This is a genomic window from Streptosporangium sp. NPDC023825 (assembly GCF_040639575.1).
Lineage (GTDB): Bacteria > Actinomycetota > Actinomycetes > Streptosporangiales > Streptosporangiaceae > Streptosporangium.
In genome coordinates this window covers 1-57,671 of sequence record NZ_JBFAAE010000014.1, presented here as the reverse complement: position 1 = coordinate 57,671, position 57,671 = coordinate 1, and the positions used below count along the sequence as shown (strand labels likewise).

The 57,671-nt window shown below is 69.1% G+C and carries 41 protein-coding genes, 2 tRNA genes and 2 pseudogenes (1 of these 45 running past the window's edge); 16 read left to right on the top strand and 29 right to left on the bottom strand.

Going from position 1 to position 57,671, the window contains the following annotated elements; translation table 11 throughout:
* The 4 genes from AB0G15_RS15305 to AB0G15_RS15290 all read left to right on the top strand — a co-directional run.
* Window positions 1-1,781: the 3' portion of an ABC transporter ATP-binding protein gene (locus AB0G15_RS15305; RefSeq protein ID WP_362839433.1), read on the top strand. The gene continues 130 nt to the left of window position 1, outside the view; 1,781 of the gene's 1,911 nt are visible here — the last part of the coding sequence; the start codon falls outside the window, past its left edge; it ends in the stop codon at window positions 1,779-1,781.
* Window positions 1,781-3,607, top strand: coding sequence for an ABC transporter ATP-binding protein (locus AB0G15_RS15300; RefSeq protein WP_362839430.1), 1,827 nt, complete (start codon window positions 1,781-1,783; stop codon window positions 3,605-3,607). Before AB0G15_RS15305 ends, AB0G15_RS15300 begins: the two co-directional genes overlap by 1 nt.
* 260 nt (window positions 3,608-3,867) lie before the next feature.
* Window positions 3,868-4,347: a hypothetical protein gene (locus AB0G15_RS15295; RefSeq protein WP_362839427.1), complete on the top strand. Its 480-nt coding sequence runs from the start codon at window positions 3,868-3,870 to the stop codon at window positions 4,345-4,347.
* Window positions 4,344-5,270 carry an oxidoreductase gene (locus AB0G15_RS15290; RefSeq protein WP_362839424.1) on the top strand — a complete coding sequence of 309 codons (927 nt, stop codon included), beginning with the start codon at window positions 4,344-4,346 and terminating at the stop codon, window positions 5,268-5,270. The genes AB0G15_RS15295 and AB0G15_RS15290 overlap by 4 nt, the downstream gene beginning before the upstream one ends.
* A 57-nt stretch (window positions 5,271-5,327) precedes the next feature.
* Here AB0G15_RS15290 and AB0G15_RS15285 read toward each other — a convergent pair whose 3' ends face one another.
* Window positions 5,328-6,164, bottom strand: a complete 837-nt coding sequence (locus AB0G15_RS15285; protein WP_362839421.1) for a GNAT family N-acetyltransferase — start codon at window positions 6,162-6,164, stop codon at window positions 5,328-5,330.
* Between the two features lie 473 nt (window positions 6,165-6,637).
* On the opposite strand from AB0G15_RS15285, the gene AB0G15_RS15280 reads away from it, so the two are divergent.
* The 3 genes from AB0G15_RS15280 to AB0G15_RS15270 all read left to right on the top strand — a co-directional run bounded on the left by AB0G15_RS15280 (window position 6,638) and on the right by AB0G15_RS15270 (window position 11,137).
* Complete coding sequence (locus AB0G15_RS15280) at window positions 6,638-9,970, top strand: hypothetical protein (RefSeq protein ID WP_362839418.1); 3,333 nt, start codon at window positions 6,638-6,640, stop codon at window positions 9,968-9,970.
* A gap of 103 nt (window positions 9,971-10,073) precedes the next feature.
* Window positions 10,074-10,484, top strand: coding sequence for a VOC family protein (locus AB0G15_RS15275; protein ID WP_362839415.1), 411 nt, complete (start codon window positions 10,074-10,076; stop codon window positions 10,482-10,484).
* 173 nt (window positions 10,485-10,657) lie between these two features.
* Entirely contained in the window at window positions 10,658-11,137 is a 480-nt protein-coding gene (locus AB0G15_RS15270; RefSeq protein WP_362839412.1) for a DUF1801 domain-containing protein, read from the top strand.
* A gap of 309 nt (window positions 11,138-11,446) precedes the next feature.
* Here the strand turns inward: AB0G15_RS15270 and AB0G15_RS15265 are convergent, their stop codons facing one another.
* The 4 genes and pseudogenes from AB0G15_RS15265 to AB0G15_RS15250 form a co-directional block, all read right to left on the bottom strand.
* Window positions 11,447-13,708, bottom strand: a complete 2,262-nt coding sequence (locus AB0G15_RS15265) for a transglycosylase domain-containing protein (protein ID WP_362839409.1) — start codon at window positions 13,706-13,708, stop codon at window positions 11,447-11,449.
* Window positions 13,709-13,940: 232 nt separating this feature from the next.
* Window positions 13,941-14,702, bottom strand: coding sequence for a MerR family transcriptional regulator (locus AB0G15_RS15260; protein ID WP_362839670.1), 762 nt, complete (start codon window positions 14,700-14,702; stop codon window positions 13,941-13,943).
* Between the two features lie 132 nt (window positions 14,703-14,834).
* Window positions 14,835-15,077, bottom strand: a pseudogene (locus AB0G15_RS15255) (histidine phosphatase family protein); the annotation flags it as partial.
* A gap of 243 nt (window positions 15,078-15,320) precedes the next feature.
* Entirely contained in the window at window positions 15,321-16,160 is an 840-nt protein-coding gene (locus AB0G15_RS15250; protein ID WP_362839406.1) for an oxidoreductase, read from the bottom strand.
* A 123-nt stretch (window positions 16,161-16,283) separates the two neighbouring features.
* Here AB0G15_RS15250 and AB0G15_RS15245 point away from each other — a divergent pair, with 123 nt between their 5' ends.
* Window positions 16,284-16,829, top strand: a complete 546-nt coding sequence (locus AB0G15_RS15245) for a helix-turn-helix domain-containing protein (RefSeq protein ID WP_362839403.1) — start codon at window positions 16,284-16,286, stop codon at window positions 16,827-16,829.
* 89 nt (window positions 16,830-16,918) lie between these two features.
* Here the strand turns inward: AB0G15_RS15245 and AB0G15_RS15240 are convergent, their stop codons facing one another.
* From AB0G15_RS15240 to AB0G15_RS15230, 3 genes are all read right to left on the bottom strand, one after another.
* Complete coding sequence (locus AB0G15_RS15240) at window positions 16,919-17,362, bottom strand: ester cyclase (RefSeq protein ID WP_362839400.1); 444 nt, start codon at window positions 17,360-17,362, stop codon at window positions 16,919-16,921.
* 425 nt (window positions 17,363-17,787) lie between these two features.
* Window positions 17,788-18,309, bottom strand: coding sequence for an ATP-binding protein (locus AB0G15_RS15235; protein ID WP_362839397.1), 522 nt, complete (start codon window positions 18,307-18,309; stop codon window positions 17,788-17,790).
* Between the two features lie 315 nt (window positions 18,310-18,624).
* Window positions 18,625-19,707, bottom strand: coding sequence for a DUF3466 family protein (locus AB0G15_RS15230; RefSeq protein ID WP_362839394.1), 1,083 nt, complete (start codon window positions 19,705-19,707; stop codon window positions 18,625-18,627).
* Window positions 19,708-19,991: 284 nt separating this feature from the next.
* Between AB0G15_RS15230 and AB0G15_RS15225 the strand changes: the two genes are divergently transcribed.
* On the top strand, window positions 19,992-20,675 hold the full coding sequence (locus AB0G15_RS15225; protein WP_362839391.1) for a hypothetical protein: 684 nt from the start codon (window positions 19,992-19,994) through the stop codon (window positions 20,673-20,675).
* Between the two features lie 270 nt (window positions 20,676-20,945).
* Here the strand turns inward: AB0G15_RS15225 and AB0G15_RS15220 are convergent, their stop codons facing one another.
* Both AB0G15_RS15220 and AB0G15_RS15215 read right to left on the bottom strand, forming a co-directional pair.
* A complete protein-coding gene (locus tag AB0G15_RS15220; RefSeq protein ID WP_362839388.1) occupies window positions 20,946-21,233 on the bottom strand; it encodes a hypothetical protein in 288 nt (95 codons plus the stop codon).
* On the bottom strand, window positions 21,226-21,477 hold the full coding sequence (locus AB0G15_RS15215; RefSeq protein WP_362839385.1) for a hypothetical protein: 252 nt from the start codon (window positions 21,475-21,477) through the stop codon (window positions 21,226-21,228). Before AB0G15_RS15215 ends, AB0G15_RS15220 begins: the two co-directional genes overlap by 8 nt.
* 180 nt (window positions 21,478-21,657) lie before the next feature.
* Here AB0G15_RS15215 and AB0G15_RS15210 point away from each other — a divergent pair, with 180 nt between their 5' ends.
* Window positions 21,658-21,834: a hypothetical protein gene (locus AB0G15_RS15210; RefSeq protein ID WP_362839382.1), complete on the top strand. Its 177-nt coding sequence runs from the start codon at window positions 21,658-21,660 to the stop codon at window positions 21,832-21,834.
* Window positions 21,835-22,228: 394 nt separating this feature from the next.
* Here AB0G15_RS15210 and AB0G15_RS15205 read toward each other — a convergent pair whose 3' ends face one another.
* The 13 genes and pseudogenes from AB0G15_RS15205 to topA form a co-directional block, all read right to left on the bottom strand.
* Window positions 22,229-22,414, bottom strand: a complete 186-nt coding sequence (locus AB0G15_RS15205; RefSeq protein WP_362839379.1) for an HAD hydrolase-like protein — start codon at window positions 22,412-22,414, stop codon at window positions 22,229-22,231.
* A gap of 714 nt (window positions 22,415-23,128) precedes the next feature.
* On the bottom strand, window positions 23,129-25,216 hold the full coding sequence (locus AB0G15_RS15200; protein WP_362839376.1) for an NACHT domain-containing protein: 2,088 nt from the start codon (window positions 25,214-25,216) through the stop codon (window positions 23,129-23,131).
* A 221-nt stretch (window positions 25,217-25,437) separates the two neighbouring features.
* Window positions 25,438-25,638 (bottom strand): annotated as a pseudogene (locus tag AB0G15_RS15195) (integrase core domain-containing protein); the annotation flags it as partial.
* A 306-nt stretch (window positions 25,639-25,944) separates the two neighbouring features.
* The gene (locus AB0G15_RS15190) at window positions 25,945-26,739 is read right to left on the bottom strand and encodes a hypothetical protein (RefSeq protein WP_362839373.1); all 795 of its coding nucleotides are present in this window, start codon (window positions 26,737-26,739) and stop codon (window positions 25,945-25,947) included.
* A 172-nt stretch (window positions 26,740-26,911) separates the two neighbouring features.
* Window positions 26,912-26,988, bottom strand: a tRNA-Thr gene (locus AB0G15_RS15185).
* A gap of 64 nt (window positions 26,989-27,052) precedes the next feature.
* A complete protein-coding gene (locus AB0G15_RS15180) occupies window positions 27,053-28,549 on the bottom strand; it encodes an alpha/beta hydrolase (protein ID WP_362839371.1) in 1,497 nt (498 codons plus the stop codon).
* Between the two features lie 303 nt (window positions 28,550-28,852).
* A complete protein-coding gene (gene ricT, locus AB0G15_RS15175; protein ID WP_362695459.1) occupies window positions 28,853-29,704 on the bottom strand; it encodes a regulatory iron-sulfur-containing complex subunit RicT in 852 nt (283 codons plus the stop codon).
* A gap of 382 nt (window positions 29,705-30,086) precedes the next feature.
* Window positions 30,087-31,241 carry a glycosyltransferase family 4 protein gene (locus tag AB0G15_RS15170; protein WP_362839368.1) on the bottom strand — a complete coding sequence of 385 codons (1,155 nt, stop codon included), beginning with the start codon at window positions 31,239-31,241 and terminating at the stop codon, window positions 30,087-30,089.
* Complete coding sequence (locus tag AB0G15_RS15165; protein ID WP_362839365.1) at window positions 31,238-31,936, bottom strand: hypothetical protein; 699 nt, start codon at window positions 31,934-31,936, stop codon at window positions 31,238-31,240. Before AB0G15_RS15165 ends, AB0G15_RS15170 begins: the two co-directional genes overlap by 4 nt.
* A gap of 536 nt (window positions 31,937-32,472) precedes the next feature.
* A complete protein-coding gene (locus AB0G15_RS15160) occupies window positions 32,473-33,654 on the bottom strand; it encodes a DNA polymerase III subunit delta' (RefSeq protein ID WP_362839363.1) in 1,182 nt (393 codons plus the stop codon).
* Between the two features lie 97 nt (window positions 33,655-33,751).
* Complete coding sequence (tmk, locus tag AB0G15_RS15155) at window positions 33,752-35,812, bottom strand: dTMP kinase (protein WP_362839360.1); 2,061 nt, start codon at window positions 35,810-35,812, stop codon at window positions 33,752-33,754.
* A 238-nt stretch (window positions 35,813-36,050) separates the two neighbouring features.
* The gene (locus AB0G15_RS15150) at window positions 36,051-37,436 is read right to left on the bottom strand and encodes a metallophosphoesterase (protein ID WP_362839358.1); all 1,386 of its coding nucleotides are present in this window, start codon (window positions 37,434-37,436) and stop codon (window positions 36,051-36,053) included.
* 193 nt (window positions 37,437-37,629) lie between these two features.
* Window positions 37,630-40,281, bottom strand: coding sequence for a type I DNA topoisomerase (gene topA / locus AB0G15_RS15145; protein WP_362695393.1), 2,652 nt, complete (start codon window positions 40,279-40,281; stop codon window positions 37,630-37,632).
* A 157-nt stretch (window positions 40,282-40,438) separates the two neighbouring features.
* Between topA and AB0G15_RS15140 the strand changes: the two genes are divergently transcribed.
* Window positions 40,439-40,624 carry a DUF5703 family protein gene (locus tag AB0G15_RS15140; protein WP_084195129.1) on the top strand — a complete coding sequence of 62 codons (186 nt, stop codon included), beginning with the start codon at window positions 40,439-40,441 and terminating at the stop codon, window positions 40,622-40,624.
* Window positions 40,625-40,819: 195 nt separating this feature from the next.
* Here the strand turns inward: AB0G15_RS15140 and AB0G15_RS15135 are convergent, their stop codons facing one another.
* From AB0G15_RS15135 to AB0G15_RS15125, 3 genes are all read right to left on the bottom strand, one after another.
* Window positions 40,820-43,165 carry a chaplin family protein gene (locus tag AB0G15_RS15135; RefSeq protein ID WP_362839355.1) on the bottom strand — a complete coding sequence of 782 codons (2,346 nt, stop codon included), beginning with the start codon at window positions 43,163-43,165 and terminating at the stop codon, window positions 40,820-40,822.
* 245 nt (window positions 43,166-43,410) lie between these two features.
* Window positions 43,411-44,022: a hypothetical protein gene (locus AB0G15_RS15130; protein WP_362839352.1), complete on the bottom strand. Its 612-nt coding sequence runs from the start codon at window positions 44,020-44,022 to the stop codon at window positions 43,411-43,413.
* Between the two features lie 119 nt (window positions 44,023-44,141).
* Window positions 44,142-45,449: a M20/M25/M40 family metallo-hydrolase gene (locus AB0G15_RS15125; RefSeq protein ID WP_362839350.1), complete on the bottom strand. Its 1,308-nt coding sequence runs from the start codon at window positions 45,447-45,449 to the stop codon at window positions 44,142-44,144.
* Between the two features lie 167 nt (window positions 45,450-45,616).
* On the opposite strand from AB0G15_RS15125, the gene AB0G15_RS15120 reads away from it, so the two are divergent.
* The 3 genes from AB0G15_RS15120 to AB0G15_RS15110 all read left to right on the top strand — a co-directional run bounded on the left by AB0G15_RS15120 (window position 45,617) and on the right by AB0G15_RS15110 (window position 50,157).
* A tRNA-Leu gene (locus AB0G15_RS15120) sits at window positions 45,617-45,705 on the top strand.
* 302 nt (window positions 45,706-46,007) lie between these two features.
* Complete coding sequence (locus tag AB0G15_RS15115; protein ID WP_362839347.1) at window positions 46,008-46,133, top strand: hypothetical protein; 126 nt, start codon at window positions 46,008-46,010, stop codon at window positions 46,131-46,133.
* A 1,183-nt stretch (window positions 46,134-47,316) separates the two neighbouring features.
* On the top strand, window positions 47,317-50,157 hold the full coding sequence (locus AB0G15_RS15110) for a carbohydrate-binding protein (protein WP_362839344.1): 2,841 nt from the start codon (window positions 47,317-47,319) through the stop codon (window positions 50,155-50,157).
* Between the two features lie 419 nt (window positions 50,158-50,576).
* Here the strand turns inward: AB0G15_RS15110 and AB0G15_RS15105 are convergent, their stop codons facing one another.
* Window positions 50,577-51,572 carry a glycoside hydrolase family 11 protein gene (locus AB0G15_RS15105; protein WP_362839341.1) on the bottom strand — a complete coding sequence of 332 codons (996 nt, stop codon included), beginning with the start codon at window positions 51,570-51,572 and terminating at the stop codon, window positions 50,577-50,579.
* 648 nt (window positions 51,573-52,220) lie between these two features.
* On the opposite strand from AB0G15_RS15105, the gene AB0G15_RS15100 reads away from it, so the two are divergent.
* A complete protein-coding gene (locus AB0G15_RS15100; protein ID WP_362839338.1) occupies window positions 52,221-53,183 on the top strand; it encodes a polysaccharide deacetylase family protein in 963 nt (320 codons plus the stop codon).
* 128 nt (window positions 53,184-53,311) lie between these two features.
* Here AB0G15_RS15100 and AB0G15_RS15095 read toward each other — a convergent pair whose 3' ends face one another.
* The gene (locus tag AB0G15_RS15095) at window positions 53,312-55,063 is read right to left on the bottom strand and encodes a cellulose binding domain-containing protein (RefSeq protein ID WP_362839336.1); all 1,752 of its coding nucleotides are present in this window, start codon (window positions 55,061-55,063) and stop codon (window positions 53,312-53,314) included.
* Window positions 55,064-55,859: 796 nt separating this feature from the next.
* On the opposite strand from AB0G15_RS15095, the gene AB0G15_RS15090 reads away from it, so the two are divergent.
* The gene (locus tag AB0G15_RS15090) at window positions 55,860-57,047 is read left to right on the top strand and encodes an endo-1,4-beta-xylanase (RefSeq protein WP_362839333.1); all 1,188 of its coding nucleotides are present in this window, start codon (window positions 55,860-55,862) and stop codon (window positions 57,045-57,047) included.
* A 189-nt stretch (window positions 57,048-57,236) separates the two neighbouring features.
* Here the strand turns inward: AB0G15_RS15090 and AB0G15_RS15085 are convergent.
* On the bottom strand, window positions 57,237-57,671 hold a 435-nt coding region (locus AB0G15_RS15085), incomplete at its 5' end, for a cellulose binding domain-containing protein (protein WP_362839330.1).

Below are 57,671 nucleotides of genomic sequence, written 5' to 3'. Positions count from 1 at the left end.
ATCTTCGCCGCCATCCGCTCCAGCTGACCGGGTTCCTCGGCGCATCGCTGATCATGGTCGTGCTCAACGCCATGGTCCCCGGGCTCACCGGCGCGGCCTTCGACGCCGTGCTGGGCGAAAACGGCGGCGGAGCGCGGGCACTGGGCGCGATCTCGCTGGTGCTGCTCGCGATCGTGCTGGCCCGCGGCGCCTTCGACGTCGTCGCGCGGCTGGCCAGCGAGGTGCTGGCCAAGCGGCTGGAGCGGGACGCCAGGGACGAGCTCTACGTCAGCCTGCTCGGCAAGAGCCAGACCTTCCACAACAGGCAGCGGGTCGGCGACCTGATGGCACGGGCGGCCAACGACATCCGGCAGCTCTCCACCATGATCAGTCCGGGCGTCGACCTGATCGTCGACTCCGGCCTGACCGGCCTCGTGCCCCTGGTCTTCATCGTCACGATCGATCCGCGGCTGCTGCTGGTGCCCGGCGTCTTCGCGGTCGCCTTCGTCGTCGCGCTCCGGCACTACATGGCACGGCTCAACCCGGTGGCGACCCGCATGCGGGAGCAGTTCGGCGATCTCAACGCCGGGCTGAACGAGGCCGTCCGCGGCATCGAGGTCATCAAGGTGACCGCGCAGGAGGAGCAGGAGCGGCGGCGGTTCAGGACCCTGGCGCGGCACTACCGCGACTCCTTCGCCCGCAACGGCCTGGTCCAGGCCCGCTACCTGCCGACCCTGCTCTTCGCCTTCGCGATGGCCGGCTCGCTCTGGCACGGCCTCTACCTGCACTCCGCGGGTGCCATCACGATCGGCGAGCTGGTCGCCTTCATGGGCCTGGTGGCCATGCTGGGCTTCCCGACCAACATCTCGATCTTCACCTTCTCGCTGGTCCAGATCGGCATCGTGTCCTCCCGCCGGATCCTGAGCATCATGAACACCGAGACCGAGCTCGGACAGCGCGCCGACGGCCACACCGCGCCGATCAGCGGGGAGATCGTCTTCGAGAACGTGACGTTCGGCTACGGGGAGGACGACCCGGTGCTGCGCGGGGTGACGTTCACCGTACGGCCGGGCGAGACCGTGGCGATCGTCGGCGAGACCGGCTCGGGCAAGAGCACCCTGGCGAAGCTGGTCCCCCGGATCTACGACGTCACCGCGGGCCGGATCCTCGTCGACGGCGTGGACGTCCGCGAGTGGGACCTCGACTCGCTGCGCTCCCAGATCTCCACCATCGAGCAGGACATCGTGCTGTTCTCCCGGTCGGTGGCCGAGAACATCGCCTTCGGGCTGGGCCAGCGGGCGGAGCGGGAAGCCGTCGTCCGAGCCGCCGAGGAGGCCCAGGCGGCCGAGTTCATCGGCGAGCTCGACGACGGCTACGACACGGTCATCGGTGAGCGCGGCGTCACCCTCTCCGGCGGCCAGCGCCAGCGCCTGGCCATCGCGCGGGCCCTGCTGACGGATCCGGCGATCCTCGTGCTCGACGACTCGACGAGTGCGATCGACTCCGCCACCGAAGACAGGATCCAGCAGGCCATCGGCCGCGTTCTCGACGGGCGCACCACCTTCCTGATCACCCACCGGCTCTCCCAGATCCGCTGGGCGGACAAGGTCCTGCTGCTCCGCCGGGGCGAGCTGGTCGACTACGGCACGCACGACGAGCTGCTCACCCGAAGCCGCCTCTACCGGCGGATCTTCGCCCATTACGACGAGGTCGACGTGGCCGGCGGAACCGACGGCACCGTGTCCGGCGACACCACCGACCCGGCCGTGATCCTCGCGGGCGAGCAGGGAGCGCAGGGCTGATGGGCTTCATCATGGACGGCCTCGACGCCGAGGACTACGACCGCACCTACAGCGATCGGGACCTCCTTCGCCGGATCCTGTCCTACTTCCGGCCGAAGCTGGGATCGATGATCCTGGTCGCGGTCATGATCGTGCTGTTCTCACTGAGCCAGGCGGCCATGCCGTTGCTGGTCAGCTGGGGTGTGGATGGGATCGAGGACGGCACGATCGCCGACGTGGGCCGGCAGCTCACCGCCGGCCTGCTGCTCGCCGGGGTGCTCGGCTGGCTGTTCAACTTCGTCCGCCAGTGGCAGAGCGCGAAGGTCACCGGCGACGTCGTCCTGCATCTCCGCCAGGACGCGTTCGACGCCGTGCTGGAGCGCGACCTGTCGTTCTACGACGAGACGCCGTCAGGCAAGATCGTCAGCCGGGTCACCTCCGACACCGACGACTTCGCCACCGTCTCCACCCTGACGATGGACCTGATCAGCCAGGTGCTGATGGTTGGTTTCGTCACGATCCTGCTCTTCCTACGCAGCGTCGAGCTCGCCCTGCTGACCCTGCTCGTGGCGCCGGTCGTGATGGGCATCGCCCTGCTGTTCCGGCGGGTCGCCCGCAGCAGCACCCGCAGGGCTCAACGCTCGCTGAGCCGGGTGAACGCCACCCTGCAGGAGACCATGGGCGGGATCACCGTCGCCAAGAACTTCCGCCAGGAGCAGCGGGTCTACGACGAGTTCCGCCCCATCAACCGGCAGAGCTACCAGGTGACGCTCAGGCAGGGGTTCGTCTTCTCCGGCATCTTCCCCGTGCTCTTCCTCGTCGCCGGGCTGGCCACGGTCATGCTCGTCCAGCTGGGCGGCACCACCGTGCTCGGCGGCGGGTTGTCCGGCGGCGACTGGTTCCTCTTCCTGCAGGGCGTCGCGCTCTTCTGGTTCCCGCTCACCTCCATCGCCGCGTTCTGGTCCCAGTTCCAGCAGGGCCTGTCCGCGTCGGAGCGGGTCTTCGCCCTGATCGACGCGCCGCCCCGGGTCGTGCAGACCGATCCCCAGCCGGTCGGCAGGCTGGCGGGCCGCATCGAGTTCCGCGGCGTCACGTTCGGCTACGAAGCCGAAAGCCCCGTGCTGCGAAACTTCGACCTCACCATCGAGGCGGGCGAGAGCGTCGCGCTGGTCGGCCACACCGGTGCGGGCAAGTCGACGCTCAGCAAGCTGATCACCCGGTTCTACGAGTTCCAGGACGGCCGGTTGCTGATCGACGATCGCGACGTCCGCACGCTGGACCTGGCCGGATACCGGCGGCAGATCGGCGCGGTGCCGCAGGTTCCGTTTCTGTTCAGCGGCACCGTCGCCGACAACATCCGCTACCCGAGGCCCGAGGCGGGCGACGAGGAGGTGCTCGCCGCGGCCGCGGCGGTCGGCGGGGGCGACTGGATCGACGCCCTGCCCGACGGCCTGCGGACCGACGTCGGCGAGCACGGCCGCGCGCTGTCCATGGGCCAGCGCCAGCTCGTCGCGCTGGCCCGCCTGCTCATCCAGGATCCGGCGATCGTGGTGCTCGACGAGGCCACCGCCAGCGTCGACCCGCTGACCGAGGCCCAGATCCAGGAGGGCCTGGACCGGGTGCTGGCCGACCGCACCTCCATCGTCATCGCGCACCGGCTGTCCACGATCGAGCACGTCGACCGCATCATCGTGCTCGATCACGGCCGGATCGTCGAGGAGGGTGACCACACCACGCTGCTGGCTCGCGGCGGCCACTACTGCCAGGTCTACAACACCTACTTCCGGCACCAGTCTCCCGACTACCGGCCCGGCTCCGGGTTCGTCTCCGTCGCCGGCTCCGCGTGATCGAGGCCGTTCGAGCCGGGAGTCCCCGGCACCGGCCTTGAGGACTCCCGGTTCGAGCGGCCGGCGCGTCGTCGAGAACGGCGTGCCGGGCGGCTCCTGACCCCCGCCACCCGATCGATCCCGCCACCCGATCGATGCGTCACTCGATCGATGCGTCACTCGATCGATGCGTCACTCGACGAAAATACTTGACGCATGACGTCAAGTAGTTGATGCTGATCACCAATGCTTGACGTTCGATGTCAAGTAGAGGAGGAAACATGAACACCTGGACGGAGGCGCGTGACGCGCTCGCTGACGATCTGGAGAGGGTCGTCGGCGGCCGGCTGCTCGATCCGCTCGACATCCTCTTCGGCACGGCGGACCTGATGCGGGACCGGCTGGCGGCGGAGGCCCGCACCTGGGCCGAGACACTGCTCGGCCAGGACGACCAGGCGGCGATGTACACCGCGATTCGCCTGGTGAGCGCCCTGTACCCCGGGGACGCCCCGTTCGACCCACCGGCCGGGTGGTGGGGCACTCCCTTCGGCCAGGCCGTGCTCCGGCGGGCGGGGCATCCCACCGCCGTCGCCGTCCCCGTGGCCGTGGCCGCGGGCATGCTCGGCATCACCCGCCAGGGCGTTCACGACCTGGCCAACCGCGGCAAGCTCGAACGGCATCCTCCCGGCATCACCGTCGCCTCCATCCGTACCCGGCTCACCGCCCGTGCACCGGACCCCGTAAAGGAAGATCACACATGATCGACGATCACACGGCCTCCGGTGGCCTCCTCCCACTCGGCGACGGACCGGCCGTCGGCCGTCTCGGCTACGGAGCCATGCAGCTGCCGGGTCCCGGGGCCTGGGGGCCACCCGAAGACCCGGCGGCGGCCCGCGCCGTCCTGCGCCGGGCGATCGAGCTCGGTGTCACCCACATCGACACCAGCGACTTCTACGGCCCGCACGTGGCCAACGAACTCATCCGCGAGGCGCTCCACCCCTATCCCGACAATCTGGTGATCGCCACCAAGGTCGGGGTGGTCCGCGACGAATGGCGCGGCTGGAATCCCGCCGCCGCACCGGCCCAGCTTCGCGACCAGGTCGAGGAGAACCTCTTCCGGCTCGGCAGGGCCCGCCTCGACCTGGTCTATCTGCGGGTCGGCGGCGACGGCCTGCTCTTCCCCGACGACACTCCCTTCGTGGAGTCGTTCGCCGCCCTCGTCGAGCTGCAAGGGCGTGGCCTCATCCGGCACCTCGGGCTCAGCGGGGTCACCACCGCCCAACTGGCCCGGGCCCGTGAGCTGGCCGCGGTGGTCGCGGTACAGAACCGCTTCAACCTCCTCGACCGTGGCAGCTCCGACGTCCTCGCGGCCTGCGAGGAGTACGGGATCGCCTTCGTCCCGTACTTCCCCCTCTCGGCGGGAATGCTCAGGCCCGGCCTGGACACGTCACAGGCTCCGCCCGGCATGGCCCCCACCTCGGAGCAGGAGCGGACGCTGGACGACGTCGCCGGACGTCACGGCGCGAGCCGTGCCCAGGTGGTGCTCGCCTGGCTGCTGTCCCGCTCCCCGGTCACCCTCGCCATCCCCGGGACCTCCTCCGCCGCCCATCTGGAGGAGAACGTCGCCGCGGCCGGCCTGCGGCTCACCGAGGACGACATCGCCCGGTTGGACAAGCTCGCCTGACCGGCCTCCGCCCGGCGGCCGGCCGCCGACGAACCGGAGCGCCAACAGGCGGGGACGCTAGCCGGCGGGCTCGGCGATCAGCGCCGTGCCGGCGCGGCGGAAACCGAGCCTGGCGTAGATCCGGGCGACGTCCTCGTCTCCCGCCGACAGGAAGACGGTCTTGACCCCCCGGGAGCGGGCGTCGGCGATCAGCGCCGCGGTGACCGCGAGCGCGAGGCCGCGACGGCGAGCGGCGGGCAGCGTGCCGACCCCGACGATCTCGCTCACCTCCCCGACCTGGTTGTGCTGGCCCGCGCACAGCGCCGTACCGCCCTCGACGGCCGCGGCTATCACCGTCAGCCCCGCCCGGACCCGTGCGGCGCCGCTTTCCAGGGAGCCGTCAGCGGTGCGGGCGAGGACCGCCTCCGCCAGGTCCGCGGTGTCCGCCGCGCCGACACGCGTGCCGGGCTCGGCGAAGGCGAGGTGGGGAACCACCAGCGCGGAGGGCAGCGCCGGGTCGTCCGTCCCCAGGACCCGCACCGCCGGGTGCTCGGGCGCTCCCTCCGGCGCGACCGGCGCGACGTCCGTTCCGAGCACCATCAGCGGATGTTCGTGAACCGTGAGCCCCGCCTCCTCGACCGCGGCGCGAAGGGTGGGCGTGGTCTCGGCCACCCACTCGAAACTCTCCGGGATCCCGAGCTCGCGCTGCCGGTCGCGGACCCGGGTCACGTCGTCGGCCCGCACCGGGCCGGACCACCCGGAAGCCGGGCGCGCGTAGAAGGGCCACCCCACGCCCTCCCGTACGAACAGGGTGAGCGGCCCGTGGTCCTCGACCCTGGCCTCGCGTCGCGGAACCGCGTCGTAGTAGTGCTCGATCAGGTCCAGCAGGGCCCGGGAGCCTTCGGTGGCAGTCATGTCCCGCATCCAAACAGCGGCTCGTGGGCCGACGCCACCGCATTACGCGCCGGTCACGGCTGTCGCGGCGATGCGGCGCGGCACGGCAGGGCACGGCGCAAGACGGCAGGAGGCAGCACGGGGGTGGCACGGGCCGGGCAGGGGTCTCCCGCCACGGGCACCGGCCCGTTCGGCAGGGGTGTGAACCTACGGGGTCGCGAGGGCTGCGGAGCCTTCGGACTCGCTCACCAAGCCCGGAAATATCCCCTGAACATGCATTGAAAACGCCTAAATACCCATTATCGGTTCATGCAGCGGAAAGAAGGCTTTCCGCATCAACAGTTCCGACAGGGGCATGTCCCCACGAGCATCTCGCCATCGGGAAAGCAGCCTATGCTTACGACAGAAGCATCTTTGTCACCTTATTATTGGTGATTTCCACCTTTCGCAGACCGCATAGCGAGCGATGATGTTGCGATGAGTGGCAGCAAGAAATGAACAACGGCGATGAGAACAGCGGCGACGTACGGCGGCGACCGCTCCTGTTCATCAGCTCGCAGCCTCCTCCGGGACCGCTACGTGACCTCAGGGACCTGCTGCACGAGTTGTACCTGGAGGCCGGGGCCCCCACTCTCGACGACATCGCCGGGGGAATCGCCGGTGACCTCCCCGGACCCGGTGCCCCCGGGCGCGACACCGTCCACCGGATACTGGCCTCGGCGGAGACACCCCCCAGCCAGGCCGACCTGACGGCGGTCATCACCGTCCTGGCCCGCCTGGCCCGGCGGGATCCCGCCGGCACCGCCGACCGGGGTCGCGAGCTGTGGAGGAGGGCCCGCCTGGGCTCGCCGGCCGGACTGCCGATCCGCTCGCTGGCCGACCCGTTCTCGCTGGGGGTGCACCGGGCGATCGACGCGGGCGCGGAGGCCGCCGGAATGACCGGCCTGCCCGCCTACGTGCCGCGCCCCCATGACGACCGCCTGGCCGCCGTCGTACGGCGGGCGACGGCCGGACGCAGCGCGGTCGCGATACTGGTCGGCGACTCGTCGACCGGCAAGACCCGGGCCTGCTGGGAGGCCGTGCGGCTGCTGCCCGGCGGATGGCGGCTGTGGTGTCCGGCCGACCCCGGCCGTCCCGGGACGACCGCCCTCGCCCTGGGCTCCATCGCGCCGCGGACCGTCGTGTGGCTCGACGAGTCGCAGTCCTACCTGCTCACCCCGGCCGGCGGCATGGGTGAGCGCGTCGCCGCCGGGCTGCGGGCCCTGGTGAGCGACCCGGAGCGCGGCCCGGTGCTGGTCCTGGGCACCCTCTGGCCCGAATACTGGGCCGCCCTCACCGCGGCTCCCGCCGCGAGCGGCGGCACCGACCCCCGTACCCAGGCGCGGGCGCTGGTGACCGGCGCGGCCATCCACGTCCCCGGCCGGTTCACCGGCTCCTCCCTGGAGGCGGTACGCGGCGCGGCGAGCGGCGATCCGCGGCTGGAGCGCGCGTACGCCGGGGCCCGCGACGGCCGGATCACCCAGTACCTGACCGGCGTGCCCGGCATGGTGGAGCGCTACCGCAACGCGCCCGCCCCGGCCAAGGCCGTGATCGAGGCCGCGATGGACGCCAGGCGCACGGGGCACGGCCCCGCCCTCCCGCACGCCCTCCTGAAGACCGCCGCGTTCGCCTACCTGACCGACCACGAGTACGGCTCCCTGCCCCGGGACTGGTTCGAGCGGGCCCTGGCCTACGCCTGCGGTGCCCACGGCCCCCTCACACGCGTCGGCCCCCGCCACGACGAGCCGTCCGCGTACCCCCGCTACCGGCTGGCGGACCACCTGGAACAGCTCGGTCGCGCCGAGCGCCGTACGCGTCCCGCTCCCGCTGCCCTGTGGGACGCGCTCGCCTCCCACGCCGACCCCGGGGACCTGCCGTGCCTCGCCGCCCAGGCTCGGGCCCGCGGTCTCTACCACCACGCCCTCCTGCTGTACGGGGCCGCCGCCGCGGCCGGCGACCCCGACGCCCCGCGGCAGGCGATCGCCCTGCTCGAAAAGACGGGACGTACCGAGGAGGCGCTCACCTGGCTGCGGATCCACGGCGGGCCGGACAACGCCCAGGCCATCGGCCGGCGCGCCGCCGTCCTCCACAGGGCCGGGCACCGCGAGAGGGCGATCGCCGCCTACCGGCGCGCCGCGGAGGCGGGAGACGCCGACGCCCCGAGGGAGGCGATCACCCTGCTCGTGGACGAGGGAAGGGTCAAGGAGGCGCTCACCTGGCTGTGGGCCCACGACTGGTTCGGCGACGCGGGCCTTCCCGTCTGGACCGCGGCGCTCCTCGACAGGGCGGGACACCGCGAGGAGGCCCTCACCGCCTACCTGCGCGCCGCGAGGACCGGGAACGTCGACGCCCCGGAGTGGCTGGCGTCCCTGCTGTACAGGACCGGCCGCAGGGAGGAGGCGGTCGCCGCCTGCCGTCGCGCCGCGAGAACCGGCGACGGCCACGTCCTCAAGCAGGCCGTCGCCCTGCTGCGGGAGATGGGACGGACCGAGGAGGCGATCACCTGGCTGCGGATCCGCGCCGAGACGGGTGACACCGACGCCCTGTGGGAGGCGGTCGAGCTGCTGCGGGAGTCGGGACGGGCCGATGAGGCGATCACCTGGCTGGAACCCCGCGCGGAGAAGGGTGACCATCGCGCGATCTCGAAGACGGTCGAGCTGCTCCGGTACACGGGACGGACCGAGGAGGCGATCACCTGGCTGAGCGCCCGCGCCGAGACCGGCGACACCTACGCCTACTGGCGATCGATCGGCCTCCTCCGGCGGACAGGACAGATCGAGGAGGCGATCACCCGGCTGAGCGCCCGCGCCGAGACCGGCGACCGCCTGGCACTCGAGGAGGCGGTCGAGCTGCTCCGGGAGTCGAACCGGGCCGGGGAGGCGATCACCTGGCTGTACGCCCTCGCGGAGACCGGTGACCGTCCCGCCCTCGATCTGCTGCCGCACCTCCTGGAGAGGGCGGGGCGGACCACGGAGGCGATCGCCGCCCACCGGCGCGCCGCCGAGGCGGGAAACGCCGGTTCGCACTGGTCGATGGCGGCACTGCTGCACCGGGAGGGTCACCTGGAGGAGGCCTTGGCCGCGTACCGGCGCGCCGTCGAGGCCGGGCACACCGGCGAGGGCTGGCGGATGGTCGAGCTGCTCCAGGAGACGGGACGGACCGAGGAGGCCCTCGCCGCGTACCGGCGCGCCGCCGACGCCGGGGACGCCGGTGCCGGCTGGCGGATGGTCGAGCTGCTCCAGCGGACGGACCGGACCGAGGAGGCGATCGCCTGGCTCCGGGCCCGCGCCGAGACCGGCGACACCGACGCCCTGTGGAAGGCGGTCGAGCTGCTCCAGGAGGCGGGACGGGCCGAGGAGGCGATCGCCTGGCTGCGGGCCCGCGCCGAGGGCGGCGACGTCGCCGCCCTCGGGCGGTTCGCCACCCTGCTGTACCAGCTGGACCGTTCTGAGGAGGCGGTCACCTGGCTGCGGGCCCGCGCCGAGACCGGCGACACCGACGCCCTGGACCACGCGGTCGACCTGATGTACGAGACAGGCCGGGCCGAGGAGGCCCTCACCTGGCTGAGCGCCCGTACCGAGGCGGGCGACACCGGCGCCCTGACCTGGACCGCCGTCCTGCTGCGCGAGACCGGCCATCCGGACAGGGCGGTCCTCGCCTACCTGCGCGCCGCCGAACTGGGGCTCCCCGGCGCCCTGCGGCAGGCGATCGCCCTGCTGAGACGGCTGGGCCGCACCGGCGAGGCCGACCGGCTCCGGCGGTACGGGATCACCCCCGGCAGGACGTGACCCCCGCGTCGTACCGGGCCGCCGGGGTGCGTGGCGAGGCAGGCGGCGGACCGGTCAGGAATCGAGAAGCGCGCACCCCCACACCGCGCCTAGCGTTACCTGCATGAATATCACCGTTCACGCGAGCTTCCTGCCGCACGACGACCCGGACGCGTCCCTGGCCTTCTACCGCGACGTTCTCGGCTTCGAGGTGCGCAACGACGTCGGGTACGGCGGGATGCGCTGGATCACGGTCGGCCCCGCCGGCCAGCCGGGCGTCTCCGTCGTCCTGCAGCCGCCGGTCGCCGACCCCGGCGTCACGGACGACGAGCGCCGTACCATCGCCGAGATGATGGCCAAGGGCACCTACGCCGGCATCCTCCTGGCCACCGACGACCTCGACGGCACCTTCGAGCGGGTGGAGGCCGGCGGCGCGGAGGTGGTCCAGGAGCCGGTCGAGCAGCCGTACGGGGTTCGCGACTGCGCCTTCCGCGACCCCGCGGGCAACATGATCCGCATCCAGGAACTGCGCTGAGCCGGACCCCGCGGTCCTCCTGACGGTCGCCGCCGGCGGCCGGATCACAGTCGCCGCGGCGCAGGCGCCTGGGGGCGGATGTCGCGGCCACTCCATCGGCCCGCCCCCTGCGGTCAGCACGATCGTCACGGCAACCACCAAAAACGGCAACCACCAAAAGGAGCGTCACCTCGATGAGCGCCGCACCGAAAGCCGACGACGACAAGCAGAGCGCGTCCTCCGGGGATGGATTCTCCGACGTGGAGCGTGCCGCCATCAAGGAGCGCGCGGCAGAGCTGAGGGGCGCCGCTCGCCGCGGCCGGGGCACGGGCAAGGCGGCGGCCGACGAGCGGGACGTGCTGGCGAAGATCGCCGAGATGGCGCCGCCGGACCGTGCGCTGGCCGAGCGTGTGCACGCCGTCGTCACGGCCGCCGCTCCGGAGCTGGCGCCGAAACTGTGGTACGGCCAGCCCGCCTACGCCAGGGCCGGGAAGGTGGTGTGCTTCTTCCGCAGCGGGCGGGCGGACAAGGAGCGTTACTCCTCGCTGGGGTTCACCGTGGAGGCGAACCTCGATGACGACGATGGCATGTGGCCGACGGCTTACGCCCTGACGACGTTGGGCGAAGCCGGTGAGGCGGCGCTCACGGAGCTCGTCAAGAAGGCCGTGAGCTGAGGTTTCGGCGAGTCCGGGAGGCGCGGGTGAGGGCCCAGGACTTCTCCGCGAGGTCGCGTGAACCCTCTGACGGGAAACGCCACTGCTCGGAGCCGGCTGAGAACCGTCGTTCGGATAACGCTTCTCAGAAGGCACGGCGACCCCGGACCGGGGAAGGGGCGGGGCCGTCGTGTCCGCTCGGAAGCGGCCGACGGTGGCCGAGGTGGAGGTCAGGGCCCATCGGTGCGCAGAACCCTGGCCGTCACCCCCGCCAGGTGAGCGAGGAGGCCAAAATGATCAAACAGCGGTACGGCCTCCCCCGACTCCCCGTCAGCCGTCGCCCTCGCCGAAGGGGTTGTCCTGGCCGCCGCGACCGTTGCCGCCGTTCCCGCCGCGATCGCCGGGGCCGTTGTCCCAGCCGGGCCTGTCGAAACCGCCGGAGTCGTCGGGGCTGTTGATCTCGAAAGAGTCCTCGTCCTCGTCGTCCGAGGGGGGCGGCGCGGGCTGGCAGCTCTGGCCGCAACCGCCGAACCGCTCCGTGTTGATCGGAGTGAACGACGTCGGCTCGACGTTCTTCAGCGCCGCCAGCATCGTGTCCTTCCAGATCGGGCCCGGGATGCTGGCGCCGAAGACCGAGCCGTAGTAGCGGCCGCCGATGGTGACGCCGTTCAGCTTGTAGTCCTGCGAGCCGCGCGGGTCGCCGATGCTGACCGCGCCGGCCAGGTCCGGGGTGAACCCGGCGAACCACGCGGTGGCGGAGCTGTCGGTGGTGCCGGTCTTGCCCGCCGCGTCGCGGCCGATGCCGCCGACGGCCCGCATCGTGCCCTTGGTGAACACGCCGGACAGCACGTCGGCCGCCGCGTCGGCGACCTCGGGGTCGATCGCCTGGCGGCACTTGGGCTTGTAGTCGGTGACCTTGCCGTTCCTGTCGGTGATCCGGGTGATCGCCATCGGCGCGCAGTACTTGCCGCGCGCGCCGATCGCGGCGTACGCGTTGGCCACCGTCACCGGGTCCATCTCGTTGGTCCCGAGCGTGAACGTCGAGAACTCCAGGAGCTTGAGCCCGTCGGAACGGTGGATGCCCAGCGACTTGGCGGTCTTGATCGTCTCGCAGAGGCCGACGCGCTGCTCCAGCGCCATGAAGAACGTGTTCACCGAACCCCAGGTGCCGGTCTGCAGGGTCTTCCAGCCGGGGTTTCCCTCGTCGTTGGTGACGGTGTGGCTCGGGTCGCCGATGTTCTCGCCCTTGCAGTTCTGGAACGCCGAGTAACCCGAGGCGCGGAAACCGGCCCCGGCCGCCAGCCCGTCGTTCACCTTCATCCCCTGCTTCAGCGCGGTGAGCAGCGTGAACGTCTTGAAGGTCGAACCGGCCTGCAGGCCGACGCCGCCGCCGTGCGCGGCGTCCGCGACGAGGTTGTAGGAGATCTCGTTCTTGGCCTTGCTCCGGCCGTACGGGCGGCTGGCCGCCATGGCCTTGATCGCTCCGGTGCCCGGCTGGACCAGGGCCTCGGCCGCCACCGGCTTGTCGGAGGGGTGGACCCACTTCCTGATCGCCTTGTCCGCCGCCGCCTGCATGGTGGGGTTGATCGTGGTCCTGATCGTCAGGCCGCCGCGGTTGAGGAAGTCCTCGCGGGCCTTGGCCGTCTTGCCGAAGTCGGGGTTGCGCAGGATCTCGTTGCGGACGTAGATGCAGAAGTACGGGTAGTCACTGGACTCGCAGCCGCCGGGAAACTTCGTCCCCTTGTAGCCGAGCTTGGTGGCCTTCGCCTGAGCCGCCTCGGCCGGGGTGATCTTGCCCAGTTCGGCCATCCGGTCCAGCACGACGTTGCGCCGGTGCAGCAACCGGTCGCGCTGCTTCTTGCCCAGGTTGGGGTCGGTGGCGTTGGGGTCCTGCACGGCGCCCGCCAGCGTCGCCGCCTGCGGCAGGGTGAGCTCGCTGGCCTCGACACCGAAGAACCGCTTGGCCGCCGCCTCCACACCGTAGGCGCTCGCGCCGAAGTAGGCGATGTTCAGGTACTTGCCCAGGATCTCGTCCTTGGTGTACTTCTCCTCAACCGCCATCGCGTGACGCAGCTCGTTGAGCTTGCGCGCGTAGCTGGCCTCCAGCGCCTTGTTCTTCTCCTCGTCGGTGTCGGCGGAGTTGAGCAGGACCTGCTTGACGTACTGCTGGGTGATGCTCGATCCGCCCTGGCTGACCCCGCCCGCGTGCAGGTTCTTGGCGAACGCGCGGATCGTGCCCTCGAGGTCGATCGCGCCGTGCTGGTAGAACCGGTAGTCCTCGATCGAGATGATCGCCGTCTTCATGACCTCGGCGATCTGGTCGAGGTTGACGACCTCGCGGTACTCCTCGTAGAACCGCGCGATCTCCTTGCCCCCGGCGTCCTGCACGATCGAGACCTCCGCGGGCGGAGGTTCGACGAGGTCCTCGGGTTTGAGATTCAGCTCGTTGGTCGCCGACACGAAGCCGAGACCCGCGCCTCCCACGGCCGGCAGCGCGATTCCCGCGACCAGCAGGCCCGCGGCCGCCCCGATGGCGGCGAGCCGCCCGATCTTGGAAGCGACCCCCGACTGTCCTTCACCCCGTTCAGCCATAAGCCATAGATTATGGGGTTTTCAAGGTGCTCCTCGCACGCGGTGCGCGATGCGCGGTCATCTTCCGGGGCGATCCAGAGGCTCCGGCGGCCGCGTTTCCCCCGCGAAGCACCGGCCCGCCACGTCGCCGTCGGCTGTCGGGCCTTATCGAGTCGGTGGTCCCCGCGTCGGCCGGGCTCGGGCGACGGCCGAAGGATCTGCAGCTCCTCCGGCTCATCCGGCGAGGATCAGCTCAGCCGGGCGGCGCGTACGCGGCCATGGCGTCGCGCATGTACGCGGCCAGGCCCTCGGCGATCCGTTCGTAGTTCGCCCTGAACGCCTCGTCGTCGGCCTGCATCCGGCCCAGATGCGCGTACTCCGCCGCGGTCGGCGTCCAGAACCGGGTCATGTGCCCGTAGTGGACGTCGAGCTCGGCGAGAACCGCGGGATCGTCGGCGGGGGTGCCGGCGGCCATGAGCTCGGCCATCCGGATCATTCCCGCCGTGGCCTCCCGCCCCATGCGGTCGAGCTCCTGCGGAGTCGCGGTGTCCAGGAGCTCCTGCTGCCCGGACCGCTCCCAGTGCCCCGGCCACCGCTCGCGGGCCTGCTCGCCGTACCGCGCCCCGTCGAACCCCTCGAACAGATTCTCCGGCCTACTGATTTTGGACATCTCACCCTTCCCTTCGCTCTCCTGGAGTTCGGTGATGGTGCGAGCCACCACGCGGGCCACCGCGTCCAGCCGGTCGCGCTCGCCCAGCAGCCGCCGATGGTGCTCGCGCAGTGCCGCCACCGGGTCGGTGTGCCGGTCGACGATCTCCTTGATCTCGGCGAGACCGAGGTCGAGCTCCCGCAGCACCAGGATCTGCTGCAGTCGCAGCAGCTGGTCCTCCTCGTAGTGGCGATAGCCGTTCCCGCCGACCCAGGCGGGTGCCAGCAGCCCGATCTCGTCGTAGTGGCGCAGGGTCCTCGACGTCACTCCCGACATCCGCGCCACCTGTGCGATCGACCACGCCATGGCCTGCCACCCGTTCCCACCGTCACCGAGCCGGATCTTCCGGCTCGTCCATGACGGTAGATGTTGACGCGACGGCAAAGTCAAGCCGTCGTTCGTCCATTCCGAAGGCCCCGCGGACTTTTCCACTTCCGCGAGCCGTTCGAAACACTCGACCGTTCGTCCGGCCGCACGAGCGAGTGGTTCCACCGTCTGCCTGCAACGCAGTGCGGGGCTGCTGAAGATCGCGTCGACTCCGGGCCCCACGGCCGGCACCAGGGCCTCGGCCTGCGCCGCACCGGCCCTGGACAACGGCCGGTCGTCGTGATCACCTGCCCACCCCTCCCGGGGCACACTCGCACAGTGCGGCACGAGCTCGAGCGTGAAACCGGGGATCATCACAGTGGCATGGTCTGACGGCGCCCGTGTGATGTCGAGAGCCGTCGTTGCCGTAACCGGACATCGAAAGCGCTGCGTAGCGCAGAGATCCGGGGCGTTTCGGCTGTTCGGGAAGCGGCCGGAAAACCCGCCGGGCGTCGTTCTCGTACGGAGCGATCACCCTCGTGAAGTGCCGAAAGGTGAGGGGCGACGGCTGGAGCGGGTGCACGTGCCGCACTGCCCGGGCCGGGTGGCGGGGAGAGCTCACTCACCGGGCGGGAAGTCCGCGGAACGGCTCACCTCCGCCCACCGCGCGGCCTCGGCGGCACGGTCGCGGGACGACTTCTCGGCCATGTCCACCGCGTCCGAGCCGAGCAGCAGACGCAGTGGCGGCTCGTCGAGGTCCACGGTGTCGAGAATGATGCGCGCCGCTCGCGCGGGGTCGCCCGGTGCCGTCCTGTCGAAGCCCTCGCGCCGCCGGTTCATCGCGCCGACGGTCTCCTCGTAGTCCGGCCCCACAGCCGGGATGCGCATGGACGATCCGGCCCAGTCGGTGCGGAACCCGCCGGGCTCGATGATAGTGACCTTGACGCCCAGCGGCTTCACCTCGTTGTTGAGCACCTCGGAGAAGCCCTCGACCGCGAACTTCGCGGACTGGTAGGCGGCCAGGCCAGGAGACCCGCCCACGCGCCCGCCGATGGAGGAGAACTGCAGGATGTGCCCGGAACGCCGGCCGCGCAGTACCGGCAGGGCGGCCTTCGTGACATTGACGACGCCGAAGAAGTTGGCCTCGAACTGCGCGCGGAAGTCCTCGTCCGGGGTCTCCTCGATCGGGGAGGAGTTGGCGTAGCCGGCGTTGTTCACCACCACGTCGAGCCCGCCGAACTCGTCGACGGCCAGCCGCACGGCGGCGCGTGCGGCCTCGGCGTCGGTGACGTCGAGGGCGAACGTACGCACGTGATCGCCGTACTTCCGCACGAGGTCGTCGAGCTGTTCCGGCCGGCGGGCGGTGGCGACCACCCGGTTTCCGCGCTCGAGTGCGGCCACCGCGAGCTCGCGTCCGAAACCGCGTGAACTCCCAGTGATGAGCCAGGTCCTGATCACTGTGTCTCCTTCAGGCGACATGTCAGCTATATGCCACATCAGTGTGACACTAATATGATTTAATGCCTCATATATGTGTATGTCAAGCGGACAGATGTCACACCTCAGTACACTGGCGGGATCATGAGAGCTGATGCCGCCCGCAACCTCGCCGCGGTCCTGCATACGGGTGCCCGCCTGCTGGCCGAGGACCCGTCGACCAGCATCGGCACGATCGCCGCCGAGGCCGGAGTCGACCGGCGGACCGTCTACCGGCGCTTTCCCACCAAGGAGGCCCTGCTCGCGGCCATCTTCCAGGCGAAACTCGACTCCTCCGAGCGGGTGCTGGACCAGGCCCGGCTCGTCGAGGCCCAGGTGGCGGTGGCACTGCACCGGTACGTGGAGGGCATAGTCCCGGTCAGCCGGGAGTGGCCGGTGGACGTGCGCCGGATGATGCGCGCGAATCCGGACGCGAATGCCCGCAGGGAGGAACAGAGCGCGCGCCTCGACAGGTTCGTCCGGCGGGCGGCCGACGAAGGCCTGCTACGCGCCGACGTGCCCGCCGACTGGGCCCGCGCCATGCTGGATCACCTGGTCGACACCGCCGCTCACCGCTTCCCCCTGCTCGAACCCCCTCAGGCCGCTGATCTCGTCGTCGACACGCTGCTCAACGGCGTCGGACGGCGATAGCCGAGGATCTTTTTCGGACTCCGGCGGAACAGGCCCGGCGGCACGGGCGGGAACAGCCCGCCGATGATGTCCGGCCTACGATGTGCGACCTACACGGAGGCGGGCTTGAGCTCCGTCAAGCCGTAGCCGAGCTGGCTGTACAGCTCCAACTGGTCGTAGTATTCCCGGTGCGTTTTTATCCTGTCATTCTCGGCGAAAGTAGAGCACGTAGAACGAACAGTGATGCGACGACCGGTTCCTTCTATCTCCCGCCCGTCCGGCAGGAGATAAGGCCCGGAATGCGTCCCGGTAACCGTCCATTCCGTGACAGCCGGGTTGTCGTGGTCATCGATCTCGAACCATGGCGTCAGGTGCAGGTCCGGGAAGCCGGCGAACAGCTGCTCGTAGAGCCACGCGATCTGCTCATGACCTTCCGCCACGCCCGATGGTGCGACATAGACGGCGTCCGGAGCGTAACAGTCGAGCACTCTCCGCAGGTCGTGAGCGTTGATCGCCTCGCACAATCGGTGCTTGAGGTCCCAGAAAGTAGACATGGGTTGTGCCTCACCGGCGTTGGGGCCGCCCAACGCCCCTGGATGGATCAAGATGAAATGCCTTGGCGCCTATTTTGCGAATTAAGCCTCATCGAATTCAACTGTTGACCCTTTACGCTATCCGCCGAGCAGTCAGCCGCCGGCCAAGCGGGCACCATGCGCATGTCAAGGAATACGTCCCGGCCCACAACGGCGGCAACAAGGGCAAAGGTGCCCGCCGCGGGCGGCCGATGGCGCCTATGAGATCGAACGCCACCGTGCCGACCCGGCGATCGGGCCACCACCGCCCTGACGCCACTGTTCCCGCACGTCAAGCAGGGGCGGCGCCCACCGGTACCAGTCTGATATTGAGATCCACGCAGAAATCCCCAGTGCTGTGACCGGAAACGTTCACCGGGGTGCACAGTTTTCACGCAGGGCGGACCTCAACTTCTGACGGCCTCCGCGATCCGCAAGGCGACCTGGGCGGGCGTGAGATGCGTGGTGTCGACGACCTCGGCCTCGCCGTGCAGCCACGTGCGGGCCGCCTCGGCGTAGGGCTCAAGGTATTTGAGACGGAAGGGGGACGGGCCAAGAAGGGTGTCCCCCTCGATGCGCCCGCGGAGGGTGTCCTGGTCAGCGTGGAGGACGAAGTGCCGTACCGGAATGGCATGGTGGGCAAGGCCGGTGCTGATCTCGCGCCAGTACTGCTCGACCAGGACGGTCATGGGCATCACCAGAATGCCGCCGGTGTAGTCGAGTACGCGGCGGGCGGTCTCGACGACGAGTGGCCGCCACGGCGGCCAGTGCTGGAAGTTGTCCGTCGCGGGCAGCCCCGGCGTGATGTCCATGAGTGTCTCTCCGACCTTCTCGGCGTCGAACACCCGTGAATCCGGGATCAGTTGCTGCACGAGCGCACTGGTCGTCGTCTTGCCCGCGCCGTGGGTGCCGTTGAGCCATACGATCACGGGACCCGATGCTAGGGCCATGGGAACGAACGCCGGGAAACAGGTCCCAGTGCCGTGGCGGATGGCGTGGGCCACCTCTGGTGAACGTTCCGGTCACCGCCAGATCGCTACGCCGGAGCGACGCGCCAGGGCGTGCGGACCGGAAAGCCTGCCGTGGTGGTCGCGGTGAAGCAGATCGGTATCACCTACCGGGGTCCGGTTCGCCGCGCCTCCGGAGGGGCGATCTTCTCGATGACCAGGAGCGCAGGCACGGAGGCTTCGTCTCCCTCCGTGCGCGCAAGACCCAAGGGGCAGGTTGGTCTGCTCCGGAGCGGTTCAGGAATTGGGGACGAGCATGTATGCGTGCTGATCAGCAGTCTTGCCCGGCTCGCAGTAGTAACACGTCTGCCCGACGATGACACCGTCATCGTTGATGGCATAGGCCTCCGAGAGGGATACATCCGGCGGAAGGTTGGTGACAACGGTGTTGAGATCCGTCATCTGACCGTTCTGCCAGAGGAAGGCACGTTGGCCGTAGGGGTTGTCGCTGACGTACGAGATGCCCACCACCTGCCCCGGCTCGTTGATGTCGTAGCCGTAGCTTCTCGTTCCTCCCGGAAGGGTGCCCAGGGCCCGCATCGATCCCGCCTCCCAGAGGAAGGCGGTGGCATTGTTCGCGGCGTTGGGAGACCAGCCGGTGATCTGGGTCTTCTCATTGATGGCTTGCGCCACGGTGTCTTTTGTGCTGCCTGCCGATAATGTGCCCAGATCGGTCATGCGATTGTTTTCCCACAGGAACCCGTGCAGGGTGTAGCCGGTACTCGGAAGGGACTCTCCGACGACCTGGTTCTTGTCGTTGATGTCATAGGCACGACCCAGGTTCATTCCCGCCTGACCGGCCACACCGCCGAGCGTTCCGAGGTCGTGAATCCTGCCGTCCTTCCACATGACTGGGCGCGTCGGGTTGCCCGCCGACTTGTGCCGCTGCCCCACGGCGACACCCTTGTTGTTGATGGCGTGGGCGGCGCTGCCGCTTCCGCTGCCCCATCCGGTGCCGAGATCGATCGTCTTACCGTCGCGGCGGATGAAGGCATGGGGAGGGTCGGTGAAGCTCACATGGGTGTATCCGGCGATGTGGCCGGAGTCGTTGATGGAGGTCGCGGTGTTCTCGCCCGGCAGATAGATCGAGTCCACCGGCTCCAGGCGTCCGTCCTGGAAGAAGAAGGCGTGAGCGGCTGGATTCCTGTCGTTGGACGAATAGCCGACGACCTGCCTGCTCATGTTGACATCGGTGGCCTCGCTGTGCGGACCTCCGGCCGGTACGCCCAGCCAGCCGAGCGGCACGTAGGTGTAGGTCGTGACGGCCTGGTTCGCCTGCGCCTCAGCACTTACCGGCACGCCGGCCAAAGCGGTGAGCACGAGACCGACGGTTGCGGGTACCAATGCGATGTTTCGCCTTCTGATCATCTTGTCCCTAACGTGATAAGAGAGTTAAAGATGATGATGACGAAAATACCTGGCGAAGATATTACAAGGTGCTTATGAGTGGATCAATGACGCTTGGACACAGTGCGAATACCTCGCGCTCGCCAGAAATCTTCCCGTAGTGGCCCTGAAGGGCTGAGAGAACGTAACGTGCCAGACCTGCCGGGCCCACGGCGCTCTACGCACCGGCTGCCTCGGGGACCTGGCACAGTGGGCCTGTGCGAGCAGAGGTGAAGGACTGGCCTGAGCCGGTGTCGACGTGCTGGAACCACTGGATCGCGGTCCCGACCGGTGATCAGGCGGGCGTCATGGAAGTCTTGGGCCTGTCCTCGCCCAGACCGATCACGTTCGCCGAGGCCCAGGAAGTGATCGACGCCGATGCACACGGCGACGCAGATGATCGCCATCATTTGTCGCGGGTCTTTGTCACTCCTGAAGTGGACGGCTGGACCCTGGTCATCGGGGCCTGGTGCGATCCTTGTGGCAGCGAGCGTCACGAGGATGTGCTCAGGTTGTACAAGGCGCTCAGTGCTCGCTACGGACGGGCTCAGGCTTATTACTACGGTGAACGGGGGGACGGCTCGGCATGGCTGGTGGCCGAGCGCGGCAACGTCGTGCGCCGGTACGCGGCGACCGGCGAGGCCGATGACGAGCGGCTCACCCTCGGCGATCCACTGCCACAAGAGAAGGAGCGGCGCCTGGAACTGGGGCTTCCGGCTGTGGGAGACCTGCGCACCGCAAGCGGTGAACAGGTCGAGGAGTGGAGGTGGTCCGCTTTCCACCTGGCTCCGGAGATCGCCGCCGCGTACGGCGTCAGCTCGTTCACCTTGACACGCGAGACAAAGGTACGGGGAACCGGCGTGCTCGCGCTGACGTCAGATGCGACCAACCACAGGATTTAAGGCATCAGAGGTAGGGAAAACCGCCCCAGACCATCACACCGGAGCAACGCGCGAGAGTGCGCAGACCAGAAAACCTGCCGTCGCGGTCATGGTGAAGCAGATCGGTCTCACCATCGGGGTCCGGTTCGCCGCGCCTCTGAAAGAGCGATCTTCTCGGCGACCAGGAGCGCGGGCACGGCGACTTCGGTTTCCCCAGTACGCGTGAGCCTCGGCGACACCCGTGTGGTAAGTCAGTGCGACGTCTCGGCGAGACCGCTGTGGCATCGCCGTCTAATACGACTGCACGCGGGTGATGACACAGTGCGGCTCATTCGCGTCTGCGACGACGACGTACTCGGCGGCGCCCAAGATCCCGTCCTTGCCGAGCGGAACCCTGCGCTGCTGCGGCCACTGGAGGGAAGCGGTGTGACCGGAGACATCACCTCTCGTCTCGTTGATCTCAACGGATAGCGCGACAACCGCTGAAAACAACATCGGGCTGATCTGAGGATCGGCCAGAAGCTCCGCGACCCCTTCGGAGAAATAGCAAGGCCATCCCTCCTCTTCGGGTTCACTCAAAGGGCTGCCCCTGCCGCTCACGGCGCTCGAGAACATCGGCGAGGGTGGCGACGGGCAAAGTGCCCTCCAGCGCGGCCTTACGGATCTGGTCGGCTTCGGGATCCGTGTCGAGCATCGCCTCACACCACCAACGGCGCAGGATCGCCTCCGCCTGATCCAGAGGTGCTGTGCCGAGTTCCCGGTAGAACTCCATCCGCCGACCGCCTTGCAGGGCCTCAGCGATGCCATCAACAGTGCGTGGCACCCTGGCCTCCCCAGGAGCGTGCGGATGGACAGGCTGAGCACTCATACCGTGAGAATAGCCAGAGGGGGGTCATCACATCGGGAAGAGACAGGATGGCTCCCAAAATCACGGATGCCCCCAACCGCAAATCACCTGTTCAGCGACCTTACGGACGCAGAGCCGACGAGGAAACCGGCTCGCGTGGGAGCGCTCCGCGCACTCCGCGAGCAGTGGTTCACCGAACGCTCCGGCCGCTGGAACGACTGGAACGACTGGAAGGAACATTGTCTCGTCTTCCCGCCCCGGCGCGGCACCCCGATGGGGCCTGACAACCTCGGGCGGGGTGGGGAGCCGTCCGAAAGGCCGCCCAGCCCGTGATCACCCAGACCTGTCCGGCCCCGTACCTGTCGCGAGCAGCCGACACGGCCCCGTGAAGTCCAGAACGGGCACGACCTGATCGGCGAGGCTCCTGACATGACCAGATCGGTCCTGGAACAGCTGACTCCGTCGCATGTACGGATACGACAAAGGCCCTCCCGGATCATCCGGAAGGGCCTTCGACCTGTGGAGCCGCCTTGGGGAATCGAACCCCAGACCCCTTCATTACGAGTTAGAACACGATCGTCCAGGACCGTCCACAACCGTCTTCCGGGCCTGCTCGGGCGGGCTTCATGAGGTCCCTCAGTCCACAGTCGTCCAGGTCCATCCAGGGCTGTTGTTAGCACCCGCGTTAGCAAGATCGACGTTTGTGTCTTCCCCACTTCCGAATCGCTCACCGAACCGCGTGCAGGATCTCCATCGCCTGCAACACGTCCGTGACGACGTGGTCCGCCTCATGCTCCTGGTCCGGCCAGGTCCCTCGGTCGATCCAGACCGTTCGGAGACCGGCGGCTCGTCCTCCACCGATGTCGGCGACCAAGTGGTCCCCGACCATCCATCCCCCATCGGCAAGAGTCATGCCACACCGCCGGACGGCGATCTCGAACAGGCCAACATCGGGCTTGCGGATGCCTTCAAGCCCAGACAGCGCGTAGGCGTCGACCGCCTCAGCCAGCTCCGTCCGCTGGATCTTGCCCAGCTAGTTGTCCGCCGTCCCGTTGGTAACGATGGCCACCTTCAACCCTGACGCACGCAGTCGAGCCAGACCGTCCATCACCTCTGGCCGACAGCGCACCAGGTACGGCATGCGCTTGCGGTAGCGGCCTCACAGCTCCCCGACCGACTTGGTGAGGGCGAAGTGGTCGCAAACCTTAAGAAGACCTCACGATGCGGATAATTCGCCTGGTCGAGCGTGACGAGCCAGTCAACCGCCTCGTGCTCAAGGCCGTGGCTCGTCGGCGAACTCCCCGGCCCAGGTCTGAAAGGCCTCGTCCAAGTTGACGAGGGTGTTGTCCAGGCCGAAGAGCGCGATTTGTTGCATGACGATCCACCCTCGGTGCGGCATCGCTGCAAGCTTGAGTGCCTGTTTGCAAACAGGAGCCGGTCATGACGTAGAAGGCTCCTCGCCCAGCTCAAACGGCAGATAGTGGCTGGTGACGCATGCTCGTGTGCGTCGGCGTTGCTGTAAATAGCTGCTGTACACAGAAGTTGGCGCGCGACGCGATACCAGCATCTGATCTGTAGCCAGTTCGAGAATCGTCTATATGTATCCGCTGCCTTCACAAGCACCTACTCAGTGTCCATTCCGGCTTTCGGGGGCCGCCGAGTCGGCGAGAAAATCAAGGAGTTCACGATGGACGAAGATGTATCCGGGCCCAACCTTTCGGAGGATAAGGCATTCCGTCATGAAGTCGAGAAATGGCAGGCAAGGCCATGGGAAGCACTGAAACCGGGCGAGCTCGAAACGCAATACTAATTGTTCGAGCAGCGGTCCGCCGCCTATCGAGACGAACGTCAAGAGGAAGAACGCTACACCGACGAGTACGCCATAGGCAGCCGGAGGCAGTGACTCCGCTGGCGCGGCCCCGGCGACGTAGTTTGCAACGAATCCGGTGATCAGGCTCCAGGCCAGCCCAACGCGCAGGGCGAGTCGGACACGAGGGCGGAGCGCAGGGCTCGGCACCTCCCGGCTAGCTGAGGTCGTGCGACCGGACTTGGCCAGCTCATTTACGAAGCCATCTATCAGTCCGGATACCAGGAGATAGGAGACGAGCAACACGATCGCGTAGACCGGCCCCGTGAGAGTGAGAGCGGACTCTTGCAGGCTGAGAGCCACTCCGACCGACATTGCGATGAGCGAGGCGGCAAGTTTGTCGCCGAGCCCATGCACCATGAAACCTCCGACCGCCATGTACAGGGACTTCATAACGGAGTTGGAAGTGATGTCTTCCCGCCGCGGAACTTCTCTGGGTGGCCAGACCTCTCTCACCTTCTCCCGGCTGCGCCATGAGATGCCGGCATTGTTCTCGTAGTCCTGGCTGAGCAATTGCGTCGTAAGCGCAGTCCCTAGGATTATCGCGGCGATGATGGCCGTTGTGACGTTGGCAAGGAGCCAGGATGCGACGAACATAAGCGCGCACGCCGACAAGACCGCCAGCAGCATGATGTGTCCTGATCTACTTAGGAACAGGCCTCCGGGCAGCCAATCGGCCCCTAGAAGATCCAGCGTGAACACGGTCTGCCGGTCACTGCGCAGCCGATAGGCGAGAAGATGCAAATAGTGCCGGGATTTCTCGGGAGGATAATGCCGATTTTTGCGCCAGCGCAGCATCGTCTGGATGTACTGGGCGTACAGACGGCGGCGCGGGCCCGCCTGCCGAGTAGTCGGAGACGACTCGGGACCGTCCCGGTAAGCGAGGGCCATGATGCTGAGCAGCAGCGGTGAGGAGGCAAGCTCCCACAATTCGGGATCGGCGGCAAGGGCTGCTCGCAATCCGTCCAGCCCGGGTCCGGCGTCCGCGAGGAAGTGCTTGGTCTGCTCGGCAGTCATCGGCTGGATCTTCACGATGCCGTGCGCGCTGACCTGCTCGCTGAGCACCGTGTACTCGGCTTGGCGGCAGCAGATGGCCATGCTGGTCGGATTGGCGCGCAGGTATTTGTTCAGTTGGGAGACGCACGCTGGACGGTGCTCTGCCGCGACCTCGTCAAGGCCGTCGAAGAGGGCGAGGATATGGTGGGTGCGTAACCACTCGGCCGCGAGTCGCCGTGGCATGCCGTAACTCTCGACGAGCTCGTCGACTATCCATTCGGCGATCGTCTTACGGTGACGGGCCCACGATGCAAGTGGCAGCACGACCGGGACCGGCTTGCTCTCATCCTCGGCCGCCGTCAAGAGGCTCTTGGCGAGTTCGAGCAGCATGGTCGTCTTGCCCGCCCCCGGCGCGCCCAGGATAACGATCCGATGATCCATCCGCGCGAACACATCCGCCATATCTGTACCTGGCGGCAGCGGCTCTTGGCTGCCATTCGTCCATGTGACGGCAATGTCCCATGGACGGTCGGAGGTCTCGTGGACGATTAGTTCGAGTTCGATCCGGGCCTCGTTGTACAGCGACTTCTCCAACACCCCCGTCACCCAGTATCGCCGTACGCGGCGGATCAGCTCGATGCGAGCTTGCGTCGAAGGAAAGTCGGCTGGCGGCTCGTCCTTCTGCACGACTTCCAGCACCGCCGTGGCGATCACGATCACGAGCATCAGCGGCCATGCCACCCATCGCCGGCTCTCCCAGGCCGACGGCAGAACCCCGGTGGCCACGTTGGTCGCCACGCCGAGCATCGCGATGAAAAGGACCGAGAACACGATCTGAGCGCGGCGCAGCATGACACTATTTCTACATGTAGTGCTTACTGCGACCACCCCATTCAGCGTGTAGAGCCCGTCACCACCATCGGAGGCCGAGGAATCGGCGGGTGGGGCCACTTCAGGCTGAACCGTGCCGGGATTGATGGAGGCTTTGGTCTGTCCTGGGTTCGGTGGAGTCGCGTTTTTGGATTGTCATGCCACGATGGTCGTGTTTTCGAACTCTATCGGGTCAGCATGCCGAGGCTGCTGTGGCACCGTCTGCAGTTGTGCCAGATCTCCAGGTACTCGAAGATGGCGTTGGCGAGCTCGATCCGAGTGTTCCAACGTTGACGGTCGAGGAGTTCAACTTGCATTCGGGACCAGAATGCCTCGATCATGGCGTTGTCGTAGCAGTCGCCGACACTGCTCATCGAGGGCATCAGGCCGGATGCCTTGGCGCGGCTCGGGGGTCACACGGCGACGTCGCCCGTCTCCTGGCCTCGACCCGGCGCAGTGGTCGCCCCGAGAGCTACGGCACAGCTTCGTGTCCGTGCTCTCCGACAGTGGCATCCCCTGGAGGAGATCTCCCGCTTGGTCGGCCACAGCAGCACGGTCGTCACGGAGCTGGTCCACCGCAAGCAGATCCGGCCCGTCATCCAGAGCGGCGCGGTAGCCATGAATCGCATCTTCGGGACGTGATGCAGACGGCGACAATCACCTAGGAACTGGGCGACCTCGGACCATGTAGTTACTGACACGCGAGATCACTAGGACTTATACCGTTCAGGAAGGTGCTCCTCGAAGGCGTCAAGCATCTCGTCCATGAACCGCTCGACTCCCCTCATGAGGTTGTCGGCAAATCGGACACCATCGCGCTTCTTGTCATAGGTCAGCTGCCAGCGATGTTTGATCTTGTCGGTCACAGGATCCGGGAAGGGCAGGAAAATCTGCCCTTTCCGTAGGACCCCACTCTTCGTGCCAGCCCGGCTCGACTGCATGTGCAGACCGAGATCGGCCAGGAACCTGGCTTCTTGCACTCCAGCGCCATGGAGTCGCATCCGGGCCTTGAGCACTGCCTCACGACGGGGACCGTCCTCCAGAGCGGGAACAAGTCCCTGATCCGCCTTATAGCCCTCGATGACGCTTCTCCGGCACAGGCGATCGTCCATGCTCCTTGCCCAGATGAGAAGTTCTTCTAGCGCATACCAAGCGTCTTCAAGGCGCGGGTCGATGATGCCGGGCTCGGGAACAGCCAGTTCTCTCAGCTTCCAGCGGTCCCAGTATTCACGTGACGCTTCCATAGCTTGGTATAGACGGTTGTAAGCGCGCTCTACGCCACCTGCCGCGTCAACGACATCATCAAGGAGGCTTCGAGTGACCTCAAACATGATCCGCTCGGGGTCATGTGGCCGTCCTAGGCGGTCCAGAACCGCGACGATGCCGTCCTTGGTCTCATATCGGAAGAGACCCTGTTTCCAGAGCTCAACTCCGAAATCGAGTGGCACGTCGCGACCTTCGCCAAAGTTAATCCTCTTGAGCCATTCCTGGGCTTTCCCAGCCATGGCAGGGAAGCTACACCTTGGAACGGTGTGAGCTCACCCTATTTTTCACAAATGCACTTTTGTGCACCGATGAGCCATCCCGCTCAGTGTGGAGCAGGGCTCACACCTCGGCACGTGAGCCAAAGCTTAGACACGCAGAAGGCCCCCACGATCTTCGTGAGGGCCTCTGACCTGGAGCCGCCTTGGGGAATCGAACCCCAGACCCCTTCATTACGAGTGAAGTGCTCTGGCCGACTGAGCTAAGGCGGCGTGCCGTGTTTCACCACGGCCTACGGCAGTCTACAGGCTCCCGGGGCCTTCCCGCGCCCTGGAATCAGCTGATCTTGGGGCACCGGGTTCCGTCCTTGGGAACGGTCAGATCGATCAGGTAGTCGTCCACCAAACGGTCCACACATTCCGAACCCGTCAGGTAGGCGGTGTGCCCGTCACCGTCGAAACCGACGAGGACGCCGGAGGAGAGCTGGGAGGCGAGGGCCTCGGACCACTGGTAGGGCGTGGCCGGGTCGCGTTCGGTGCCGACGACCATGATGGGCGGGGCCCCGGGAGCGTCGATCTTCGCCCGCGGTCCTCCCTTCGCCGGCCAGTACGCGCAGGGCAGCGAGCTCCACATGACGTACGCGCCGAAGAGCGGGGCGTCCTTGGCCGACTCGCGGGCCGCCGTGGCGTAGGCGGCGGAGTCGCGGGGGTAGGGGGCGTCGACGCAGTTGACGGCCAGGTTGGACTCGGTCTGGTTGGTGTACTCGCCGTTCGTCTCACGGTCGATCAGCAGGTCGGCCAGGCGGAGCAGGGTGGTGCCGTCGCCCTTCAGCGCCCGGCCGAGTGCCTGGCGGAGAACCGGCCAGGCCTGGCGGTCGTAGAGCGGGGTGATCAGGCCGAGGGTGGTCCAGGCCTCGGTCACCGTACGGCCGTCGCCCGTCCCGTTGGTCAGGGGGGTCGTGTCCGCGCGGCGGAGCAGGGCGGCGATCTCCGCGCGGGCGGAGCCGACGGAGCCGCGGAAGGGGCAGTCGGTGGTCGTGAGGCAGTCCCCGAGGAACGCGTCGAGGGCGACCTCGAAACCGCGTGCCTGCGCGGTGTTCATCTCCAACGGGCTGAGCGAGGGGTCCACGGCGCCGTCCAGGACGAGGGCGCGTACGCGGGTGGGGAAGAGGTCCGCGTAGGCGGCGCCCAGCTGGGTGCCGTACGACTTGCCGAGGTAGGTGAGGCGGGAGTCCCCGACGGCGGCGCGCAGCAGGTCCATGTCCCGGGCGGCGTCGGCCGTGCCGACGTGCGGCAGGAGCCTGCCCGAGCGGGCCTGGCAGCCGGAGGCGAACCGCCGTGAGCCCTCCTCCAGCATGGTGACCTCCCCCGGCGAGTCGGGCGAGCTGTCGAGACCGACGTAGGTGTCCAGCTCGCTCGTCGACAGGCACCGGACGGGCGCGGACCCGCCGACCCCGCGCGGGTCGAAGCCCACGACGTCGAAGCGGTCCCGTACGGCCTTGCTCACCGCCGTGCGGGCACCTCGCGCGTACTTCACCCCGGAGGCGCCGGGTCCGCCGGGGTTGAGAAGGATCGAGCCGATCCGGTCACCCGAGGCGGGCAGCCGGATCACGCTGAGCTCGATCTTCTCGCCGTCCGGCTTGGCGTGATCAAGGGGAACCGGGAGCTTCGCGCACTCGAAACCGTCCCCGCACTCCTCCCAGCCGAGTGACGCCCTCCCCGCCTCGCCACCGCCCGTACCGCCGCCGGAACCGGCGTTGGCGTCGGTTCCGGTGCACGCGCTCGCCAGCAGGGTCACCACCGTCGCCAGTACGGCGACCACCTGGGATCTCACGCCTTGTCCGCTCCGTAGTCCGTGGGCCGGGATCGCACGCGGGTCCGGCGAGGGGAGCCGACGCGCGCGGAGAGGCTGACCGCTCGCATCCTACGCCCGCGCCGGGTCCCGCGACCGCGCATCGCCCAGGCGGACACGCGGGCCGCGAGCCGCCCCGCGACCGCGCATCACCCAGGCGGACGCACGGACGCGAGCAGCCACGTGACACGGACCCCGGGCGGACGCGCCGGACCGTTCCCGCCGGCCCGAAGGCCCGCACGCGCCCAAGGGATCACGACCCGGGCGGGCCTCGGAAAGCCCCGGTCATCCCTCCGGTCCGCCGTCGGCGACCTTCACCGCGTCCCCGTACGCCGCGTCGTGCTGCTTGCGCGGGGAGCACACCGACGCCGACGGGCACGCGCAGCGGCGTCCGCCTTCCTCCAGGCGGACCACGACGGAGTCGGAGGGGACGTTGCGGCCCACGACGGTTCCCGCCCCCTCGGGGGTGTCGACCTTCAGCCCGACGCGGGGCATCCTGCTGTGCGCGTCGAGATAGAGCGGGTGCTCGTACTTCAGGCAGCACATCAGCCGCCCGCACGCTCCCGCGATGCGCAGCGGGTTGACCGGCAGGTCCTGGTCCTTGGCCATCCGGACGGAGACCGGTTCGAAGTCCTTGAGGAAGGTGGCGCAGCACAGGTCACGGCCGCAGGGGCCGATGCCGCCCTGCAGGCGGGCCTCGTCGCGGGGGCCGATCTGACGCAGTTCCACCCGGGCGCGCAGGTTGCGGGCCAGGTCGCGGACGAGGGCGCGGAAGTCGACCCGCTGGGGGGCCGAGAAATAGACCGTGTAGACGTTCTCGGCGTCCGTGTAGTCGACGCCGACGACCTTCATGGGCAGCGTGTGCCGCTTGATCAGGCGCTTGGAGACGCTGCGGGCCTCGGCGCGCCGCCGCTTGTTGCCCTCGTCTCGGGTCAGGTGCTCCTCGCTCGCGATGCCCGCGCACACCGGCAGCCCGCCGACCTCCTCGCTCGTCCACTGCGGCGCCCAGACGCACTCGGCGACCTCGGGCCCGGCATCGGTGGGAACCAGCACCTTGTCTCCGACCTTGGGACTGTGCTCACCGGGATCGAGGTAGTACAGCCTGCCGTAGCGGGTGAAACTCACCGCCATGATCATGCCCATATGGCTCCAAACCTGGGGGTACGGCTCGTGCTCACCCTACGCGTCATACCCAGGAACGCGGAGGGCCGCCCGAAGCCCCCCGTCGGCGGCGGCGAGCCCTCGTACGCCCCGGCCGGTCTCCACGCCTCAGCCCGTCCCCATGAAGCCCGCCCCCTTGAAGCCTGCCCTCTGGAAGCCCGTCACCCTGGAAACCCGTCCCCTGGAAAGGGACTCCGTCGGCGCCACGACGCCCGCTCGCGCGACGTCGCGGCGCTGACGCGGTCCCCGGCCGGGGGCTCTTTCGCGGGAGAGCATTTCGACCACCGGGTCGGGAGTTCCTCCCGAAGACGACAGATCACCTCACAGGGACGCCCCGCCGGGCCGTCCGCCGCTCCGGTCAGCGGCCGAGTTCCGCGAAGGACTTCTCCCAGCGGTTTACGATCATGGAGATGTCGTAGTTCCTGGCCGTCTGGAGGGCGTTCTCGGCCATCCGGCGGCGCCCCTCCTCGTCGTCGATCATCTGGATCAGCCCGTCGGCCAGGGCGTCCACGTCGTCGGCGGGGACCAGCAGCCCGTTCACCCCGGAGGTGATGATCTCGCGAGGGCCCCGGGGACAGTCGAAACTGATCACCGGCACCCCGGAGGCGAACGCCTCGATGATGGTCATGCCGAAGCCCTCGAACCGGGAGCTGACCGCGTGGATCGAGGCCTTGGCGAGCTCGCCCTCGATGTCTCCGGTGGGACCCATGAACGTGACGTTGTTGTGCAGGCGCAGCTTGACGGACTGCCTGACCAGCTTGTCGCCGACCCGGCCCTCACCGTAGATCCGCAGTTTCCAGTCCGGGCGTTCCCTGGCCACCCGGACGAACGCCTTCAGCAGCCGGTCGTACCCCTTGACCGGCACCAGCCTGCCCGCGGCCAGCACGATCCGGTTCTCCTGCCTGGAGCGCGGACGCGGCCCGCCGGGCAGCCCGTTGCCGATGGTGAACACCTGGGTGGACGACCCGTTGAGCATCTTCCGGTAGTCGTGCTCGTCGGCCTCGGTGAGGGTCACGACGGCGTCGAGCTTCGGGTACCACGTCCGGATCTCCTCGAAGATCCCGGGCTGGTGGGCCTCGAAGTGCAGGTGCTCCTGGGCGATCGTGAGGACCCGCTTGCGGGCGTACCTCGCGGCCATGATGTTGAGCCCCGCGCGGGTGGTGACCAGCACGTCACTGCGGAGCCTGCGCAACTCGCGGACGAGAACCTCGTCGCTCCAGGCGCTGAAGGAGGCGTACGCGCGCTCCTCGGGGTGGATCAGCGCGCTCTCCTGCGCGCTCAGCCGCTCGGCTTTCTTCGTGTACGGCCAGCGGACCCTGGCCCCCTCCCTCAGGTCCACCAGCGAGCGCAGGCGAACCTGCGAGCCCAGCGGCAGGAAGGGCCTGTCGGCGTGCTGGAAGACGCTGACGATCTCGACATCGTGCCGTTCCGACAGGGCGGTGGCGAGGTCGAAGGTGGCGCGGATGGTCCCGCCCATGCCGTAGGCATTGAGGATGAGAAAGGAGATCTTCACGAGCTCACGTCCTCGATGCTGAGCGCGACGGCGAGGCTGTCGGTCTCGGTGTAGTACGGCCGGACCCTCACCTGCCCGACACGCTGGGCAGGAAAACGAACTTTGGTCTTCTTATCAGTTATGTCATCAAGTCGGGTCGCCAGCGGTAGCCGCATTCCGGATATCTCCGCATAGAGGTCCCAGAAGACCCGGCGCCGCACCTGCGTCTCGGCCATCGGCGCGATCTCCACCCCTCCCTCGAACCACCGCCCCTGGAAGCTCGCGGGCCCGCTCACGGGCTCCGGCCCCCGGCGGGCCACCGCCACGAGCCTGGCCGCCCCCCGGATCGGCTCGCCGTACGCGATGGCGCCCTCCACCTGGATCACGCCGTCCTCCGCGGTCACGCGGATCACCTCGACGTACGGCTCGACCTCGCGGACCTGCAGGCCCAGCGTGCCGAGGGAGGTACGGAACGCCCTGATCTCCCGGTTGCGGCGGGTCTCGGCGTAGGACCACAGCCCGTCGAGCGAGAACCCCGGATCGTCGGTGACGACGGGCTCGCCGCCGCGCGACGCCATCCAGACACCCGCGGACAGTGCCGTCAGATCCGCGGCCCCGCACTCCTCGCCGGTCTCCACGTGCCGCAGGACGATCTCCGCGACGTTTCCGCCGGCCGGATCAGGCCATTCGATCCTCAGCGTGTCGTCATTGCCCACACGGCTCGTGACGGCCCGCCCGCTCACGGACGGAATCACTCCGTGGCGTGCCCCAATGCTCACCAAGAGTCCCCCGGTCTTCTCTGCTCATCCCCGTAGAGCAGGACACTGTCCACTGGTTTATAACGAAATAGCTTATTTTTGCCTGTTAATCCTAACGACCCACACTCGTACTTTGAGGTGACTTAGCGATGAATGGTTCCATCTAATCGCAAACAGGCGGGTAGTGACCACTTGGTGGTGGTCAGTACCCCCTTCTCACCAGCCGATATTCGCCGGCGCGGTCCAAGAGAAAGCCCGAAGCGCCCGATGTCGGACAGAGCCGATCCCCTCGAACTCCAGCTCCCGGTGAACCACGAGGGCAGCCGTCCGCGGCACGGCACGCGCGGTCCAGCGCCGTATCGCGCGGATGGACGAGCGCCTTCCCCGGAAACCGGCATCGGCCCCGGAAACCGGCACCGGCTCACGCCCAGGACCGATTCACGACCAAGACCGGTGCGACTCACAGGCCGGACAGGCTCACAACCCGGGCAAGCTCACAACCCGGGCCGGTGCAACGAGATGGTCATCGACTCGACCGCCATCTGCGGGCTGACGTTGGACGCCAGCCGCCTCCGGCAGTGCATGATCGCGTCGATCCTGCGCAGGGTGTCCTCCGGGGTGGAGGCGCGGGCCAGCTCCTCCAGGTCGGCGCGGCGGTCCTCGCTGGCCAGCTCCACGTGCGCGCCGAACTGCACCGCCAGCACGTCCCGGTAGAACGCCACCAGGTCGAGCAGGGACGCGTCGATGACGTCGCGCTTGGTACGGGTCGCCCGGGACTTCTGCCGGTCCTCGAGATCCTTGAGCGCGCCGGCACCGCCGCGGATCAGGCCCCTGTTGAGCCCCTTGCCGGTGGAGCCCTCGCCGTAGACCTGGCGCAACTCGGTGATCTCAGACTCGTTCAGCACCGCGGTGACCGCCGCGGCCTCGTCCTCGGCGGTCTTCACCAGCCGCTCGGCGGCCATCACGCACTCCCCGACGCCGGTCAGCGACCGGGGGATGGACAGCACCGCCTCGCGTCGCGCACGCGCCTCCGCGTCCAGCGCCAGCCTGCGGGCGCGGTCGATGTGCCCCTGGGCGGCCCTGGCGGCGAACTCCGCCATCACCGGCGGCACGTTCTCGCGCGTGGCCAGCACGTGGGCGACCGCCGCGGTGGGCGGGGTGACGAGCGTGACGAGCCGGCAGCGGGACCTGATGGTGATCATCATGTCGTCCGGGGAAGGCGCGCAGAGCAGCCACACCGTCTTCGGCGGCGGCTCCTCGATGGCCTTGAGCAGCGCGTTGGACGCCCCCTCGGTCGCCCGGTCGGCGTCCTCGAACAGCACGACGCGCCAACGGCCCAGCGTCGGCGCCCCGGCCGCGCGCAGGATGAGCCGCCGGGTGTCCTTGATGCCGTACGAGAGCCCCTGCGGGCGGACGATCTCCAGGTCGGGGTGGGAACCCACGGCCACCTGGTGGCACATGTCGCAGTGGCCGCACCCCTGGTCGGGGCAGAACAGCGCGGCGGTGAACGCCCGCGCGGCCTCCTCGCGACCGGACCCGGGCGGCCCGGTGAACAGCCACGCGTGGGTCATCCCGGCGCCGCGCCCCCCGGCCAGCAGATCGGCCCCGGCCGCCGCCGCCCGGCGGAGCGTCGCGGCGGCCCGCTCCTGCCCCACAAGATCATCGAAGACTCCCACGACCCCAACCTACCCGTCGGGGACACGGGCTCAGTCGCGGATCGCGCTCCTGGCACGACCCGGGCGCACCGTGCCGGCCCCCGCCGGGGGCGCGGGCTCAGTCACGGATGGCGGGCATGGTCCCGGTGACGTCCTCCGACTCCCGCGGCACCGGGTCGGGCAGGATCTCCCGGACCTGGTCCTGGATGATCGAGGAGATCTGGTTCTGGGGCAGGGTCCCGTCGACGACCAGGTAGCGGTCGGGCTCGGCGGCGGCCAGCGCCCGGAACTCGCGGCGGACGCGCTCGTGGAACTCCAGGGGCTCGGACTCGATGCGGTCGGCGGCCCCGCCCAGCCGGGCCAGCCCCACCGACGGCGGGGTGTCGATGAGCACCGTGAGGTCCGGGACGAGCCCGCCGGTGGCCCAGCTGTTGACCATCGTGACGTCCTCGGCGTCCAGGGCCCGGCCCGCGCCCTGGTAGGCGAGCGACGAGTCGACGTAGCGGTCGGAGATCACCATCGAACCCCGGTACAGAGCCGGGCGGATGACCTTCTCCACGTGCTCGGCCCGGTCGGCCGCGTACAGCAGCGCCTCGGACCTCGCGGACAGCCCCTGGTGCACCGCGTCGAGCAGGATCGCGCGCAGCCGCATCCCCACCTTGGTCGAGCCGGGCTCACGGGTCTGCACGACGTCGAAGCCCTGGTCGCGCAGCCAGATCGCCAGCAGCCTGGACTGGGTGGTCTTCCCCGACCCCTCGCCGCCCTCGAACGCGACGAACATCCCGCGCCCCTGCTCGGCGCTCTCGGGGGTGAACCGCTCGCCGCGCACCGCGGCGACCAGGTCGGCGATGATCGAGACGCCCCTGCGGTCGTCCATCTGCCGCAGCGCGACGATCCCGACGATCACCGCGAGCAGCCCGCCGACCAGCAGCACCAGGTTGGAGCCGTCGAACCGGTAGACCGGCTCCTGGCCGACCCGGATCTGGCGCTCGCCGAACAGGCCCGCCAGGGTCGGCGCGACCGCGACCACCAGCAGCAGGGTCACCCGGGCGAGCGACTGCAGGAAGGAGAACGTACGGCCCCGCAGGCTGTCGTCCACCTCCAGCCCGATCATGGTGTAGCCGATGATCCAGGCGATTCCCGCGCACGCGCCGAGCAGCACGGTCAGCAGGACGACGATCACCAGGTTGTGGACGAGCGCGACCGCCACGAGGACCAGCCCGGCCACCACGATCGACAGGCCGAACAGCCTCCGCCGCGACAGCTCCCGCAGCAGCCTGGGCCCGAAGAACATGCCGGACGCCATGCCGACGAAGACCGCGCCGAAGACCACGCCGTACGCCGCGTCGCCGCCGCCCAGCGCGTCCACGTAGATCTTGGCCACCCCGACCACCGCGCCACCGGCGGCGAACGCGCCCAGCATGCCGATGATCAGGCCGCGGATCAGCCGGTTGCCGCCGACGAACCGCCAGCCCTCGAAGATCTGCCGCAGCACCGACGGCGTGGAGGTGGTCCGCGCGCTCGTCTTCGGGATGTCCTTGAGCGAGAAGATGATGACGGCCGAGACCAGGTACGCGAGGGCGTTGATGAACAGGGCCAGGTAGGTCTCGCGCTGGGCCAGGAACGGCACCAGCCTTCCCAGGAAGTCGTCGGCGACCGAAAGCAGCGCGAACAGCAGCGCCGCGATGGGCGCGGTGCCGTACGTGACCAGGAGATTGAGCTGGTTCGCCTCCTCCAGCCGCTCCTTGGGCACCAGGTTGGGCACCGTGGCGTCCTTGGCCGGGACCCAGAAGAGGTTCACGCACTCGACCAGGAACGTGGCGACGATCACCCACTGGTAGCTGCCGATCAGCGGGATCGACAGCACCAGCGCGAAGCGCAGGAGGTCGCAGAAGAACATCGTCAGCCGCCGGTCGAACCGGTCGGCGAACGCGCCCGCCAGCGGGCCCAGCACGATGGCGGGAAGCATCTTCGCCACGAAGACACCGCCGATGGCCAGGCTCTGGACCGTGTAGCCCTTCTCCGCGGTGAGGTTGCCCGCCAGTGCGGTCAGCGCCAGGAGGTTGAGCCAGTCTCCCAGGCTGCACACCGACATCGCCGTCCACAGCTTGCGGAACGGGGCATTGGCCAGCACGTGGGGGGGCTTGCGTCGCGCGGTGCTCCGGCCAGGGGTGGTCATAGTGTCAGCGTATCCAGATGCTCGCTGGGCTGGGGAAAACATGAGCCAGGCGGGAATGCCCGGCTGCCCGTCGCACGAGGGTAATACGTCCGCCCTGTACCTCGCAGGTCACCCCTGCGAAAAGAAGCGCCCGAGGCCGCTGTTTCCAGAGGTGCTCACGGCGAGGCTGCCAGAGGTGCTCACGGGATTGCCGAAGGCGCTCACGGCGAGAGTGACAGACGTGCTCACGGCGGGATTGTCAGAGGCGCTCGTGGTGGACTTCCAGCAGGGTGATCTCGGGAGGGGCGCCCACCCGGACCGGCGGCCCCCAGAAGCCCGCCCCCCGCGTCACGTACACCTGGGTGCCGTCCACCTCTCCGAGGCCGGAGACGACCGGCTGCTGCATCGGGACAACCAGGTTGAAGGGGACCATCTGGCCACCGTGCGTGTGGCCGGACAGCTGGAGGTCCACGCCGTACGTGGCCGCCTGGACGGCCTGGACCGGCTGGTGGGCGAGCAGGACGGTGGACCGGGAGCGGTCGCGGCCGCCCAGCGCCCGCTCGAAGTCGGGGCCGTCCCCCGAGGCGACGCCGCCGAGGTCGTTGACCCCCGCGAGGTCGAGCACGGCTCCCCCGTGGGCGATCTCGACACGCTCGTTGCCGAGCGGGCGTACGCCCAGCCCGCGCAGCTCCTCCGTCCACTCCTGCGGGCCGTTGGCGGTGTAGTACTCGTGGTTGCCGGTGACGAAGTAGGCGCCGTAGCGGGATTCGAGGTCCTCCAGCGGCCTGGCCAGCGGGCCGAGCTCGGCCACCGTGCCGTCGACCAGGTCGCCGACGACGGCGACCACGTCGGCCTTCAAGGAGTTGATCATGCGAACGATGCGCCGGGTGTGTTCCGTACCGGTGAGCGGGCCCAGGTGGATGTCGCTGACCACCGCGAACCGCAGGCCGCTCAGGCGCGGATCCAGCCTGGGCAGCACGACCCTGACCGGTTCGATCACCGGGTCGCCGAGAGCCGTCCTGACCCCGAGGCCGACCGTGCCCAGCGCCCCCGCCCCGGCGGCGACCGCGGCCGTACGGGCGATGAACAGCCTCCTGCTCATCCCGGCCGGATCGTTCGTCCCGCCCGTGGCCCCTCCGCCGCGCCGCGCGGCCCCGGCACCCGGAACGACGATCACACCGCCGATCGCGGAACCCGTCTCGGCCTCATCCCGGCCGGCGGCATCGGACCGAACTGCGGACACCGGCTGAGCGGCGGACACCGGCTGAGCGGCGAGGAGCGCGGTCCGCTCCGCCCTGCGGGCGGCCACTCCCGGCGGAACCCGGCGGCGCTCCGCCCGCAGCTCCACCACGCGCAGGACCGTCAGGGCCGCGGCCCGGGGAATCTCCAGGAGAACCAGGAACACGAAGAGGTAGAACATCACCGCGATCCAGAAGAACCCCGGCCACGCCAGGAAGTGACCCCACTCGCTGCGGGAGGCGATCAACGTCACCGGGGCGAGCACGGCCAGGGCGACGAGGATCCACGTCAGCACCCGGCGGGTCCGTCCCGCCCGCGTGGTCGAGCGGATCAGGCGATGCCACAGGTAGCAGTGGACCAGCGTGATCGCGCAGACGACCAGCGACACGAAGCCCACGATCGTCACTCGCCTCTCCCGCTCGCCCACCGGCCGTTCCCGGCGCGTTCCGAAGAACGCCCGGGACGGCGAATGCGTTCCCAGAACCCCGGAAGTTCCGGAAACCCGGGAAAACCCCGGGAAAACAGGGCGTCAGGCCTTCACCTTGCGCGTCACCGGAACCCGGGAACCCGTGCGGCACCGGAACCCGGGAGCCAGGGCGTCAGGCCTTCGCCTTGGCCCTGGTGGTGGGACGCTTGGGCGCCGGGCCGCGGGCACGACGGTCGGCGAGGAGCTCGGCGGCGCGCTCGGTGGTGATCTGCTCGACCTCGTCACCCTTGCGCAGGGAGGCGTTGGTCTCCCCGTCGGTGACGTAGGGCCCGAACCGCCCCTCCTTCACCACGATCGGCTTCTTGGAGACGGGGTCCTCCCCCAGCTCGCGCAGCGGCGGCGCGGCCGCGGCCCGCCTGCCCCTCGCCTTGGGCTGGGCGAACAGCTCCTTGGCCCGATCGAGGGTGATCGTGAACAGCTCCTCCTCCGACGCCAGGGAGCGCGAGTCGGTGCCCTTCTTGATGTAGGGCCCGAACTTGCCGTTCTGGGCGGTGACCTCCTGGTCGTCGATCACCCCGAGCACCCGGGGCAGCGAGAGCAGGAGCAGGGCGTCCTCAAGGGTGATCGTGTCCAGGGACATCGTCTTGAGCAGCGACCCGGTGCGCGGCTTGGGAGCGTCGGCCTTCTTGGTCCTCTTCTTGGCGCCCTCGGCCGGCGGCGCCTCCTCGGGCAGGATCTCGGTGACGTACGGGCCGTAACGACCGTCCTTGGCCACGATCACGTGCCCGGTCACCGGGTCCTTGCCCAGCTCCCGGTCACCCGTCGGGCGGGAGAACAGCTCCTCGGCCATCTCGGCGGTGAGCTCGTCGGGAGCCAGGTCCTCCGGCACGTTCACCCGGGCGCCGTCGCGGTCCAGGTACGGACCGTAGCGGCCCACCCGGATCATGATGTCGGTGCCCCTGATCGGGAAGGAGCTGATCTCCTTGGCATCGATCTCGTCGAGATCGGTGACCATCTCCTTCAGGCCCTCGTCGCCGTCCACGCCGAAGTAGAACCGGCGCAGCTCCGGCACCCGCTCCGCCCTGTCGTTGGCGATGTCGTCGAGGACCTTCTCCATGTCGGCGGTGAAGTCGTAGTCGACGAGGTGGCCGAAGTGCTGCTCCAGCAGGTTGACCACCGCGAACGCCAGGAAGGACGGCACCAGGGCCGTGCCCTTCTTGAAGACGTACCCGCGGTCGAGGATCGTTCCGATGATCGACGCGTACGTCGACGGGCGGCCGATCTCCTTGTCTTCCAGCTCCTTGATCAGCGACGCCTCGGTGTACCGCGCGGGCGGCTTGGTGGCGTGCGCCAGCACGTTGAGGGCGGACGCGGTGAGCGGGTCGTTCTCGGTCAGGTTCGGCAGGCGCTTCTCGGAGTCGTCCCGGTCGGTGGACGGGTCGTCCGCGCCCTCGACGTAGGCCTTCAGGAAGCCGTGGAAGGTGATGGTCCGCCCGGAGGCGGTGAACTCGGCCCGCTCGCCGGAGCTGGACGTGCCGTCCACCTTGACGGTGACCGACTCGCCGACCGCGTCCTTCATCTGGGAGGCCACGGTCCGCTGCCAGATCAGCTCGTACAGGCGGAACATGTCGCCGCTCAGCCCGGTCTCGCCCGGCGTGCGGAACTCCTCGCCCGAGGGACGGATCGCCTCGTGCGCCTCCTGCGCGTTCTTGACCTTGCTGGCGTAGACGCGCGGCTTGTCGGGCACGTACGCCGCGCCGTACAGCTTGATGGCCTGGCTGCGGGCCGCCGCGACGGCGGTCTCCGACAGCGTGATGCTGTCGGTTCGCATGTAGGTGATGAAGCCGTTCTCGTACAGGCGCTGGGCGACCTGCATGGTCGACTTCGCGGAGAAGCCCAGCTTGCGGCTGGCCTCCTGCTGCAGCGTGGTCGTCCTGAACGGCGCGTACGGCTTGCGGGTGTACGGCTTGCGCTCGACCGACCTGACCTTGTACGACACCCCGGCCAGCCGCCCGGCCAGGGCGGTGGCGGCCTGCTCGTCCAGATGGAGCACGTCGGCGCTCTTGAGGGTGCCGTTGCTCGCGAAGTCGCGTCCCTGGGCGACGCGCTTGCCGTCCACGCCGGTGAGCATGGCGGTGAACTCGTGCGGGACCTCGTCGCGGCCGGTGTCGAGCAGCGCCTGCAGGTCCCAGTAACTCGCGCTGGTGAACGCCAGGCGCTCGCGTTCGCGCTCCACGACCAGCCGGGTCGCCACGGACTGCACGCGCCCGGCGGACAGGCGGGGCTTGACCTTCTTCCACAGGACCTTGCTGACCTCGAAGCCGTAGAGGCGGTCGAGGATGCGCCGGGTCTCCTGGGCGTCGACCAGCCTCAGGTTCAGGGTGCGGGGATTGGCCACCGCCTCCTGGATCGCCCTCAGGGTGATCTCGTGGAACACCATGCGGTGGACCGGGACCTTGGGATTGAGCACCTCACGAAGGTGCCAGGCGATCGCCTCGCCCTCACGGTCCTCGTCAGTGGCGAGATAGAGCTCGTCGGCGTCCTTGAGCAGCTGCTTGAGCTTGCTCACCTGGGCCTTCTTGTCGTGGTTGACGACATAGAGCGGCTCGAACTCATGATCCACGTTGACGCCGAGGCGTGCCCAGGACTCCCCCTTGTACTTCTCGGGGACGTCGTCGGCCTTCTCGGGGAGGTCGCGAATATGCCCGATGCTGGACTCCACGACGTAGCCGCGGCCGAGGTACCCGGCGATGGTCTTCGCCTTGGAAGGCGACTCGACGATCACCAGGCGGGTTCCGTCGGCGTTGCCGTTCTTGGCTGGCACGCTGCTTCCTACCTCGCTGTTCGCATTCGTTCCCCGTTTTCTTCCCCTCGGGTTACCCGGTCTCAGCCGGGGACACTCCCAAGAGAAGCCGCAAGGACGCAGAATAAAGCCCTATGAGTGTCGACGTCCCCCAGCTCACCCTCGGAGACTAATCGCTGTGCTCGACTACTCCTACTTGGTTCTCCACCTTCCGCGTGGCACATCCCGGGACGCAGCCCGGCGGATACTGACCGAACATGCAGAATACGGCGACTGGGAGCTCGACCGCCTGCGACTGTATCCCGACGGTCGTCGGGACGTCCGACTGCGCCGGAAGATCATACGTGTGACCAGGACGATGTGATCCCCGGACATGGCTTTGCCCGCTCCGGGCCGCGCCCCCGGAACGGGCAAAGCTTCCATGCCTCGCCGGCCGAGCGGACGCCGCGCCGCGGGGGCGCGGCGTCCTGTCCCACCGCCGTCGAGGCGTCTGCGCGCCTTCCTCGGTGACTCTGGGAAAGCGTGTCTAATGGGTGACTAATGCCTTACTTTCTACTTCTTACTTCTTGCCGAAACGGATCCGGCGGGTGGTGCCGAAGACCGTCGCGGCGGCCGCGGCCATCGCGCCGATCAGCAGGGTGACCAGGGAGCCGACGTTCATCCCGGTCACCCCGACGGGCTGGGCGGCGCTCATCAGACCCAGGTCACCGACCGGCAGGGAGCCCGCCGGAGTCGAGGAGGCCAGGTCGGTGACGGGAGCCAGCGGCGAGCCGTTGCCGGCCGCCGCTGCCCGGTCGCCCGCCGGAGCGGCGGGCACGACGGGCACGGCGGGAAGCTCGGGCAACCTCGCGGGGACCGGGAACCGCGCCTGGTCCGCCGCGCCCTGGGCCGCGGGCATCGACGACACACCGGAGGCGGAAGCCTGACCCGCCGCGCCGCCGAGAGCCGGGACGGCCGGGAGGGCGGGCAGCAGACCGCTGGTCCGGTGCCTGCCGGGCTTGGAGTCCCCGTCGCCTCGGCCGCCGTGACCGTTGTCGTAGCCGCCGTGGCCGCCAGGACCGCCGTGACCGCCGTGACCGCCCCACTTGCCGTCGTGACCGCCGTGGCCGCCCCAGTGGCCGCCCGGACGCCCGGACGGACCGCCGACACGGGAGCCGCCGAGGCAGCCCGCGGCGGCGTCGCCCAGGACGGCCACCGCGTTGCCGCAGATGTTGATCGGCGCGGTGATCGGCGCCACCACCTGGTTGCCGCCCAGCACCGAGCCCTGGCCGGAGGTACGGTTGCCACCGGCACCCGTACCCGCGCCCGCACCACCCGCGACCGAGGCGCCGCCCCTGCACGCGGCCGCGGCCTGGCCGAGCACGCCCACCGCGTTGCCGCAGACGTTGATCGGCGCGGTGATCGGCGCCACCACCTGGTTGCCGCCCAACACCGAGCCCTGGCCGGAGGTGCGGTTACCACCCGCACCACCGCCACCGCCGGCGCCGCCCCCGACGGACGCACCGCCCTGGCAGCCGGCGAACGCGCCGCCCAGGACGGCCACCGCGTTGCCGCAGACGTTGATCGGCGCGGTGATCGGCGCCACCACCTGGTTGCCGCCCAGCACCGAGCCCCGGCCGGACGTGGTGTTGCCACCCGCACCCGCACCGCCGCCCCGGCCTGCCGGCACCGACACCCCTCCCGGGCAGCCCGCCTGGCCGTTGCCGACGGCGTTGCCGCAGACCTCGGCGGGCGCGGTGATCGGCGCCACCACCTGGTTGCCGCTGCCCGCGCCGAAGCGCCCGTCGGTGTCGTTGCCCGGCCGGCCGTAACCCCCGGGGCCGCCGGGACCGCCGGGACGGGGACCGTGCCCCCAGCCGTCGCCGGGACCGCCCGGACGCGGGCCGTGCTCCCAGCCGCCACCGGGACGCGGCCACTGCTTCCCGCGGCCGCCGTGGTCACCGTAACCGGGCTTGCCGCCGGGCCTGCCGTGCTCTCCGGGCCCGCCGGGCCGGCCGGGTCCCTCGTGCTCTCCAGGCTTACCGGGCCACCCAGGACCGTCCGGGTGCCCAGGACCACCCGGGTGCCCAGGACCACCCGGGTGCCCAGGACCACCGGGGCGCCCAGGACCGCCCGGGTGCCCGGGGCCGCCCGGGTGTCCGGGGCCGCCCGGGGTGCCGCCGCCGACGACCTCGGCACCGCCCTCGCAACCGGAGAAGGCCCCGCCGATGACGGCGACCGAGTTGCCGCAGATGTTGATCGGCGCGGTGATCGGCGCCACCACCTGGTTGCCCCCGAGCACGGAACCCCGGCCGGACGTGGTGTTGCCGCCGGCACCGCGACCGGCTCCACCCTGGTTGCTCACCGAGGCCCCGCCACGGCAACCGGCGGCCGCGCCGCCGAAGATCGCGAAGGAGTTGCCGCAGGCGTTGATCGGCGCGGTGATCGGCGCCACGACCTGGTTGCCGCCGCCGATGCTGTGCTCACCGTTCGTGCGGTTGCCGCCGGCTCCGCCGCCGCTTCCGCCCTGGTTCCGCACCGAGGCGCCGCCCCGGCAGCCCGCCTCGGAGCGGCCGAACACCGACACCGCGTTGCCACAGGCGTTGACGGGCGCGGTGATGGGAGCGACGACCTGGTTGCCGCCCAGGATGCTGCCCCGGCCGGACGTGGTGTTGCCACCGACGCCCGCATCGCCGTCGCCGTTCTCGACGGAGGCGCCACCCTCCGAGGAGGCCGCCGACTGCCCGGCCACACCGACGGCGTTGCCGCTGATGTCGATCGGCAGGGTGATCGGGAGTTTGACCTGGTTGCCTCCACCGATCGAGTGGTCGCCGTCGGTGTCGGCGAAGGCCGTACCGCCGCCCATGGCCATGACGCCCAGTGCGAGCAGTGCCGCGGGGGCCGTGCCCGTAACCCACGTACGCATGATTGAAGCTCCTAGCAGTTTCGGGGGGGACCTGACCCTCGTGGGGGCGCGCGAGACCGTGCGAAGGCCGGACAGGCCCGCACAGCGGAGGCCCCGACGGACCGTCACGAGGAATGGGAAATGCCTTTTCTGCTGCCTGCTGGTCGCTCACCGAACGGAGCGGTTCTCCTGGGGACGGAGGATGAAGGCAGGCTCCGCGACCGGCGGGTCACCCGAGAGGGGATGGGCCGGTCCGCGAGACGAGATCAGTCAGGAGAGAAAGAAGGATCGTCCGCCGCTGTGCGGACGACAGGGGGGAGCACGAACGCCGGCGGGACACGCTGCGTCATCTGCCGCGGGTCGTAGGCGAACCACGCGACATCCCCCGGACCCGGTCCTGAGAGGCCGGATCCACCACCGCTCTGGGGCACGAATCCATTGGCGCCAGAGCCGTGTTCGACGGTGGCGGGGACCGGGAACCCCGGCTTGGACTGGCTGGTGAGCCCGTCCACACCTCGCCCCGCCATGGCTTCGGCGTTGTGCGTCGCCGACAGCCCGCCGCTGACCGTGGGGAAGACATCGGCTCTGGAAGCCGATCCGGAAGCGGCTGTGTGAGGGGTCCGGGAGCCGGCCTCTCCTGTCGTCGCGGTGGTGTCCGCGATCGCGGGAGCGGCGCCGAGAAGCCCGAAGACGACCGCGAGCAGCCATGCGGCGGCCAGGAGACCGCCGATAGCGAGGGCTTGCTCGACGCCCCGCCGAGTGCCGGCCGCGAACCGCGCCATCCGGTCAGCCCGGTCGGGGATCGTGTCGTCGACGGGAAGGGCCACGGGCGCGCGTCGGACAGCGGGCGAGGACGCCCTCCACTGTCCGTGCGGCACACGTGCCACGTGACCTCCCCAAAGCTCCTGGACGGGCCCGTTTGGACACGAGCCATCCCTCAACGGAGAGTTACGCTAGCACCACATCGAGTCAACGCAACGGATTTCCCGGGAACGACTCAGCAGCCGTCCAGGAAACGGTCAAGGACCCGCACTCCGAACTGGAGCGAATCCACCGGGACCCTCTCGTCGATGCCATGGAACATCCCGGAGAAGTCCAGGTCCGCGGGCAGCCTCAGCGGCGCGAACCCGAACCCCCGGATGCCCAGCCTGCTGAACGCCTTGAGGTCCGTGCCCCCCGACAACGTGTACGGCACGGCCAGCGCGCCCGGGTCCTCTGCGACGAGGGCGTCGGCCATCGCGCGCACCAGCGGCCCGTCGAAGCCGGTCTCGACGGCGATGTCGTGGTAGACGAACTCCCTGGTCACGTTGGGGCCGAGCAGCCCGTCGAGCGTCTCGAAGAACTCGTCCTCGTACCCCGGCAGGAAGCGGCCGTCCACGTGCGCGGTCGCGGCCTGGGGGATCACGTTGGCCTTGTAGCCCGCCTCCAACATCGTGGGGTTGGCGGTGTTGCGCAGCGTGGCGCCGATCATCCTGGCGAGCGGCCCCAGCTTGGCGACGGTCTTCTCGGCGTCGTCGAGGTCGAGTTCCAGCTCCAGGGCCCTGGAGGTCTCCTCAAGGAACGTCCTGACCGTCCGCGTCATCCGGACCGGCCACTCGTACCGGCCGATGCGGCCGACCGCCTCGGCCAGCTCGGTGACCGCGTTCTCGGCGTTGAGCATGGATCCGTGCCCGGCCCTGCCGGTGGCGGTCAGGCGCATCCAGGCGATGCCCTTCTCGGCGGCCTCGATCAGGTAGAGCCTGCGCGCCTCGTCGATGGAGACGCTGAACCCGCCCACCTCGCCGATCGCCTCGGAGCACCCGTCGAACAGGTCCTTGTGCTCGTCGGCCAGCCACTGCGCGCCGTACGCGCCGCCCGCCTCCTCGTCTGCGGTGAACGCCAGCACCACGTCCCTCGGCGGGCGGCGGCCCTCGCTGAGCCGCTGCCGTACGACCGCGAGGATCATCGCGTCCATGTCCTTCATGTCGACCGCGCCGCGTCCCCAGACACAGCCGTCGGCGATCTCGCCGCTGAGCGGGTGCCGGGTCCAGTCGTCCGCGTTGAAGGGGACGACGTCCAGGTGCCCGTGGAGCAGCAGGGCGTCACGGGAGGAGTCCTCCCCCGCGATGCGGGCGATCACGTTGGCCCGGCGGCTGTCCGACTCCAGGATCTTCGGCTCCAGCCCGACCTCGGCCAGCTTCTCGGCCACGTACTCGGCGGCGGCCCGCTCACCGGGTCCCGAGTTGTCGCCCGCGTTGGTCGAGTCGATCCGGATCAGGTCGCGGCACAGCCCGACGACCTCGTCCTCAGCGTTGAGTGCCGTCATGTGGGACTCCTTGGGGTTCGGTACGGCTTTCACCTCCCATCCTGCCGCCGGACCCCCCTTCCCGGCACCTCGCCCTTGCCCGCCCGCTTACCGATATGACGCCGGCTCAAGAGTTTGCTAACCTAAGTCCGCCGACGCGGGATGACGGTCCCGCGTGCAGGCACCACGTCCGGGTGGCGGAATAGGCAGACGCGCTAGCTTGAGGTGCTAGTGCCCTTTGCGGGGCATGGGGGTTCAAGTCCCCCCTCGGACACCAGGGAAACCCTGAGTCTCAGCAGGTCAGAGACTCAGGGCTTTTTCATGTTCGCCCTCAGAACGGCCCCCTGACATTTCCAGTTTTCGGATCATGCTTTTTTCATGCCTTGGTGACGAGCGGCACGAACCTGGTGCGGTGACCGCATACGTTCGTCACCATCTCCACGATCACCAGCCTGCCACCCGGCCGGGCCACCCACGCCCACCTCGCCGCACTGATCCGCGGCCACTGGGACATCGAGGCCCTGCGCCACATCCGCGAAGACGCCTCCCGCGTCCGGACCGGCGCCCGCCCCACAGGTCATGGCGAGGCTGCGCGATCTGGCCATCGGCCTGGCCCGCCTGATCGGCTGGACCAACATCGCCGCCACCGACCACTACCGCAGCCATCCCGCCGACGCGCTCCGGCTATTCGGTCTCACAACATGAGAATGCTCCGCCTACCGGATCCGCGAGGTGACCGCTATAGGGGTCGGCAGCAGCCCGCAGGGCCGTCCGGTGCTGGGAGACCTTGAGGTCGCACTGGGCGATCACTCCAGTGTCCTGCCGCTTCTCTGTGCCGCATCGGAGAGTTTCGACCAACGAGACTAGACTTTCGTCGCGGCACGACGAAAGTCTGACGAAGTCGGCCGTAATATCTGGACAGTCTGCACGTAACATTTTAAGATCGCAGCAGAATGACCGAATGAGCCGCAAAGATAGCGAAAGTTCAGGAGGTGCAGCGATTTGCGATTGCAGCACCGCACTCTTCGTCCCTCGCGCGGCGAGAGGTCGCTGCCCGAGGCCGGGATCGGTCGACTCGAATCACCGCGCGGGCGCGCGGCCGTCGAGCCGGAGCCGGAGCGGCCGGGAGCGAACCACCTCACCCGCAGGGCTCGGCACCGTACGGCGACGGCGGCCGAGGCAGGCTCGCGGGCCCTACCGATCACCGGGTTCCCACGGCCCCGGCTCACTCCGTACTCGTACCACCGCACCTGACCACGCACTTCCACCGACCGCGGCCCCGCACCGCGATCGGTGATCGGCCGGCCCCCACACCCCCACCCCCTCGAATGCCTGGAGGTCGTCATGCGACTGCCGATCCGTACCACCGCGACCTGCTGACGGCGGGCGCGGCGCCAGGTTGGCGCCGCGCCGCCGGCGCAAGGGAGATAGCCGGGTCGGCGAGGGCGTACGCCGACCGCTCCGCCGACCCGGTCCCGCTCGTCACCTACCGGTGGAGGCCGGTACGCGCCGACAACACCGGTGCTCGCCGGCCGCCTGATTCCCCGGCCGGCGAGCGGGGCGACCCCCTCGTCCCGGCGCCGTCCCCGCGTCCCCGCGTCATGGCGTCATGGCCGACCGCGACGGCCGGTGACGGCCGCCTTCGTGATGCCCTCCAACGTGTCCGCACGCGGTCGCCTGACGGTTCGCCACAGCCCCGCGGCGCTCGAAGCCTCGAAGACGAGGCCACTCACAACCCCTGACAGAGAACTGTTGACTGTTTTACCCATAGAGGTCACAGTTTGTCCGAGCGACGTCGCCGAGGGATTCCCCCCGCCTCTCCGCGTCGTTGGCGTGATCGGCGCACGCCTGTATGGACTCGTACTACAGGAAGCGAGCACCACCGATCATGTTAAGAAAACTCGTCGCATGCGTCGCCGTACTGGCGACCGCCCTCAGCCTGGGTCCTCCACCGGCACAGGCCGCACCGAGCACCGTCTCGAAGGCAGCGGCGCCCGCGGCCCTCGCGGCGCCCGGCTACACCCAGGTGACGCTGGCCAAGGGCGCGGCGGAGACCGGCGAGCCGATGGGCCTCACCGTCCTGCCCAACCGGGGCGTGCTGCACACGTCGCGCGACGGCGTGATCCGCTACACCGACGTGCTGGGCAACACCAAGGTGGCTCTCACCATCCCGGTGTACACGCACGACGAGGAGGGCCTGCAGAGCATCAAGGCGGACCCGAACTTCGCGACGAACCGGTGGGTGTACGTCTACTACGCGCCGCCGCTGTCCACTCCGGGCGGTGACGCGCCGGCCTCGGGGACGGCGGCCCAGTTCGCCCCGTTCAACGGGGTGAACCGGCTGGCCCGGTACACGGTCAACGCGGACCACACCCTCAACGCGGCCTCCGCGGTCACCGTCCTCGACGTCCCCACCAGCCGCGGCATGTGCTGCCACGTCGGCGGCGACATCGACTTCGACGCGGCCGGCAACCTCTACCTCTCCACCGGCGACGACACGAACCCGTTCGACTCCAGCGGCTACACGCCGATCGACGAGCGGACCGACCGCAACCCGGCCTACGACGCGCAGCGCACCTCCGGCAACAGCAACGACCTGCGCGGCAAGGTGCTGCGGATCAAGCCGAGCGCGGGCGGCGGCTACACCGTCCCGGCGGGCAACATGTTCGCGCCGGGCACCGCGAACACCCGGCCCGAGATCTACGCGATGGGGTTCCGCAACCCGTTCCGGATGAACGTGGACAAGGCCACCGGCATCGTCTACCTGGGGGACTACGGGCCGGACGCGGGCAGCGCCAGCGCCACCCGGGGCCCGGCGGCGTCGGTCTCGTTCGAGCGCATCACCCAGCCCGGCTTCTACGGCTGGCCGTACTGCTCGCAGTTCAACGTGCCGTACATCGACTTCACGTTCCCGTCCGGGCCCTCGGGCTCCGCGTTCAACTGCGCCGGCGGGCCGACGAACAACTCGCGCAACAACACCGGCATCACCCAGCTCCCGGCCTCGCGCGCGGCCTGGCTGCCGTACGGAGTCGGCCAGGACCGGTCGGAGCTGTGCTGCGGAAGCTGGTCGCCGATGAACGCCCCGGTCTACAACTACGACGCCGGGCTCGTCTCGGACGTGAAGTTCCCGGCGTCGATGAACGGCAAGGTGTTCATCGGCGAGTTCGGCCGGCGGTGGATCAAGACGGTCACCCTGAACGCCAGTGGCGGGGTGGGCTCGATCGAGCCCTTCCCCACCTGGACCGGCACCCAGGTGATGGACATGGAGTTCGGGCCGGACGGCGCGCTGTACGTGCTCGACTACGGCACCGGCTGGTTCGGTGGCGACGCCAACTCGGCGGTGTACAGGATCGAGTACAACTCCGGCACCGGCCAGGCGCCGATCGCGGCGATCAACGCCAACCCGAAGGCCGGCAACGCGCCGCTCGCCGTGCAGTTCAGCTCGGCCGGGAGCACCGACCCGGACGGCGACCCGATCACGTACGCGTGGGACTTCACGACGAACGGCAGCACCGACTCGACCGCGGCGAACCCGTCGTTCACCTACACGGCCAACGGCACGTACACGGCGACGTTGACGGTGAGCGACAACACCGGCCGCAGCGCCACGGCGAGCACCACGATCAGCGTCGGGCAACCGACGGTCACCCTCAACCTGCCGCTCAACGGGCGGGTGTTCAACTTCGGCGACGCGATCCCGTTCCAGATCAGCGTCAGCGACCCGAACGCCCCGACCGTCGACTGCAGCCGGGTGAAGATCAACTACATCCTCGGCCACGACAGCCACGGTCACCAGATGACCAGCGCGACCGGCTGCTCGGGCACCGTCCAGACCCCGGTGGACGGTGAGCACGACGCCAACGCGAACATCTTCGGCGTCTTCGACGCGGAGTACACCCCGGTCGGCTCGACCACGGCCGTCCACGCGCCGCAGGCCGTCCTGCAGCCGCGGACCCGCCAGGCCGAGCACTACGGCGCCCAGCAGGGTGTGCAGATCGTGGCCAAGGCGTCGGCCAACGGCGGCAACGCGGTCGGACACATCGAGAACGGGGACTGGATCTCGTTCACGCCGTACAACCTGAGCGGTGTCACGTCGTTCACGGCCCGGGTCGCGTCGGCGGGCACCGGTGGCACGCTCACCCTGCGGGCCGGTTCGGCGACCGGGACGGTGATCGGCACGGCCACGGTCGCGCCGACCGGCGGCTGGGAGAACTGGGTCAACGTCACCGGCACCGTGACGCCGCCGTCGGGGACGACGACGCTGTTCCTGGTCTTCACCGGTGGCACGGGCTCGCTGTTCGACATCGACTCCTTCACGTTCACCAGCGGCACCCCGCCGACGTCGAACCTCGCGCTGAACAAGCCGGCGACGGCGTCCAGCGTGGAGGCGGCCGCCTACCCGGCCTCGGCCGCGGTGGACGCGTCGGCGACGACCCGGTGGGCCAGCGCGTTCTCCGACCCTCAGTGGATCCAGGTCGACCTGGGCGCCACGTACACGATCAACCGGGTGCGCCTGGTGTGGGAGGCGGCCTACGGGTCGGCGTACCAGATCCAGACCTCGCCCAACGGCACCACCTGGACCACCGCCCGGACGGTGACCGGCGGCAACGGCGGTGAGGACAACAACACCGGCCTGAGCAACTCCGCCCGGTACGTGCGCATCTACGGCACCACCCGGGGCACGGCGTGGGGCTACTCCCTGTTCAGTTTCGAGGTCTACGGAAGCTGATCGCCACGGCGGGCCCGGCCCGCCCTGTCAGGTAGCGCCGCCGCGGGGCGTCCGTACGTCGGACGCCCCGCGGTGTCGTTCGTTTCCCGGGCCCGCGGGATCTCCGGCAACGCCGTCATCGGCGCGGGAGGCCGCTTCCTCACGGTCAGGTTCCTCGCGGTCAGGTTCCTCGCGGTCAGGCGAAGCGGTGGTGGCCCCGCCCCCACTCCCCAGTGGAGCGGGGCCACCGTTTCCGACCGGATCCCGGCGGGCTGCCGGGCGAGCGCGTATCCGGCCGGAAGACCAGGAATGGGACGACCGAGGTGTCCCAGCACCGGGGCGCGTCCGGGGCACACTCGTGTCAGGTGCCCGGGGCGAACGGCGCGGTCCTCGACGGCGCGGCGGTGTCGGGCCGCCGCGCCGTGAGGGGTGGGCCGGGGTCAGCCCGCGCTGCAGGAGACCGTCGGCCAGGTCGAGTTGCCGTTGCGCTGGATCGTCACGCCCCAGTTGTTGCCGCTGCCGTTGGGCCTGGCGGTCAGCACCTGGGCGCTGGGGTAGCTCGCGCTGATGTTCCAGGTGGAGAGGACCTTCGCGGGGGACGGGACGTTCATCGTCACGGTCCAGTTGCTCGATCCGCTGACCGCGACGTTGAGGTTGTAGCGGTCGCTCCACTGCTCGCCCGCGGAGAGAGACGCGGTGCAGCCGCCGCCACCGCCGCCGCCACCGCCGCCGCCGCCGCCGCCGGAGGAACCGCCGACCGTGATGTTGGAGTTCCCGCTGCTCTGGTAGCCCTCTGTGGCGAGGATCATGTAGTCGTGGTTGCCCAGGCTCATCCCGTTGCGGGCCCAGGCGTCGAAGTGGTTACCGGAGGTTATGGTGCCGCCGGTCTTCTTCGACTGGCGGACGCTCCAGTACTGGTTGAACGTCCTGTTGCCCTCGATGGACGGAGCGTTGTACCGCGTCGTCTGGTAGATGTCGTACGTGCCGCCGTCGCTGGTGACCGTGCCCTTGTACGTCCCGGTGGGCCGGTAGGTGCCCCAGTTGTCGACGATGTAGTACTCCACGAGCGGGTTTCTCGTCCACCCGTAGAGGGTGAGATACGCGTTGCCGGACGGGTTGAAGCTGCCCGAGTAGTTCACGCTCCTGCGCCCGCCGGTGCTCCAGCCCTTGCCGGCGACGAAGTTCCCGGTGTTCCTCCACGAGGTGCTGTAGTTGCCGCCGGACCCCAGCTCCATGGAGACCGTGTTCTGGCTGTCGGTCCAGAACGAGAAGAAGTAGCCGTTGTTGGTACCGGTCTGGTTGGTGGTGATGGCCGCGTAGGCGGGGCCGGGCAGCACCGCCACGGCCATGGCCAGCGCCACGGCGCAGACACGGCTGACGAGCGGCCTGGCGCGACCACGCCCGCGGCTCTTCGGGGGGACGAGGGCATCGTTCATATGCGTGCTTCCTCCTGGTGAAGGCCGGTGGGGCGGGCAGCGTGATACGACCCGGCGGGGCGGGCGGTGGCCACGATGACGTTCACCGCGCGCCGGGGTCGTACAACACTGCAGGGCGGGCCGGGCGTCGTGCGGTCGACGACCGGAGGACCAGGCCGCGCGGCGGGTGACCCGGATCGACAGCGGTTGGGGCCTGTCGATGGTGAGAGTGTGGGTTTGGCACGCTGAGCTGTCAACAACTTTCAGAAATATATCGGAAATATGATCTTGATTACGATTCCCCGAAAGGGCATTTCTCCTGTTCGTCGCCCCTTACTCGCCCATCGGTGTCGAGGTCGGCCAATGAAAGCTTCTTCGGCACAGTCAAAGACCGGCCGATGTTACCGAAATATTTCGATGCTTTCTTGACAGGTTTCGTGACAATACACAGAATGACTCACCAGGCAGGACCGCTCGTCCCACCCGGGTGACCTTGCGGCAGAACCGCAGTTCAACGCGGTCCTGCGCATTCCGTACGCGTTACGCCGCAGCCGTACGTGCGTCCGTCCCCACCGATCGGTGTTCCAGTGGAGGAACAGAGTGATCGACAACGCGACCATCACCGGCGGAAGCCGGGTACGCCGCTCACGTATCCGGAGTTCACTCGTGATGGGTCTTCTCACCGTCCTCGGCGCGGCGCTCGCCGTGACCTCGTCCCCCGCGGCACAGGCCGCCGACTGCAGCGCCGGATATGTCGGGCTCACCTATGACGACGGCCCCAACCCCGGCAACACCGCCAACCTGCTGAACGCGCTGCGGCAGAACGGCCTGCGGGCCACCATGTTCAACACCGGGCAGAACGCCCAGAACAACCAGGCCCTGGTCCGCGCCCAGCGAGACGCCGGCATGTGGATCGGCAACCACAGCTACACCCACCCCCACCTGGGCGCCATGAGCAGCTCCCAGATCCAGTCGGAGCTCCAGCGGACCCAGCAGGCCATCCAGCAGGCCACGGGCACCGCGCCCCGGCTCTTCCGGCCCCCGTACGGGGAGACCAACGCCACCGTGAGGTCGGTCGCGCAGCAGCTCGGCCTCACCGAGATCATCTGGGACGTCGACTCCCAGGACTGGAACGGCGCGAGCACCGCCCAGATCGTGCAGGCCGCCGGACGGCTGCAGAACGGCCAGATCATCCTGATGCACGACCAGTACGCGACCACGCTCAACGCGATCCCGCAGATCGCCGCGAACCTGAGGAGCCGCAACCTGTGCGCCGGCATGATCTCGCCCTCCACCGGCAGGGCCGTGGCACCTGACGGCGGCACCCCGACCACCTCGCCGACGCCGACGAACCCGCCGGGCGGCAGTTGCACGGCCGCCGTCGCCGCCGGCCAGCAGTGGAGCGACCGGTTCAACCTGTCGGTCAACGTCTCGGGAAGCAACAGCTGGATCGTCACGGTGACCCTGCGCAACGCCCATCGGGTCAGCAGCACCTGGAACGGCAGCCCGACCTGGGACGGCAGCGGCAAGGTCATGACGATGCGCCCCAACGGCAGCGGCAACACCTTCGGCTTCACCGTCATGCACGGCGGCGACTGGACCTGGCCGACGGTCTCCTGCCGCGTGGGCTGACACCTCGCTTTCGGCCGGCCGTCGGCACGGTGACGGTGGTATCACCGGTGCCGTGAACCGGGCGAAGGGCGCCGCCGCTCCCCGTCACGCGGAGGGAGCGGCGGCGCGCCACCGTCGGGCCGGTCGGGTCAGGAGACCCCGCATGTCAGTACCGGTGTGGCGACGGTTCCGTTGGCGGTGAATCCGAACGTGGTGGTGGCGTTGGCGGCGAGGCTGCCGTTCCAGGTCTCGTTCCGGACGGTGACGGCCGCGCCCGAGCCGGACCGTACGCCTCCCCACAGCTGGTTGACGGACTGCGAGCCGGGCCAGGTCCAGCTCACCGTCCAGCCGTTGATCGCGCTGGAACCGGCGCGCACGGTGACGTTGGACTGGAAGCCGCCACCCCAGTTGTTCACCGTCTGGATCGTCGCCGTGCACCCACCGGGGACGGGAGTCGGCGTGGGTGTGGGGGTCGGAGTCGGCGTGGGGGTCGGGGTAGGCGTGGGGGTAGGCGTCGGCGTGGGGGTCGGAGTCGGCGTCGGCGTGGGGGTCGGCGTGGGCGTGGGCCCGCCGATCACGACGGTGGTGAGGGAGCGCGGCCTGAGGGTGACGGCGCCGCCCGTGACCGTGGCGCTCGTGAGCGAGTTGGAGTTGTCGGTGACGTAGGCGGTGGTGCCGCCCTGCAGGCCGTCCCAGGTGATGGCCGAGTTGCCGGTGTTCAGCACCCCGACGACCTTCGATCCGTCGGAGTTGAGGAACGCCGACACCTTCAGCGACGAGTTGCTCGTCGACGTGCCGAGCCGGACCGCGCCCGGCCTGATGAACCGGCTGTACGCCGCCATCGCCCACAGCCGCTTGGACACGCGGTAGGTCCGCGCCGCCGGGTCAATCTGGATGAGCGCCCGGGTGGCTCCCGAGGAGCCCCCCAGCCAGAAGATGTAGCCGCTGACGTTGCCGACGGTGAGAGCCTGGTGGATGGCCTGGGCGACGGTGAAGCCGTCCTGACCGCTCCCGTCGTCCCAGCTCTCGTTCCAGGTGCTCCCGTCGGGACCCCATTCCGACATCCAGGTCCGCTTGTTGCCGGGTTGCGGGCTCGTTATCTGGCTGGCGTAGGTGTGCGCCGTGTAGGTGGACACCCAGCGGCGGGCCTCGGAGTCCGCCTCGATGGCGTTGGTGTAGGCCTTGCCCTGGTCCCAGCCGAAGGAGTCGCAACACGCGATCTTGACATCGGTCGCGAGCGGGCCGAGGACCTTGACGAAGGCGGCGGCCTGGGCCGGGGTGAAGCGCATGGACTCGTAGGTCGACGTGTAGTCGGGTTCGTTGGTGAACCCCAAGTCCGTGATCTTGATGCCTTCCTGCGCGTAGAACTTCGTGTACTGCATCAGGTACCGGGCGTAGGCCGCGCGCCACTCGGGCTTGAGGGTGCCGCCGTTGTTCTCGCTCCCGTTGTCCTTCATGTAGCCGGGGGCGCTCCAGGCGTTGGCGTAGAAGCGGTTCACGCCGTACGACTGCGCGACCTTCGACACCCACACCTGGGCGCCGTCGTCGCCGTCCCACACGTATTTCGGCGGGGCGTCGGGCCCGCCGGGGTTCTGCGGCTGGATGGAGACCATCTTGTCGTACGGGCTGCCGGCCGGTGCGGCGCCGATGCCCAGGCGCAGGATGCTGAGCCCCGCGCCGGTCTCGCGGTCGAACCACAGGCGGAAGACGTCGTTCTGCTGCGCCGTCGACAGGTTGCGCAGCAGTTCACCCCGGCGGAACGCCGTGGAGACGCCGAAGCCGTCCATCTCCTGATAACGCACATTGTCTGAAACGGTGATGACAGGCGCGGCCGCGACCTGCCCGGCCGCGGCCTGCCCGGCCACGGCCACCAGTGACGTGCCGAGAAGAGCGATTGCCATGACGATCCGTACCACGGACCCTCCCGAGATCGTGCCATCCGGATGCTGCTAGCAGGTGAAGCTGGTCTGGCTGAGGCGGCTCAATGGTTTCCGTGGCTGTTCGTCCCGCTGCGTACCTGGCCCGCCGACGAGAGTCCCCCTTCCGGCCGCCACCGCCCCGAACGTGATCGCCGCGACGGCCGCCGTCGGCCCGAGTAAGGGCGGTCACCGTATGTTTGCGCTAACAATTGAGTGAAGGCGGCGCGCCCCGTTCGGCACCCAAGTGTGGGAAAGGCCCGGAAAGGTGTCAAGGACATGCCGAGAAAGTTTCGGACGTCTCGCTGCCGCGTGGATGCGGTTACCCGCGAACGGCACATTCCCGCCGTGGAAGATATCAGCCTCTCCATCAGCGAAAACCCGACGCGCGAGGTCGAGGTTGTTCAGCGGTGCCGCCCGGCCGCCGGAAGGCCGGCGATTTTGAAAGTTTCACTTCCCACGACGCCCTGACTCCGGCCGGTCGAGGCACGGCCGGGCCGGAAGGACACCGGCGGGCCGGGCCTGGCGGCGCAGGCGCGCCCGCGATCGCGGTACGGGACAGAGAAGCAGGTGACGACGCCTTGGAGTGCGCCAACCGGCCTTCCGGGACCGGGCGGCGTGATGCCGCCGACGCCCTCTCGACCGGGTGCCTCCCGCCCGTTATTGATTTTCGCGATGTTTCGGGGTTCCGGTATCGGCCTTTCCTCTTGAAGAAAGCTTTAATACGATTGTTTTCGCTTATGGACCGAAAGTTTCGGGGGACCGATCCCGAGGGAGTTCTATGAAGCGTTTCCTGACCGTCGGTGCGACCACGCTCATGCTGGCCGGTACGCTGAACGCCGTTCCCGTCCTGGCGGAGGAGCGGCACCCCGCGGTCGGCGAGCAGAGCCTGCGCGCGCTCGCCGCCCGCCACGGTCTCGCCATCGGCACCGCGATCGACATGGACGTCCTGCGCGACGCGGCCGATCCGCAGTACCGCGCGCTCGCCGCCTCGCAGTTCTCCTCCGTCACCGCCGAGAACGCCATGAAGTGGGAATCGCTCGAGCCCACCCGCGGCACGTACAACTGGGCCCCGGCCGACGAGCTGGTCGACTTCGCCCGCAAGAACAAGCAGCAGGTCCGCGGGCACGTGCTGGTCTGGCAGAACCAGTTGCCGGCCTGGCTCACCCAGGGCGTCGAGGACGGGACGATCGGCAAGGCGCAGCTCCGCGACATCCTGCGCAATCACATCACCACCGTCGTCAAGCACTTCAAGGGCAAGATCTCGCAGTGGGACGTCGTCAACGAGGCGGCCAGCGATCCGTGGGACACCCCGTCGTCGATCCACCTGAAGGGCTTCTGGGCGCAGCACCTCGGCCCCGGCTACATCGCCGACGCCTTCCGCTGGGCCCGCGCCGCCGACCCGAACGCCCTGCTGTTCTACAACGACTACAACATCGAGGCGTTCGGCGACCGCGGACCCTCCGACAAGACCTGGTACGTCTACGACATGGTCAGGCAGCTGCGCGCGAGCGGCGTCCCCATCGACGGCGTGGGCAGCCAGGGACACCTCGGCACCCAGTACGGCAACTTCGACGCCTTCCAGGTGCTCGAAGTGCTCGACGCCTTCTCCGACCTCGGGCTCGCCACGGCGTTCACCGAGGTGGACGTGCGCAGCCAGATGACCGAAGGCGTGCGGGCGGGCGACTCCAACGAGATCAACCCCCGCCTCCAGGCGTCGGCGGCGAACTACAGCGTGCTCCTGCAGGCGTGCCTGGCCAACCGTCGCTGCCTGTCCTACACCGTCTGGGGGTTCACCGACCGGCACTCCTGGGTGCCCGGCTGGTTCTCCGACCCCCCGGAGGGCTTGGCCACCCTGTACGACGAGTCCTACCGGCCCAAGCGCGCCTACAACGTCGTCAAGGCGGACCTGGCCTTCTCCGGACCGCCGTACGTCCTGCCGAGGATTCCGCAGAAGCCCCGGCGATGAGCGGCGGCGGGGTGTCCGCCGACTCGGATGCCCCGCCGCTCCCCTCCCGGAAAGACCGCTGCCGGAAGGACCACTCCCCGAAGTGGAGAACCGGCTCACCCCACGGGGGTGGGGTGAGCCGGAGAGCTGACGTGACGCACGGGCCGGGCCGTGGAAACCACGGCCCGGCCCGGCCCGGTCCGGATCGGATCAGGGGCTGGTGCAGGTGACCGTGGGGGTGGCCGCGGTGCCGTTGGCGGTGAAGCCGAAGGTGGTCGACTGACCCGCCGCGATGGAGCCGTTGTACGCGGCGTTGCGGACGCTCACGCTGGAGCCGGACACGGTGTGCTGGCCGCTCCACAGGCTGCTGATGGTCTGCCCGCCGGGCCAGGTCCACCGCACGGTCCAGCCGTTGACCGGCGCGCTGCCCGCGCTGACCGTCACCGTCGACTGGAAGCCGCCCGGCCAGTTGTTGGTCGTCGTGATCGTCGCCGCGCACGCCCCGGGACCCGGAGTCGGGGTGACGGTCGGTGTGGGCGTCGGGGTCGGGGTGACGGTCGGTGTGGGGGTCGGGGTCGGGTTGGGGTCGGCGGCGTTGAGGGCGTTGAGGACCGAGGTGTAGGCCGGCTTCTTGTTGCCCGAGCT

Coding starts and splice junctions, on each gene's coding strand:
- AB0G15_RS15265 (WP_362839409.1), bottom strand. CDS start 13,708: ATGGCTGAACGGGGTGAAGGACAGTCGGGGGTCGCTTCCAAGATCGGG.
- AB0G15_RS15095 (WP_362839336.1), bottom strand. CDS start 55,063: ATGGCAATCGCTCTTCTCGGCACGTCACTGGTGGCCGTGGCCGGGCAG.
- AB0G15_RS15275 (WP_362839415.1), top strand. CDS start 10,074: ATGAATATCACCGTTCACGCGAGCTTCCTGCCGCACGACGACCCGGAC.
- AB0G15_RS15240 (WP_362839400.1), bottom strand. CDS start 17,362: ATGTCTACTTTCTGGGACCTCAAGCACCGATTGTGCGAGGCGATCAAC.
- AB0G15_RS15270 (WP_362839412.1), top strand. CDS start 10,658: ATGAGCGCCGCACCGAAAGCCGACGACGACAAGCAGAGCGCGTCCTCC.
- AB0G15_RS15115 (WP_362839347.1), top strand. CDS start 46,008: ATGGCGAGGCTGCGCGATCTGGCCATCGGCCTGGCCCGCCTGATCGGC.
- AB0G15_RS15105 (WP_362839341.1), bottom strand. CDS start 51,572: ATGAACGATGCCCTCGTCCCCCCGAAGAGCCGCGGGCGTGGTCGCGCC.
- AB0G15_RS15190 (WP_362839373.1), bottom strand. CDS start 26,739: ATGGCTGGGAAAGCCCAGGAATGGCTCAAGAGGATTAACTTTGGCGAA.
- ricT (WP_362695459.1), bottom strand. CDS start 29,704: ATGATCATGGCGGTGAGTTTCACCCGCTACGGCAGGCTGTACTACCTC.
- AB0G15_RS15200 (WP_362839376.1), bottom strand. CDS start 25,216: ATGCTGCGCCGCGCTCAGATCGTGTTCTCGGTCCTTTTCATCGCGATG.
- AB0G15_RS15110 (WP_362839344.1), top strand. CDS start 47,317: ATGTTAAGAAAACTCGTCGCATGCGTCGCCGTACTGGCGACCGCCCTC.
- AB0G15_RS15280 (WP_362839418.1), top strand. CDS start 6,638: ATGAACAACGGCGATGAGAACAGCGGCGACGTACGGCGGCGACCGCTC.
- tmk (WP_362839360.1), bottom strand. CDS start 35,812: ATGACCACCCCTGGCCGGAGCACCGCGCGACGCAAGCCCCCCCACGTG.
- AB0G15_RS15260 (WP_362839670.1), bottom strand. CDS start 14,702: ATGGCGTGGTCGATCGCACAGGTGGCGCGGATGTCGGGAGTGACGTCG.
- AB0G15_RS15245 (WP_362839403.1), top strand. CDS start 16,284: ATGAGAGCTGATGCCGCCCGCAACCTCGCCGCGGTCCTGCATACGGGT.
- AB0G15_RS15100 (WP_362839338.1), top strand. CDS start 52,221: ATGGGTCTTCTCACCGTCCTCGGCGCGGCGCTCGCCGTGACCTCGTCC.
- AB0G15_RS15300 (WP_362839430.1), top strand. CDS start 1,781: ATGGGCTTCATCATGGACGGCCTCGACGCCGAGGACTACGACCGCACC.
- AB0G15_RS15290 (WP_362839424.1), top strand. CDS start 4,344: ATGATCGACGATCACACGGCCTCCGGTGGCCTCCTCCCACTCGGCGAC.
- AB0G15_RS15125 (WP_362839350.1), bottom strand. CDS start 45,449: ATGACGGCACTCAACGCTGAGGACGAGGTCGTCGGGCTGTGCCGCGAC.
- AB0G15_RS15090 (WP_362839333.1), top strand. CDS start 55,860: ATGAAGCGTTTCCTGACCGTCGGTGCGACCACGCTCATGCTGGCCGGT.
- AB0G15_RS15205 (WP_362839379.1), bottom strand. CDS start 22,414: ATGACTCTTGCCGATGGGGGATGGATGGTCGGGGACCACTTGGTCGCC.
- AB0G15_RS15285 (WP_362839421.1), bottom strand. CDS start 6,164: ATGACTGCCACCGAAGGCTCCCGGGCCCTGCTGGACCTGATCGAGCAC.
- AB0G15_RS15135 (WP_362839355.1), bottom strand. CDS start 43,165: ATGCGTACGTGGGTTACGGGCACGGCCCCCGCGGCACTGCTCGCACTG.
- AB0G15_RS15295 (WP_362839427.1), top strand. CDS start 3,868: ATGAACACCTGGACGGAGGCGCGTGACGCGCTCGCTGACGATCTGGAG.